Annotated in this window: 49 protein-coding genes and 3 pseudogenes; 12 read left to right on the top strand and 40 right to left on the bottom strand. The window is 40.9% G+C overall.

Annotation, left to right across the window (positions count from 1 at the left end; all coding sequences use genetic code 11):
- Nucleotides 1-417: 417 nt before the first annotated feature.
- Nucleotides 418-1,701, bottom strand: coding sequence for a sensor histidine kinase (locus UYI_RS0106745; protein WP_016865917.1), 1,284 nt, complete (start codon nt 1,699-1,701; stop codon nt 418-420).
- A 164-nt stretch (nt 1,702-1,865) separates the two neighbouring features.
- Nucleotides 1,866-2,720 carry a phosphate/phosphite/phosphonate ABC transporter substrate-binding protein gene (locus UYI_RS0106740; RefSeq protein ID WP_016865916.1) on the bottom strand — a complete coding sequence of 285 codons (855 nt, stop codon included), beginning with the start codon at nt 2,718-2,720 and terminating at the stop codon, nt 1,866-1,868.
- A 279-nt stretch (nt 2,721-2,999) separates the two neighbouring features.
- Between UYI_RS0106740 and UYI_RS0106735 the strand changes: the two genes are divergently transcribed.
- Entirely contained in the window at nt 3,000-3,902 is a 903-nt protein-coding gene (locus UYI_RS0106735) for a c-type heme family protein (RefSeq protein ID WP_016865915.1), read from the top strand.
- Between the two features lie 90 nt (nt 3,903-3,992).
- On the opposite strand, the gene UYI_RS0106730 is transcribed toward UYI_RS0106735, so the two are convergent.
- Nucleotides 3,993-4,967 carry a sensor histidine kinase gene (locus tag UYI_RS0106730; protein WP_026085787.1) on the bottom strand — a complete coding sequence of 325 codons (975 nt, stop codon included), beginning with the start codon at nt 4,965-4,967 and terminating at the stop codon, nt 3,993-3,995.
- A 616-nt stretch (nt 4,968-5,583) separates the two neighbouring features.
- On the opposite strand from UYI_RS0106730, the gene UYI_RS0106725 reads away from it, so the two are divergent.
- From UYI_RS0106725 to UYI_RS0106705, 4 genes are all read left to right on the top strand, one after another.
- Nucleotides 5,584-6,810: a PQQ-dependent sugar dehydrogenase gene (locus tag UYI_RS0106725; protein WP_016865913.1), complete on the top strand. Its 1,227-nt coding sequence runs from the start codon at nt 5,584-5,586 to the stop codon at nt 6,808-6,810.
- Nucleotides 6,811-7,580: 770 nt separating this feature from the next.
- Nucleotides 7,581-7,781 carry a hypothetical protein gene (locus UYI_RS37580; protein WP_016865911.1) on the top strand — a complete coding sequence of 67 codons (201 nt, stop codon included), beginning with the start codon at nt 7,581-7,583 and terminating at the stop codon, nt 7,779-7,781.
- A gap of 172 nt (nt 7,782-7,953) precedes the next feature.
- Nucleotides 7,954-8,484, top strand: coding sequence for a DUF2254 family protein (locus UYI_RS0106710; protein WP_016865910.1), 531 nt, complete (start codon nt 7,954-7,956; stop codon nt 8,482-8,484).
- Nucleotides 8,485-8,500: 16 nt separating this feature from the next.
- Nucleotides 8,501-9,310 (top strand): SDR family oxidoreductase, encoded by an 810-nt coding sequence (locus UYI_RS0106705; RefSeq protein ID WP_016865909.1) that lies wholly within the window; start codon nt 8,501-8,503, stop codon nt 9,308-9,310.
- An 80-nt stretch (nt 9,311-9,390) separates the two neighbouring features.
- Here UYI_RS0106705 and UYI_RS0106700 read toward each other — a convergent pair whose 3' ends face one another.
- Together UYI_RS0106700 and UYI_RS36545 are read right to left on the bottom strand one after the other, a co-directional pair.
- Nucleotides 9,391-10,596, bottom strand: coding sequence for a bifunctional cobalt-precorrin-7 (C(5))-methyltransferase/cobalt-precorrin-6B (C(15))-methyltransferase (locus UYI_RS0106700; protein WP_016865908.1), 1,206 nt, complete (start codon nt 10,594-10,596; stop codon nt 9,391-9,393).
- A gap of 299 nt (nt 10,597-10,895) precedes the next feature.
- Entirely contained in the window at nt 10,896-11,042 is a 147-nt protein-coding gene (locus UYI_RS36545) for a hypothetical protein (protein ID WP_157226302.1), read from the bottom strand.
- Between UYI_RS36545 and cobG the strand changes: the two genes are divergently transcribed.
- The 5 genes from cobG to UYI_RS0106675 all read left to right on the top strand — a co-directional run bounded on the left by cobG (nt 11,027) and on the right by UYI_RS0106675 (nt 16,008).
- A complete protein-coding gene (cobG, locus tag UYI_RS0106695; RefSeq protein WP_026085786.1) occupies nt 11,027-12,496 on the top strand; it encodes a precorrin-3B synthase in 1,470 nt (489 codons plus the stop codon). The two genes, UYI_RS36545 and cobG, sit on opposite strands and share 16 nt — an antisense overlap.
- 180 nt (nt 12,497-12,676) lie before the next feature.
- On the top strand, nt 12,677-13,306 hold the full coding sequence (locus UYI_RS0106690) for a precorrin-8X methylmutase (protein WP_016865906.1): 630 nt from the start codon (nt 12,677-12,679) through the stop codon (nt 13,304-13,306).
- Complete coding sequence (locus UYI_RS0106685; protein WP_016865905.1) at nt 13,306-14,004, top strand: precorrin-2 C(20)-methyltransferase; 699 nt, start codon at nt 13,306-13,308, stop codon at nt 14,002-14,004. The genes UYI_RS0106690 and UYI_RS0106685 overlap by 1 nt, the downstream gene beginning before the upstream one ends.
- Before the next feature lie 453 nt (nt 14,005-14,457).
- Nucleotides 14,458-15,174 (top strand): pirin family protein, encoded by a 717-nt coding sequence (locus tag UYI_RS0106680; RefSeq protein WP_016865904.1) that lies wholly within the window; start codon nt 14,458-14,460, stop codon nt 15,172-15,174.
- A 93-nt stretch (nt 15,175-15,267) separates the two neighbouring features.
- The gene (locus tag UYI_RS0106675; protein ID WP_016865903.1) at nt 15,268-16,008 is read left to right on the top strand and encodes an SDR family oxidoreductase; all 741 of its coding nucleotides are present in this window, start codon (nt 15,268-15,270) and stop codon (nt 16,006-16,008) included.
- A 52-nt stretch (nt 16,009-16,060) separates the two neighbouring features.
- Here the strand turns inward: UYI_RS0106675 and UYI_RS40140 are convergent.
- The 11 genes and pseudogenes from UYI_RS40140 to UYI_RS0106625 form a co-directional block, all read right to left on the bottom strand.
- Nucleotides 16,061-16,396, bottom strand: a pseudogene (locus tag UYI_RS40140) (C1 family peptidase); the annotation flags it as partial.
- An 18-nt stretch (nt 16,397-16,414) separates the two neighbouring features.
- Nucleotides 16,415-17,884, bottom strand: a complete 1,470-nt coding sequence (locus UYI_RS34085) for a C1 family peptidase (protein ID WP_016865901.1) — start codon at nt 17,882-17,884, stop codon at nt 16,415-16,417.
- Between the two features lie 11 nt (nt 17,885-17,895).
- Nucleotides 17,896-18,705, bottom strand: coding sequence for a hypothetical protein (locus UYI_RS0106665; protein WP_016865900.1), 810 nt, complete (start codon nt 18,703-18,705; stop codon nt 17,896-17,898).
- A 272-nt stretch (nt 18,706-18,977) separates the two neighbouring features.
- Nucleotides 18,978-21,192: pseudogene (locus tag UYI_RS40135) on the bottom strand (AAA-like domain-containing protein); the annotation flags it as partial.
- A 293-nt stretch (nt 21,193-21,485) separates the two neighbouring features.
- The gene (locus UYI_RS0106655) at nt 21,486-22,088 is read right to left on the bottom strand and encodes a cytochrome c oxidase subunit 3 (protein ID WP_016865897.1); all 603 of its coding nucleotides are present in this window, start codon (nt 22,086-22,088) and stop codon (nt 21,486-21,488) included.
- Nucleotides 22,089-22,211: 123 nt separating this feature from the next.
- Nucleotides 22,212-23,915 carry a cytochrome c oxidase subunit I gene (ctaD, locus tag UYI_RS0106650; RefSeq protein ID WP_016865896.1) on the bottom strand — a complete coding sequence of 568 codons (1,704 nt, stop codon included), beginning with the start codon at nt 23,913-23,915 and terminating at the stop codon, nt 22,212-22,214.
- 15 nt (nt 23,916-23,930) lie between these two features.
- The gene (locus UYI_RS0106645) at nt 23,931-24,839 is read right to left on the bottom strand and encodes a cytochrome c oxidase subunit II (RefSeq protein ID WP_026085785.1); all 909 of its coding nucleotides are present in this window, start codon (nt 24,837-24,839) and stop codon (nt 23,931-23,933) included.
- Nucleotides 24,840-24,982: 143 nt separating this feature from the next.
- Entirely contained in the window at nt 24,983-25,591 is a 609-nt protein-coding gene (locus tag UYI_RS0106640; RefSeq protein ID WP_016865894.1) for a DUF2231 domain-containing protein, read from the bottom strand.
- Nucleotides 25,588-26,088: a DUF2231 domain-containing protein gene (locus tag UYI_RS0106635; protein WP_016865893.1), complete on the bottom strand. Its 501-nt coding sequence runs from the start codon at nt 26,086-26,088 to the stop codon at nt 25,588-25,590. Before UYI_RS0106635 ends, UYI_RS0106640 begins: the two co-directional genes overlap by 4 nt.
- Nucleotides 26,089-26,545: 457 nt before the next feature.
- Complete coding sequence (locus UYI_RS0106630) at nt 26,546-26,782, bottom strand: BrnA antitoxin family protein (RefSeq protein ID WP_016865892.1); 237 nt, start codon at nt 26,780-26,782, stop codon at nt 26,546-26,548.
- Between the two features lie 10 nt (nt 26,783-26,792).
- Nucleotides 26,793-27,080, bottom strand: a complete 288-nt coding sequence (locus UYI_RS0106625) for a BrnT family toxin (RefSeq protein WP_016865891.1) — start codon at nt 27,078-27,080, stop codon at nt 26,793-26,795.
- Nucleotides 27,081-27,208: 128 nt separating this feature from the next.
- Here UYI_RS0106625 and UYI_RS0106620 point away from each other — a divergent pair, with 128 nt between their 5' ends.
- Entirely contained in the window at nt 27,209-27,685 is a 477-nt protein-coding gene (locus tag UYI_RS0106620; protein WP_016865890.1) for a hydrogenase maturation protease, read from the top strand.
- 67 nt (nt 27,686-27,752) lie between these two features.
- Here UYI_RS0106620 and UYI_RS0106615 read toward each other — a convergent pair whose 3' ends face one another.
- Together UYI_RS0106615 and UYI_RS32060 are read right to left on the bottom strand one after the other, a co-directional pair.
- On the bottom strand, nt 27,753-28,121 hold the full coding sequence (locus UYI_RS0106615) for a hypothetical protein (RefSeq protein WP_016865889.1): 369 nt from the start codon (nt 28,119-28,121) through the stop codon (nt 27,753-27,755).
- 743 nt (nt 28,122-28,864) lie between these two features.
- Nucleotides 28,865-29,164, bottom strand: a pseudogene (locus UYI_RS32060) (CP12 domain-containing protein); the annotation flags it as partial.
- A 672-nt stretch (nt 29,165-29,836) separates the two neighbouring features.
- Between UYI_RS32060 and UYI_RS0106605 the strand changes: the two are divergent.
- The gene (locus tag UYI_RS0106605) at nt 29,837-30,046 is read left to right on the top strand and encodes a TOBE domain-containing protein (RefSeq protein ID WP_016865887.1); all 210 of its coding nucleotides are present in this window, start codon (nt 29,837-29,839) and stop codon (nt 30,044-30,046) included.
- Between the two features lie 79 nt (nt 30,047-30,125).
- Here the strand turns inward: UYI_RS0106605 and UYI_RS0106600 are convergent, their stop codons facing one another.
- The 22 genes from UYI_RS0106600 to UYI_RS34070 form a co-directional block, all read right to left on the bottom strand.
- Nucleotides 30,126-31,070 carry a heme o synthase gene (locus UYI_RS0106600; RefSeq protein WP_016865886.1) on the bottom strand — a complete coding sequence of 315 codons (945 nt, stop codon included), beginning with the start codon at nt 31,068-31,070 and terminating at the stop codon, nt 30,126-30,128.
- A 268-nt stretch (nt 31,071-31,338) separates the two neighbouring features.
- Nucleotides 31,339-31,590 carry a FeoA family protein gene (locus UYI_RS0106595; RefSeq protein ID WP_016865885.1) on the bottom strand — a complete coding sequence of 84 codons (252 nt, stop codon included), beginning with the start codon at nt 31,588-31,590 and terminating at the stop codon, nt 31,339-31,341.
- A gap of 505 nt (nt 31,591-32,095) precedes the next feature.
- Nucleotides 32,096-32,395 (bottom strand): 2Fe-2S iron-sulfur cluster-binding protein, encoded by a 300-nt coding sequence (locus UYI_RS0106590; RefSeq protein WP_016865884.1) that lies wholly within the window; start codon nt 32,393-32,395, stop codon nt 32,096-32,098.
- Between the two features lie 96 nt (nt 32,396-32,491).
- Entirely contained in the window at nt 32,492-32,863 is a 372-nt protein-coding gene (locus UYI_RS0106585; protein ID WP_016865883.1) for a HesB/IscA family protein, read from the bottom strand.
- Nucleotides 32,864-32,962: 99 nt separating this feature from the next.
- Nucleotides 32,963-33,751, bottom strand: coding sequence for a HesA/MoeB/ThiF family protein (locus UYI_RS0106580; protein ID WP_016865882.1), 789 nt, complete (start codon nt 33,749-33,751; stop codon nt 32,963-32,965).
- Between the two features lie 10 nt (nt 33,752-33,761).
- Nucleotides 33,762-34,079, bottom strand: coding sequence for a nitrogenase-stabilizing/protective protein NifW (nifW, locus tag UYI_RS0106575; RefSeq protein WP_016865881.1), 318 nt, complete (start codon nt 34,077-34,079; stop codon nt 33,762-33,764).
- Nucleotides 34,076-34,276 carry a CCE_0567 family metalloprotein gene (locus UYI_RS0106570; RefSeq protein WP_026085783.1) on the bottom strand — a complete coding sequence of 67 codons (201 nt, stop codon included), beginning with the start codon at nt 34,274-34,276 and terminating at the stop codon, nt 34,076-34,078. The genes nifW and UYI_RS0106570 overlap by 4 nt, the downstream gene beginning before the upstream one ends.
- Nucleotides 34,277-34,350: 74 nt before the next feature.
- Nucleotides 34,351-34,827, bottom strand: a complete 477-nt coding sequence (locus UYI_RS0106565) for a NifX-associated nitrogen fixation protein (RefSeq protein WP_016865879.1) — start codon at nt 34,825-34,827, stop codon at nt 34,351-34,353.
- Nucleotides 34,824-35,240 (bottom strand): nitrogen fixation protein NifX, encoded by a 417-nt coding sequence (nifX, locus tag UYI_RS0106560; RefSeq protein ID WP_016865878.1) that lies wholly within the window; start codon nt 35,238-35,240, stop codon nt 34,824-34,826. Before nifX ends, UYI_RS0106565 begins: the two co-directional genes overlap by 4 nt.
- 57 nt (nt 35,241-35,297) lie before the next feature.
- Nucleotides 35,298-36,620: a nitrogenase iron-molybdenum cofactor biosynthesis protein NifN gene (gene nifN / locus UYI_RS0106555; RefSeq protein ID WP_016865877.1), complete on the bottom strand. Its 1,323-nt coding sequence runs from the start codon at nt 36,618-36,620 to the stop codon at nt 35,298-35,300.
- Entirely contained in the window at nt 36,620-38,080 is a 1,461-nt protein-coding gene (gene nifE, locus UYI_RS0106550) for a nitrogenase iron-molybdenum cofactor biosynthesis protein NifE (protein WP_016865876.1), read from the bottom strand. The genes nifN and nifE overlap by 1 nt, the downstream gene beginning before the upstream one ends.
- Nucleotides 38,081-38,313: 233 nt before the next feature.
- Entirely contained in the window at nt 38,314-38,640 is a 327-nt protein-coding gene (locus tag UYI_RS0106545; RefSeq protein WP_016865875.1) for a Mo-dependent nitrogenase C-terminal domain-containing protein, read from the bottom strand.
- Between the two features lie 115 nt (nt 38,641-38,755).
- Entirely contained in the window at nt 38,756-40,294 is a 1,539-nt protein-coding gene (gene nifK / locus UYI_RS0106540) for a nitrogenase molybdenum-iron protein subunit beta (RefSeq protein ID WP_016865874.1), read from the bottom strand.
- Nucleotides 40,295-40,447: 153 nt separating this feature from the next.
- Entirely contained in the window at nt 40,448-41,938 is a 1,491-nt protein-coding gene (gene nifD / locus UYI_RS0106535; protein WP_016865873.1) for a nitrogenase molybdenum-iron protein alpha chain, read from the bottom strand.
- A gap of 137 nt (nt 41,939-42,075) precedes the next feature.
- A complete protein-coding gene (nifH, locus tag UYI_RS0106530) occupies nt 42,076-42,966 on the bottom strand; it encodes a nitrogenase iron protein (protein WP_180976454.1) in 891 nt (296 codons plus the stop codon).
- 3 nt (nt 42,967-42,969) lie between these two features.
- Entirely contained in the window at nt 42,970-43,104 is a 135-nt protein-coding gene (locus UYI_RS39555; RefSeq protein ID WP_016865871.1) for a hypothetical protein, read from the bottom strand.
- A 70-nt stretch (nt 43,105-43,174) separates the two neighbouring features.
- Entirely contained in the window at nt 43,175-44,068 is an 894-nt protein-coding gene (gene nifU, locus UYI_RS0106520) for a Fe-S cluster assembly protein NifU (RefSeq protein ID WP_016865870.1), read from the bottom strand.
- Nucleotides 44,069-44,106: 38 nt separating this feature from the next.
- Complete coding sequence (gene nifS, locus UYI_RS0106515) at nt 44,107-45,351, bottom strand: cysteine desulfurase NifS (protein ID WP_016865869.1); 1,245 nt, start codon at nt 45,349-45,351, stop codon at nt 44,107-44,109.
- 87 nt (nt 45,352-45,438) lie between these two features.
- Nucleotides 45,439-45,780 (bottom strand): 4Fe-4S binding protein, encoded by a 342-nt coding sequence (locus tag UYI_RS0106510; RefSeq protein WP_016865868.1) that lies wholly within the window; start codon nt 45,778-45,780, stop codon nt 45,439-45,441.
- Nucleotides 45,781-46,064: 284 nt separating this feature from the next.
- A complete protein-coding gene (gene nifB / locus UYI_RS0106505; RefSeq protein ID WP_026085782.1) occupies nt 46,065-47,513 on the bottom strand; it encodes a nitrogenase cofactor biosynthesis protein NifB in 1,449 nt (482 codons plus the stop codon).
- A gap of 1,082 nt (nt 47,514-48,595) precedes the next feature.
- Complete coding sequence (locus UYI_RS39965; RefSeq protein ID WP_016865865.1) at nt 48,596-49,198, bottom strand: hypothetical protein; 603 nt, start codon at nt 49,196-49,198, stop codon at nt 48,596-48,598.
- 140 nt (nt 49,199-49,338) lie between these two features.
- The coding region (locus tag UYI_RS34070; RefSeq protein ID WP_051035549.1) for a hypothetical protein at nt 49,339-50,389 on the bottom strand (1,051 nt) is incomplete at its 5' end.

Here is a 50,389-nt window from a genome sequence, read left to right as displayed (position 1 = left end):
TACATAAAGATGCGTGAGACAAAAAGCCTCACGTACCGTACACTTTAGCACCTTATTCTAGCAATCTCATTTGATATATGAAAAATCAAAGATACAGAGCCCTAACTTCTTGAAAAGTCAGGAAGCTCTGTCTCTCACGAATTATTTAGGACTGCGATAGCACTCTTCGATCAGTCTTGAAAAAAAGAACGAATTTTCTTCATTTAAGCCAACGAAAAATTAAGGTTTCACCCCAAAGTGATGAAATAACGATAGATAAATTTCTCTAAAAATGGCTAAAACCCTTGGTTGTCATGCATTGTAGTCCACTTAAGTGGAGTTGAGCTATCAGCCAATAAATTTATTTATTGGCGGAAGATTGGGCTAGTGCAAAATATTTAACAATGCTTGTCGCCCTTGCTCCCCAATCCCTAATCCCTATTGCACAAAGCTCTTCTGGAGAGTGAGATATTTCCTATTTGAAACTGAAGCTGATCCCAGAGGTTGTGGTGTATTGCTAGGGAATTCTGATAAAGGTAGTCTCACAGTAATACAGCAGCCAGTCTCTAGCTCACTTTCTATTTGGAATTGACCCTTTAAGAGGGTAACTCTTTGTTGCATTTCTTGGAGTCCAAACCTCATTGACTCCTGGTCTAATTGAAAACCTTTGCCATTGTCTTCTATAGTCAGATACACTTGCTCTGGAATTGCACTTAAATGAATATGAACTGCTGTTGCTTCTGCATGTTTGTAGATATTTGTTAGTGCTTCTTGGACGATACGGTAAATTGTTTTGCTCACCTCTGGAGGTAAGGCAGAAGTTAAATTCAATTGAGTGGTAGGCAAAATGCCTGTAGTATGATGAAATTCTCGCACGAGGAAGGCGATCGCCATCTGGAGCGATCGCTCTTTTGGTACATCTACACGCAAGGTATTGACTGAACGACGAACCTCTTGCATGGCAAAAGAGCCGAGTTGTTTGGACTGTAAAACATAGCGATGAGCTTGCTCGAGATCAACTTGCCAAAATTTCAGAGCGCTTTGGAGTTGAATATTCAGAACAGCTAGAGCGTGTCCAAGAGAATCATGAATATTATGGGCAATATGATTGCGTTCCCGCACAACAGCTAAGTCTTCAACTTGCACAACGTATTGCTGTAGTTGCTTGTGAGCAATAGTCAGCTGTTCGTGAACCTGGCGCTCGGTAAATACTGTATTCACTAGTAGCAGCAAAAACAATAATCCCACACCAAACAGCAATGTGTGGGTCAATTGATTCAACCAAAATATTCCTTGTTCTGAGAATGATAAAGAAAAAGCAATACTGCTAACAGATTGAGCTTTTAAAACCAAAAATAGGCAAAAAACCAAAGTAGCTAACAAGTAGCGTCCCGACTCCTCAAACAAGAAGCAACTACGAATTAGCACTACAATCAACAGCAAGGGCCAAAATTGTAGATATCCAAACGTTGCCCCAAACAAAATTAACCCAATTTCAATACCTGTATAGACGACTTTGGAAAGTGTGTTGCCGCCAGGTAATATCAATCCCATGAGACTGAAGACAAGTAAAATTACAAGGAATGGAATTGATAAATGAGGTGTTTGAGAGAAAACGATTGACAGTAAGGAGTCAGCTACAGCGCAGGTTGCCACTAACCCCCATTCAATATAAAGCAGAAAGCGAAATGGATTTGAGCGGATAGGAAATGAAAGACTCATAAGAAATGGCAACTGCTGCCAACAACTGACCTCGTTACCTACCTATTTTGAATCTTTTTTATCTAATTGCAGCAGTAAAGAACAACTTCAAGACTTTTGTTAGAGTATGGGGTTTCTACTCAACGAAAGTAGTAGAGACAATTCAACGAAAGTTGCAAATAGGCTCAAAACAAACGAACAGGTTTGTTTTGTAATTGAGAAGCGATCGCCTTGACCCGTTCTACCACCTCAATCATATATTCGTAATCTGGCACTGTTCCATTAGGTACATACCCTACATCTTGAGCCAAACTTGAAGGAAATTCATTTAAGACCCGACGAATATATTCTTGATTTTTGCGTTCTACACTCGGTCCCACCAAAACTACACCAGGTGGGATTGAATGAGGATCTTTGAAGAGGATGCGAAACTGGCTGGGATTAAACTGGGAGGCGTAGAGATTCAACTCTGCAACTGAAACCGCACCAGCATCAGCTTTTCCTTGGGCTACCCATTCTAAAACTGTTTTGGGTGTAGGTGCAAATAATATCTCAGCTAATGTCAGACCATAAAGGTTGTAAAGGGGTAAATAATATCCTGTAGCTGAACCTGGTTGACCTAATACAAGAGTTTGACCCTCTAGCATTTTTAAATCCTTGAGTGGACTGTCTTTGCCTACAACAATAATTGAGCGCAAATTCGTTTCACCAACTAAGGGAAAAAGTGGGGTGTATTGATAGCGAGAGATTGCAAGAGCAGTCAAACCTGGTGGGGTAAATGCTACTGACCAAGCACGATCTTTTAAGCGTTCGATCCCTTGATTTTCATTGAAAACAGGTTCTAGTTGAATGTATGCTTTCATTTTTTCACCCAAGTAGCTATTAAAATTAGCGTATTGGTTAATAATCTCTTCTCCACCGCTATAGTTGATGACACCAACAGTTAATTCACCACCATAAGCCGATTTTGTTTTACAAGCACTCACTATTAAAGATAATAGAAATAAAAGAAAATCCCGACGAGAAAATTGCTTAAACATTATTAAATTTGGCTAAGTGAATAATATTACTTACTTCAGTAAACATTAAAGGCATTATTTCTCAGAAAAAGGCGAATACTTATTAATATATAATATAAAATATTTTTAAATGAAAAAAATAACTCAGTTAAAATATAATTTCTATTTATTTGATGTTGAAAAAACTCACTCCACTCAAAGAGCTTTCTTACCAATTACCCATTACCTATTGCATATTGCCTATGAATCAAATCGTTCATTGTATATTAAAATGGTGTGTCAAATTAACAAGAAAAAAGTATGTTAGATAACTTAAAAATTGGCGCTAAAGTCAACTTACTTTTGATACTAGTTTTTCTAATTAGTATCTTTATGACTAGTACTGCACTGTCGCATTTACTACAATACAGAGCGCAAAATGAAGTAACTTCTAAAGCACTAATTCTCATGCGTACAATGAATTCAGTGAGACAATATACACAAGACCGCATAAATCCTCTACTTGAATCTAGATTGGAAACCGAAGCACAATTCATTCCAGAAATAGTCCCTACTTTCTCTGCCATAAAAATCTTTGAGAAGTTTCGCAATGACGAAGAATATAAAAATTTTATATATAGAGAAGCAACACTGAATCCTATGAATTTGCGAGATAAAGCTGATCCTTTTGAAATTCAAATTGTAGAACGCTTTCGTAACAATCAAAAGCTTAAAGAAATTACTGGTTTTCGCACCCTTCCTCAAGGAGAAGTATTTTACATCGCACGACCATTAGCTATTACACAACAGAGGTGTCTTAAATGCCATTCAACAGTAGAAAATGCTCCTAAAAGTTTGTTAGTCAGTTATGGTACAGAACATGGTTTTGGTTGGCGACTCAATGAGATTGTTGCTGCTCAAATCATTTCTGTTCCCTCCCAAGATGTATTTGAAGATGCTGCTCATAGTTGGTCTTTAATAATGGGACTTTTGATTATCATCTTTGCCACTGTCATCTTCTTGCTGAATTTTTTAATCAAAAAAACTATTATTCAGCGAATTAGAAAAATGGAGAAAATAGCTCAACAAGTCAGCATCGGTGATATGAGTGTTGATTTTGAAGAAAAATCTAATGATGAAATTGGTGGATTGGCAGTAGCATTTAACCGGATGAAATCTAGTTTAGAAATAGCTCTCAATTTACTTCAAAAAGATGACAATTAAGTACAAGGCAGGAGGCCGGGGACAGAAGGGAAATCTATAAATTATTATTCTAACTACCTATTACCCATTACCAAGTTCAGCAAAGACTACTTAATTTAAATCAGAAAATAAATGCTGCTGAAACTTCTGAGCTTTTTGTGAATTAGGAATTTCCGCTGCCAATATTTGCACGAGTTCTGTACAAGACATATGAGGGTTATTTTTTATAGCTTTTTGGACGAGAAAAGATGCGATTGGGCCGATAAATTCAGCTAATTTTCGTTCACATTGACGTATAAAGCTCTCCTTGTAAGGTGAATTATCTTGTTGATTATCTAGTTTTGTGGTGGATTCTGGAAAAATTTTTGGTGTTTTTGTCTCCAAAATGGGAATTTCTACTAAGGGGATTTCAACAGTTATTTTGCAACCAATTCCTGGTTCAGTTTCAATATTGAACTTACCTTGTAAAGCTGTCACCCTTTCTTTCATGCCTTGGATACCAAAGCCTGTTTTACTTTGCGATCGGCTAAAACCTTTGCCATTATCTCCAATAACAAGGAGTACATTGCTTGAATTGGCATCAACTATAATCTGTACCTTGGTTGCTTGTGCATATTTACAAATATTTGTTAAAGATTCTTGCACAATCCGATAGATAGTTGTGACTACCTTGGTAGGCAAAGGAGCAGATAGGCTGATACTAGTAGAAGGTAAAATGCCAGTGGTTTGATGAAAATTTTCAACAACACAAGTGATTAGTTCTTCTAGTGATTGCTGTTGACCTTCATTTGCACGTAAAGCATGGACAGATTCACGAACTTCACGAATCGCAACGGCTCCTAGTTTTTGAGCTTCTGTTAAAAACCGTTCTGCTTCAGAAGGATCGATACGCCAAAGCTTGAGAGCAGTTTGTAGCTGAATGTTAAGACTAGTGAGCGCGTTACCTAAAGAATCATGTATTTCACGAGCTATACGTCTGCGTTCTTGCACTGCGGCAAACTCTTCGATTTGCAGAAGATGCTGTCGTAATTCCTCATGGGTCGAGAATAACTCAGTGTAATGCCTAGATGCCACGATATTAACCATGTTCATGTAGTACTAACGGACTATTTCACACCACACAGCCTTGCTAACTTGCAATACTAAAATTTAATTGGATTTCTCCTTGAGATAAAAGTCCTATCCTTACCCCACAAGAGTAATTAGTTAATTTCCGGATACGCACCCCAGAATTCAGGTATGATCGCGGGACATTGATTGAACCTTTGTGTACTTATCGGAGGGAGATGAGGAATTTACGCAGCCATTCAATAAATTTTTGAGCGTTGCATAATTCTAGGGATTTCATATCTTGAAAATAGGTGTGGGGGTGTAAGGGTGTAGGAGAAGTCAAATTTTCATGCCCTCGTTGTGTGATATATCACATGAGTATCTAGCTTAAAAATAGTGATCGCAGATCATATTGGTCAAAAAGATAACGAGCCAGAAATAGGAATTTTTTCAAGTAGTTCTCTGGATAGAGGTTATGAAACTCAGCTACAGACAACATAATATATATGGAACTTATGGTCTTCATAACGATTAACAATTCAAGCCCCAACTGCATCCCTAGCCAATTCGCAACAAATCTTAGAACTAGGGATATGAATTATTTAGTCATTTCAAAAACCATGCAAGCAGCAATTTTTTGGAGAAAATTATCATGAACCTGACAAGAATTCTTACAGGAAATTTACTTGTTGGCATGGTATGCTTAGGAATCTCTTCTTGCACCTCACCAACATCTGAGTCCGCAAACGCCAACAATCAACAAACACAAACAACTGAACAAGTCAGTCAACAAACTTCTACCAACAATCAAGCGTGTACTCTAGTCAAAGATGGCTTCGGTTCGCAAGGACGGGTAAACGTGCGGGTTGAAGAAGTGGTAACAGGTCTTGAAGTTCCTTGGGGAATAGCTTTTCTGCCAAATCAGGACATATTAGTTACTGAACGACCCGGACGAATTCGACTCGTGCGGGGTGGTAAACTTGTGCAAAAGCCAGTAGCCACCATTGATGTTACAGATAGCGGTGAAGGTGGTTTGCTTGGCATTGCGACTCATCCTAACTTTGCCGAAAACCGATTTTTCTATGTGTACTATACCGCTGATAGAAATGGGTCGCAGGTTAATCGTGTCGAACGATGGCGACTATCTGAGAATGGACTGAGTGCCTCCTCAGACAGGATAATTCTCGACAATATTCCCGTAGCGCAATTTCATAACGGTGGCCGCATCCGCTTTGGCCCTGATGGAATGCTCTACATTGGTACTGGTGATGCCAGAGAACCGCAAAGTTCTCAAGATGTTAATAGCCTTGCTGGTAAAATTCTGCGCTTAACGCCTGACGGACAAGTGCCGCAAGATAATCCATTTGAGAAAAATCCCGTGTATATTACTGGTATTCGCAACACTCAGGGGTTTGATTGGCGCGATGAATCAACGCTATGGGTGACAGACCACGGCCCGAGTGGCGAGTTGGGCAGAAGCGGTCATGATAAACTGAGTTTAGCAAGAGCAGGCGACAATCTGGGTTGGCCTACCATCTACCGTTGTGAATCAGGGGAAGGACTTGTGACTCCGTCTATTGTTTGGCGTCAAGCTCTACCTCCAGGGGGAGCAACTATTTATACTGGAAATTCGATCCCTGAGTGGAAAGGCAGCTTGATAATTGCCACCCTCCGCTCCGAACACTTGCAGCGTGTCGCTTTCAACCCCCAGTCTCCCCAACAAGTCGAGCGTCATGAAGTGTACTTACAGGGTAAATACGGACGACTTCGAGAAGCAATTATGGGGCCAGATGGGGAATTGTACGTAACAACCAGTAACTGCGATGGACGAGGGGATTGTCCGTCACAACAGGACAAAATTCTCCGCATTACTCGATAAAAGAGCAGAAATATGACTCGTTCAGCTTGTTTGCTCTTTAATCCTTAATTATGAGAGATTTGTAGTGAGCTATTTATCGCTCATTTTTAAGGGCTAGAGCCGCTGGCTACGAACTTTCACAACTCATCAAAACAAATGACAAATTAACAATTCCATAATTACAGATATAGCAAAATATAAAATACTATCTTGATATCAACATTTTTGCTTGTCGTTGATATATAGCAATCCTAAATCATTTGTAAACAACAATATCCCCGACTTCTGAAAGAAGTCGGGGATCTGATGCTCTTGATTTTCGCAAATTAAATATGATTGCTATATGTACTAGAAAATGCTGAGCTACTTTTATGGAATTATAGTATAGCCACTTACTCTAGCCTCTTCAGATAACTTGATAGAAATCAAGAAAATATTTCATACCTTACTCCAGATTAATCTAACTTTTAGCATAGTACTTAAGTCACATTTTTAGCTAGCTAATATATTCTATTGATAAAAAGCTTTTCCTCGTGTATTCAAGGTAAACAGCACGTAAAAGCTCATGCTTTGCTTGGGGATTGTTGCAAAATATTGCCACTATTTTCTGTCACTTTTTGTTCACATTTGTTCTTAAAAATAAAAACAAAGCAGTTAATCAGCACTTCTTCCAAATTTTTTCCTCGCTGGTCTATTAAACCAAAAGGTACAGCAATCATTACTTCCGAATATCTTCAAGACAATTTTTGCTGATTCTCTGTTTTTAACCCACCATTCACAATTATTTAGTCATGAATACTTCTCACCTCAAATACATTATTTCTGTGCTAGGCATCACAACTGGTATTTTTGCTTTTGGCAACCTCAAAGTAAATGCCTCTGAGGGACAAGACGTCCACAAGAGTATCTCGGTTGTGAATAGAGTTACAACTCAACAGCAAGCTCAAACTACGACACCAGTTGTTATTTCAGGTACTAAGACTTGTAGATGAGTAAGAACAATTTGATGGTGTAATTCAATCTCACTGAATAAAATAAGGCGATCGCTCACAGAAATATATTGTGAAAGCGATCGCTTTCTAACCAAAGAAATATTTTCTAACCCATTGCCCACACATAAAAATAAGCAGTAAGACAAATGGAAGCAGCAGTAACCAACAATAAATGAAAAATATCAATGTTGCTACGTTCATCTATTCTTTGCTTGTATTGCGGACTATCGGTCGGCAACGTACTGAAATGCAGGATGTAGAATTTTGTATCAATCAATTAGTCGAAGTTGCTGTACGTGCAATCTCTCCTGGCGTTAATAATCCGTTTACTGCAATTAGATGTATTGACCAACTCACCACTGGACTTTGCTGTTTAGCTGAAAGAGAATTTCCTTCCCCCTACCGCTACGACAAACAAAATCAACTGCGGGTGATTGCCAATCCTGTTGAGTTTGCGGGGATACTTGACGATGCCTTTAACCAGATTCGTCAGTATAGTAAGCCTGATGTGGCGGTACAAATTCGGATGCTGGAAGCGATCGCCCGCATTGCTAAGCATACTTATAACAAAAATAACCGCACTGCACTTCGGCATCATGCGGACATGATTTGGCGTAACTGCCAAGAGCAAGTATCCGAACAGAGCGATCGCAATCAGATCGAGCAGCGGTATAGTGTGGCAATTAAAGTACTAAAAAGTTAGTAAGGAGTCAAGTCAAATGAAAGGATTAAAAGGTAAAAATGCTTTAATTACAGGCGCAAGTTCGGGTATTGGACAAGCGATCGCCATTCGCCTCGCCCAAGAAGGCTGCAATATTGCCATTAATTACCGCAAAAGTCCTGAAGGTGCGGAAGATACCGAAGAAATGGCAATGCAAAAAGCCTGTGGGGGTATTGAAAATTGCGGTGTTAAGTCACTGTTAGTACAAGGCGATGTCTCTAAGGAAGAAGACATTGTGGAAATGGTCAACACCGTAGTTGACAAGTTTGGTAGTCTTGATATTCTGGTCAACAATGCCGGAATTCAAACCGAATGCCCATCTCACGAAGTGAAGACTGAAGACTTTGACCAGGTGATTGGGGTAAATCTGCGGGGTGCTTATCTGTGTGCGCGTGAAAGTATCAAATACTTCCTCTCGCAAAAGCGTCCCGGAATCATCATAAATGTTTCTAGCGTTCACGAAATTATTCCCCGACCGATGTATGTCAGCTACTCGATTAGCAAAGGCGGGATGGAAAATATGACCAAAACTCTGGCACTGGAGTATGCAAACCGAGGTATTCGTGTGAACGCGATCGCACCGGGAGCAACCATTACCCCCATCAATGAAGCTTGGACTGATGATCCCGAGAAGAAAGCAGTTGTAGAAAGTCACATACCTATGGGTCGTGCGGGAACTTCGGAAGAAATGGCAGCAGCAGTAGCTTTTTTAGCATCTGATGAAGCCGCATACATCACAGGGCAAACCCTGTTTATTGACGGTGGACTAACACTATACGCTGACTTCCGGGAAGCTTGGTCTGCATGAGACGTAAGTAAAAAATTAGGCTTTACTGAATAATGGGATGCTTGAGGCTGACGCACCACAGATGCCCAAACACGGTGATTTTACTTCACCACTACCCACTGCGTCACAGGCGCCATCGGCTTCCATCCCCAAAAAGCACCAATGGGAGCAACCCTCTGCACAGCAACACGAATCAATTCTCCACCCACTTGATTGTGCCATTGCAGTAATTTTTGTTCACTTTCAATCGTCACAGCATTAACAACCAAACGCCCACCTGGACGCAAAGCTTGCCAACATGCTGCAAACAAGCCTGCTGTTGTCGCACCACCACCGATAAAAACAGCATCGGGTTGGGGTAAATCTTTTAGTGCAGTCGGCGCTTTACCGTGAATTATTTGTAAATGGGGTGTACCAAGGGTATGAGCATTGTCAGCGATGTATTGTAGTCGAGTGGGGTTTTGTTCGATCGCGATCGCTCGACACCGCGAATGACTCCGCATCCATTCAATACCAATCGAACCACAGCCTGCACCGACATCCCATAATAATTGTCCCGGGATAGGAGCCAAAGCAGCAAGGGTAATTGCCCGTACTTCTCGCTTAGTGAGTTGTCCGTCATGGTGGTAGGCGTCATCTGGTAATCCTGCTAAACGAGATAACCCCACAACTCCAGGATCAGCAATACATTCTACAGCCACAGTGTTTAAATCAGCTACTTCTGTAGTTGTCCAGGAGGCGGCTATTCCATCAATCATGCGTTCTTGAGAACCACCCATACGTTCTAGGACAGTAACTTTGCTACCACCAAATCCCCGTTTTGTCAAGATATCCGCTACAATCGCTGGGGTTTCCTTCCCTTCACTCAAAATCAACAATCGCGCCCCAGAATAAATAAGAGTATGAAGCAAAGCCGGGGGACGAGCATTGAGGCTTAACGTCTCCACTTCCGTCAGCGACCATCCCAGTCTGGCACAGGCGAGACTAAAAGACGAAGGCGCAGGAATAATGGTCATCTCAGCAATAGGTATGCTGCGTCTGAGAGTAACACCAATACCAAAGCACATGGGATCACCACTTGCCAAAACACACACAGCCTGACCCCGACGGCGCAGAATTTCCTCTACAGATGCGTTGATCGGTGAAGACCAAATGATCTTTTCGCGCTGATCATCAGATGGTAACATGGCGAGGTGGCGGCTTCCCCCAACAATCACCTGTGCATGTTGCAGTATAGAACGAGCGATCGCACTCAATCCTGATAGCCCATCCTCACCAATACCTATCACAGATAGCCATTTTTGCATGATAGTCAAGATTTAGCAGGAGCCAGCTTACGATTTTAACTGAAATTTCATAAATCCTAACAAAACACTCTGCGAACCTCCGCGCCTTCCTCAGCTACCTGGTGCGTTTCAAAAATTAGATTACTTCATGTGACAAAGCAATTAGTTTTTTAGACAAACATTAATCCAAGCTTTGATTTTATCTTTCGAGACACAAACTCATGCTAAACTACTCAAACTTAGAGTTGGGAAAGTCCGGTGAGATCCCGGTACTGTGCCGCAGCTGTAATCCAATTTGGTTAGTAGTTAGTGGTTAGTGGTTAGTAGTTGGTGGAAAAACCAACAACCAACAACCAACCAATTCGGTTAGTCAGAATGCCAACTTCTAGGGGTGTCACCAAGACAGATAGTTTCTCTGCTCCCTGCGCTGCACAGGGAAGGAGTCGAATAGGTGTATTTATCGTCAATTTCTCTCCCTTGTCCTGGTCTTTTTTACAGTACTTCCGCGCGAGACGGCACACTATTTCGTATCCGAATTCCCGGAGGAATAGTCACCACTGGGCAGTTTCGGATGGTAGCTGATTTAGCTGAGAAATTCGGTGCAGGCTACGTTAACATTACTAATCGTGCCAACTTACAAATTCGCGAAGTTCGTACACAAATAACTTCTGAAGTTCTGCACCTACTCCAAAACATTGGTTTAGCCTCACCCATCCCGGGTGTTGATCATCTACGTAACATCATGGGTAGCCCGACAGCAGGAATTGATTCAGAAGAATTGATTGATACGCGATCGCTCATTCGCAAATTGGATTATTATATCAGTAACCATACTGACCTTGCGCCCCTGTCACCCAAATTCAGCATTGCAGTTGATGGTGGAGGCGCACTAAAGGTGTGCGATCGCCCCAACGATATCATTTTGACTGCTGTGGAACTCGGTACACAGATATACTTTCACCTCAAGCTAAATTTAGGTGAATCATTTACAAACACAGGCATATTATTGCAAATTCAAGAATGTGTAGACGTAGTAGGTGCGATCGCCAAAGTCTATTTGCAGCATTCTACACTCGAGAAAGAGAACATTACACCCTACCGCAAATCGCGCAAAGTTCGTCTATTTGAGGTACTGCATTACTTGGGTATAGAAAGATTTCTCCAAGAAGTAGAAAGTCATTTTTCCTACCCTTTGCGACGACTTCCCCATCTCCCCACCATATCGCCTCCCCATCCCCACCTAACTCGCTATCTCCACCTTGGTGTCCACCCCCAAAGACAACAGGAACTTTCCTACATTGGTGTGGTGCTACCACTAGGTAAATTGGAAACATGGCAAATGCACGGTTTAGCGGATATTGCCCAGGGTTACGGTAGTGGTACACTCAGGCTCACACCCTGGCAAAATCTACTGTTAACAGATATCCCCAATCAGTATATCCACGAAGTTAAAAGCAAAATAGAAAACCTGAATTTGCATTGGTCTGCAACCAAAATATATAGCGCCCTGATTGCTTGTGCTGGTAGTACAGGATGTGTGTCCTCAGCTACGGATACTAAAAATCACGCCCTCAAGTTAGCTGAGTATCTGGATCAACGCGTTACTCTCAATCAACCTGTAAATATTCACTTTACAGGATGTCCAAAATCCTGCGCCCAACACAACAATAGCGATATCACTCTCTTGGGCGTCAGCGAGGACAAGTATCAGGTATACGTTGGAGATAGTGATCATGAAAGCAAATTCGGAAGATTACTTTACCAGGATGTGCCTTTTGCACAATTGCCTCCATTGATAGAAAAAATTCTCCAAGTTTATATTACAAAACGCCGAACTCGCCACGAATCACTGGGAGAATTCGCCAACCGACACAGCATTGCAGAATTGCAAAGGATGGTTGAGGGAGATGGGGAGGTGTGAGGGGTGTGTAGACGCGCTTTGCGCGGCTTAAGGTAAGGGTGGGGTGTGAGGAGTGTGAGGAGTGTGAGGGGTGTGTAGACGCGCTTTGCGCGGCTTAAGGTAAGGGTGGGGTGTGAGGAGTGTGGCAATAAACACTAACTACTAACCAACAACCAACAACCAACAACCAACTCTTAGATAATGACCATTGACTACATTCGAGATGGAAATGAAATATATCGCCAATCCTTTGCCATTATTCGGGCTGAGGCAAATTTATCTAGGCTTCCGCCGGATTTGGCGAAGGTGGCAGTGCGTTTGATTCATGCCTGTGGTATGACTGATATTGTTGATGATTTGGTCGCTTCACCTACTGCTGTTGTATCTGGACGTACAGCGATCGCAGCAGTAGCACCGATTTTATGTGATTGTCGCATGGTAGCAGAAGGAATTACCCGTAAGCGTTTACCAGCAGACAATGAGGTGATTTGTACTCTCAATCACCCACAAGTGCCGGAACTCGCCCAAAAACTGAAAAATACTCGTTCTGCTGCGGCTTTAGAATTATGGAGAACCCACCTAGAAGGATCTGTAGTAGCCATTGGTAACGCACCTACTGCCCTATTTCGACTCTTGGAAATGCTGGATGAAGGCGCACCCAAACCCGCATTGATTCTTGGTTTTCCGGTTGGGTTTGTGGGGGCCGCAGAGTCAAAAGCAGCACTAGCAGCAGATAGCCGTGGTGTGCCATTTATGACATTAAAGGGACGGCGAGGAGGAAGTGCGATCGCAGCTGCCGCAGTTAACGCCCTAGCAACGGAGAAGGAATAATGAAAGGTCGTCTTTATGGTGTTGGTGTTGGGCCTGGAGATCCAGAACTATTGACTCTCAAGGCATTACGCTTATTAAGGACTTGTCCAGTAGTTGCTTATCAATCAGCAGAAGATAAAGAAAGTGTCGCCAGAGGTATCGTAGCTGAATATCTTCCCGGCAACCAAATCGAAGTCAAGTATCATCTTCCCCGTGCCCTCGATCCTTACGAAGCACAACCAATTTACGACCAAGTTGTTACACCAATTGCTGAACATCTCGCAGCAGGACGGGACGTGGTGGTTTTGTGCGAAGGAGACCCGTTATTTTACGGTTCATTTATGTATGTATTTACACGACTTTCTGAGGAGTTTGAAACAGAAATTGTACCAGGAGTTTCCTCACCGATGGGGTGTGCTTCTGCATTGTCAGTACCCCTGAGTTATCGCAACGATGTTTTTAGTGTATTACCAGCCACCCTACCAGCCGAAACTCTGAAAGCACAATTATTAAACGCTGATGCAGCAGCAATTATTAAGCTGCGGCGACATTTTGCTAAAGTCCGGGATGTGTTGCATCACTTGGAGTTAGGATCACGGGCGCGTTACATTGAACGAGGAACGATGGTCAATCAAAAAATTATTTCTTTGGATGAAGTAGATCCTGATCAAGTGCCTTATTTCTCGATGATTTTGGTTCCCAGTCAAAGTCGATTATAAAGGGTGGGGTAAAAAATATTTGTGCAAAAAGTCTTTTGAAGAATTGCTAAAAATCAATAAACAACAAATTATTTAGGTACGTTATGCTAAATGTAACGTACCATTTTTTATACTTTATTTGTTGATTGTAATTTAATGTAATTAGGATAAAAACAATAGTTACTTTTTGGTAACTCACTTACTTTTAAGTATCTACTTTTCATTTTGAAGACATATACTCTAATATTGAAATAGGTAAAAACCAAGGGAACAATAAATCATTCAATCATGCTTACGTTATTGATATTTGATTAAGAGTAATTTAACCTTTGGTGAAATATATGTAAAAAAGTGAGTTTTGAGAAATCTAGCCGTCTACAAAGTGTCAATTATTCATATAAATCAGTGTAGAACGCTAATTATCAAACTCGATAAACAAATTCATACATATACATAAATTACAAGGAGGGAACTATGGTTTCTAATGCTAAAACCCATCTGATTCATGATAGAAATGCACGTGGTCGTACCCAAACAGGCTGGCTCGATAGTTACCATACATTTTCTTTTGGTAACTTTTATGATCCCAATCGTATGGGATTTCGTTCTTTGCGTGTAATTAATGATGATCGTGTTACGCCTGGTGCAGGTTTTCCTACTCACGGTCATAAAGACATGGAAATTCTCACCTATGTGCTAGAAGGAGCCATAGAACATAAAGATAGTTTAGGTAACGGTTCAGTCATTCGTCCAGGAGAAGCACAAATTATGAGTGCTGGAACTGGAATTTTACACAGTGAATTTAATCCTTCTGAAACTGAACCAGGCCACTTCTTACAAATTTGGATTCTTCCCAACCAAAAAGGACTGCAACCCAGATATGATCAAAAGGCTTTTCCTATTGAAGAAAGAAAGGGAAAATTACGCTTAATTGCTGCCAAAGATGGACGTGATGGTGCTGTGAAAATTTTCCAAGATGTTGATTTGTACACATCCGTTTTAGAAGCTGGTGATGTTGTGAATTACCATCTTTTGCCCAATCGTTATGGTTGGTTGCAAATTGCTAATGGAATCGCCAAATTAAATGGTGAAGAACTCCGTGCAGGTGATGGTGTGCAAATGAATGGCGAAGAACAACTAGAGATAAGCACTGATATCGGTGCAGAAATCTTGTTGTTTGATTTGGGTTAAAGTGTAACAGTTCGTAGTGAGTGCTGAAGCGCTCATTACGAAACTTTTTATGGTTAAACTAGTAGATTTGGAAAATTTGCACAGAGAATTCTAATGCCATCTTTAGCAGGAAAAATTGCAATTGTGACGGGTGCATCGCGGGGAATTGGACGTGCGATCGCTCTTAAATTAGCAGAACAAGGAGCGTCAGTTACTGTTAACTATGCAGGCAATGCCGAGAAGCCACAAGAAGTTGTCGCCGAAATTGAAAAATTAGGTAGCAAAGCGATCGCTGTACAAGCAGATATTAGCAAAGTGGCTGAAATTCAAAAACTATTTGACCAAACTATTGAAAAGTTTGGCAAAGTTGATATTTTGGTAAATAATGCCGGAGCGATAGTATATAAGCCAATTACAGAAGTTACAGAAGCAGAGTTTGATAAAATTTTTGCTGTTAACGTCAAAGGAACATATTTTGCTTGTCAACAAGCCGCACACCGCATGGCAGATGGTGGACGCATTATTAACTTTTCCTCAAGTACAACAGCAATGATGTTACCTACCTACAGCGCTTATGTAGGTACTAAAGGTGCTGTGGAACAAATCACGCGGATAGTAGCTAAAGAACTAGGCAGCAGGGGGATTACAGTTAATGCTATCTCACCCGGCCCCACAGACACAGAATTATTCCGCCAAGGTAAAACCGAAGAACAAATCAACCGTTTAGCGCAAGCATCTGCATTAGGAGGATTGGGAGAAGTCCAAGATATCGCCGATGTGGTAGCATTTCTGGCCAGCGACGAAGCAAGATGGATCACTGGACAAAATATCCGCGTTAATGGGGGAGTTGCTTGAGGGAAATATGAATAACTGGGGGAAGGCTAGGGTTTTGTTGTCCTAAGTTATCTCATCTTCCTGTCCCTGATTTTCCTCCTTGTCTTGTATCTGCGGGTCCTCCACCTGTTCCTGATCTCCCAAAATTACTTTCATCAAACCACTCAGCCTTCAGAAGTGACCACCAAGCAGCTGTCAGTCCAGCTAATACGTAGTCGTAGGGAAGCCACCCATAGCCGTCTACTCCCCATTCAGTCCCCCAAGAGTTTCTAATTAAGAATGCACCTTTTGAATAGTATCTGCGATCGCTACACTGAATACATTTGTAATCATCATAGCCAACCGCAACAACAGTGTGTCCACCAATAACTTTGTCTTTCTGAGGATTGGGATATGCAATCCAACCATTTTTGTAATTAGAATTATCTTAGGCAGAAGAATACATTGTAAATCCAAAAATGCAAGGAAAACCTGCTGCTAAAACTGATTTAATCTGAAACAAAAGACTTTCTGTGGTAATGCCAGCGTAATCTAAAAGAAAGTATTTAAGTGATTGGTTATTCTGAGCATAAGCATAGCAATAAGGAGGTGGTTCTTCGTTAACTTGATCTTCTTCATAAGGCCACGCTTCTTCTGGAGGAACACCAAATAGAGCTAGTACTTTCATTGTTTCTCGTATAGATGCTCCCACGTCTCCTTGAACATCCATTTTATTGCGTGCAGCTTTGTATAGAAACAGAGGAGAAGCATCTATAAACTTACCAAAATTTCTATTTTCCAAATATTCTAATAAAGCGATCGCCGCAAATGCTGTGCATGAATTAAGTGAACCTTGGTCTCTAATTGGAGAAAACCAATAGCTTAAATCTATAACACTTGGAATCAGAAAAAATGGTTTTTTATTATTTTTAATATTCTTTTGCTTGTATAAATTTAATTCTTTAATAAAACTGTTATTTACTATAGGAATTTGTAAATCTAAAGTCGGAAACAGTTTTAATTTTTCTTCTCTGCTTACGTCTTTAGGTAATAAGGAGAAATTATCATAATTAACTAGCTGCTCTATTTCAAATACTTCGTGTTTATCAAAAATATTAGCCTCACCTTCTTCATATTTAGCGGTCATCGTTCTATTTCTGTCAACAGAATTGAGATATTTTTTTAACAGAAAATAAAAAACTATACTACTAATATGTTTTTTAAGAAGAGTGTGAATATCTATTTCTATAAATTCTTGTTCTACAAATGCATTAATTTGTTGTTGAACTATGTATAAAATTTTATTGATTTTATTTTTTTCTGCAAATGTGTATTTTGTGATTGTGAGAATATATGAAGTTAATACAAGTATAATATTTCTCCGCTGTTCCGCAAGAGAGTATATTTCCAATCGTAATAAAGAAATTGTTTTAGTAACTGCATTTGTAGCTAATTCTTTTTTACTACATCCCAATTCAAAGTTATAAGTATTGGATTGTTCTTTTTGAATCAAGACATTTTCAAATATACTAAAACCTTGTTCTATCAATTCTTCAAAAGTTAAGTTTCTCCATTTAGCTAATGGTGAAATATTTTGCATAATGAATGAAATTACTGGCTCAATTACATAAGAATTTTGTACTACTTCAACAAGATCACTAAATTGAGGCCAATATGAATTGTAATTCTGATTATTTAAATTTATAATTGTACTTATATTCTCTATGAGTCTCTGCTCTGAATCAATATAATTATTTTGAAAATATTGTTTTCTAATATCTTTAATTGGTTGAAAAACTTTTTCTTCAACTTCAATGTTTTGTAAAAAATCATCTTCAAAAATACTTTCATAAATCTGCCGAATACTCCTCTGATTGCCAGCGGAGTATTCTTTACATATCTGGTTAGCAGATTTCAATATTAAAGTTTCTATAATCTTATTAATTGCTTGACTTGGGATGAGTGAGGTAACAGAAAAAATCTAATCTTAGATAGGGTTTTTTGTTGATTTTGATTTTGTCCTTGCTGATCTTTGTAATTTCTATAGGATTTTTGAAGTTCTGATAACTTATTATAATCAGAAAAATACTCATTTAAGGTAGTGTAAGTTTCAAGTCCGACTATGCCATCTTCCTTAATTCTGGTAAGCAATTGAAACTGCTTCACAAGGTCTTTAGCAGTTGGATCATAAGTTTCCTCTCTCATCCAACCTGCTATCCAATTTACAACTTGTGCTGGCTGAGTGAAATCCACTGGATTATTTTGTCTATCTTTGACTTCTTTAGAAGGTGATAAATATTCTCCTATTAATAAAACGCCAAGATACTTCTTCAATTCAACTACCTGCTTCAAGAGTATACTTTCATAGGGGATTTTATTTAGAGTATATTTAGCATGGTTTCGCTCCTGTTTCCACTCATCTCTTAAAAGCCTATGAACTCTAACTTTAGCAAATAAAATCCCACCAAATATTTGGTTTGTGATTGCGTCGATTTTGAGTTTTATATTATTTGTATCTTCTTTCTCATTTGTCTGAATTTCAACCAATAAATTTAGTAAACCTTTGATAATATTTTCAAAATTACCTGTTCTTTCTTCTATTTTGAGTCTTAATTCATCTTTGAGAGGATTTTCCTGATTTGAATTATAGTCACGCAGATCAGGGTAGTCTGGAACCCAACCCAGTCCTTTCTTTGTTATATCAGTGTTTGATTTTTGTTTTTTTGCTTTATCTGCCATGATTATCTTCCTTTATTAAAGGGTGTTTGAAAAAGTGGTAGTACGAATCAACGATTGGATACTTCGCTAACTCTTCAAATCTTTTTCTATATCTGAATGGGTGCAAGTAATATAATTTATGCACTTGTGGAATATAAGCGGAAAAAATGCTTACAAATTGCTTATCCCAGGTAGGGCTAATCACCGAGCATGAAATTTTATCCGTGTGATCACGTCAATATTTATTTTTGGCGACCGCACTTCTTATCAGTAATAAATTTAACAAATAATTCACCTTTGAATTTCATGACAAAAAAATTACCTTGAAGGTTCCAGAGTTTCACACTCTTGTCGTCACTAGCTGTCGCAATCCTCTGACCATCAGGACTAAAACTGATACCATAAATTTCCCCATCATGGGCTTTCCATGTTTTTAAAAAATTACCATTCCATCTCCAAAGTTTCACTGTTTTATCTTCGCCAGCTGTGGCAATAGTCTGGCCATCAGGGCTAAAACTTATACTCCAGACAACTCCTTTATGTCCTTTGAAAGTTTTTATGGGCTTACCATCCAAATTCCAAAGTTTTGCTGTTCCATCGCGGCTAGCAGTAGCAATGGTTTGACCATCAGGGCTAAAACTTACATCCACAACAGGCTCAGTATGTCCTTGTAGGGTGACGAGTTCCTTGCCATCCGAACTCCAGAGTTTGGCAGTATTATCAAAACTGGCAGTAGCAATAATTTTGCCATCAGGACTGAACCTAACTTTTTGAACATAACCTTGATGTTTTTCTAGGCGGTTGCTTTCTCGAACCCAGTAAACTGCACTGAAGGCTTCCATGACTTGAGGTTGCAGCTTAGGGTCATTTTTCAACCAAACAGAGTCTTGTAAAAGTTGTGCCGCTCTGATCGCATCCACTAGCGGCTCAAATGAACTGCGATTGAGATTAAAGTTTGCTTTTGAAGATGATAATAATGCTTGAATTTGACCTTTATCTGCTGCTTTCCACTTCTGGACAGCGATGACAGCCATAGTCGTAATTGTAATTAAAGATGCGATCGCCACTAAAGTAATTTGCTTTTGAAATTGAGCTTGTTGTTTAGCCTGTGTGGCTGCGGCTTCTGCGCGTGTGGCTGCGGCTTCTGCGCGTGATGCTGCTGCTTGTGCTGCCAAAAGTTTCTCAACTTCGCGCTTTTCTACTTCCTGGCTAGCAGCTAAAAACTGATAATCTATATCACTTAAACTTTTACCTGTTGCCCATTTGCGAGCATTTTGCAAGTTTTGTCCTCGTAGCAAGCATGATTCATCTTGACGTGCAGAAGCTACCCAGCCATTGAGTAAGTCTGCGTAAGGACGTAATTTGGCTAATTCCTTTTCACACCATTGCTGGTTAAAAACTTGTTGATAGATATGATTATAAATTTGTAGTTTGCGATCGCGTTCCACTACCAACCCCGTCAGCCGTAGTTCGGTATGCTCCGGACTGTCATCAACTACAATCTCTCCCTGCTGTAAAATTTGCTGACATAAACCCAACAATCTACCAGTACGCTTTTCCCCACTTCGTAGAATTCTGTCTCTAATAGTCTTCAAATGCTCCGGTTCATCTTGCGCTTCCCAATTTTCAATGATGCGCTTTCTTACCAAATGCTCAATCCACCCTCCTATTTGGGATTCTTCCTCTGTGTGTTCCCGTGTCTTTGCGTCCCCCTGTCTTTATGATCTCATCTAGCAATAATTTACAAACCTTCTGAGTAAGAAACGGCTGTCCTCCTGTCCAGTACAACACAGATGACATCACCATTTGCGGTTCGCCTAACTTTGTTAGTCCCGTTGCCAGTGGTTCAGTTTCTGCAAGTTGGAAACCCGTTAAAGTAATTGCTCGACCAATATTAAAGGGTGTTCGTCGCCGATCTTGGATCAAGTCTGAAGGTGTAGACACTCCTATAATCGCAAACGTCAAACGCTGATAAACTTCTTGATCGGCTCGACGGTTGTAACAATCTCTGATGACTGCAAAAAAATCATCAACATTAAATGCCAGACTCAAAACACTGTCAATTTCATCAATAAAAATAACTATATTTGTAGTAATTATTTTCAGTAATATAGTGTCAATAAACTTGCTTAACTTCTGTACTGGTGAAATTAAATGGTTTTCTGTCCACCAGGTTTCTAAATCAAAAGTGGTGTAAAGATTGAAACTACCAATTAAAGTATCAATTACTCCTGCATACCACTGTTCTGGAGTAATATCTGCGGTTCCGATCGCAGTAATATCAATTACAGCACAAGCAAATCCTTCTTGTTGCAGACGCTGCATCACCTGTACCCGCAAGCTAGATTTGCCCATTTGGCGAGAATTGAGGACGTAACAGAATTCTCCAGCCTGCAAACCCTCATACAAGTCGTCATCTGCTTGACGTTTGACGTAGGTAGGAGCATTTTGGGGAAGACTACCCCCGACTTGGTAATTATAATAACTAGGTGGGAAGCTCTTGTCCATCAGCCACCTATCAAGAATAGGTTGAATTAGCCAATTATACCTCAATAAGGCTTTTCAACCAATTCTCTGACAAGCTTAACCTTATTATTTACTAAAAAATACCTCTGAGTTAACCTAAGCTTTATTGCTTACTAAGTAAGAATCTGATATCTGTGTGATACCAATTTCCTTTAAACATGAAACCGCTTGAGAACAAAAGTAACCCAAGACGGTTTATAGTTGATTTTGGTTTTTGATTTTGAGGCGATCGCATCATCAGGTATAGAATATTAACAATACCTGATAATCAACATCTACTGCCAAATGTAGAGAAGCACAAACAACACAATCCAAATCACATCAACAAAGTGCCAGAAAAGTGAAGTCGCATTCACACCAAAATGACCAGACTCAAAATTACCTGGAATAAAAGAACGCACCAAAATAATCAACTGTAATAGAATACCTGTGAGAACATGCAAACCGTGGAAACCAGTTAGTAGATAAAACATTCCACCAAATGCACCAGAAGTAAAACCAAATTCCAAGCCTTTCCACTCAATCGCCTGTCCAACCAAAAAGTAAGTTCCCATCGCCATAGTTGCCAACAAAAACAGGCGATATCTCCACAAATTGTGATTTTGTAAAGCACGTTCTGCCAAATAAATCACAAAACTACTAGCAACCAAAACCACCGTATTAACAGCAGGGGCTACCACTTCCAACCCATCAACTCCAGGCGGCAACCAATTAGGAGTTGTGAGTTTATAAATAATATACCCTGCAAAAAAACTGAGAAAAATAACACTTTCAGATAGCAAAAATACGACGAAGCCAAACATCTTATTGCCTTCTTCATCGTGAGAATGCTCCGCTTGATGCAGATGCAACTCCTCAGAAATCATATAACCGTCCATTCCTGAAATTCTCCTTACTCTCTTTCTCTGTGTACTCTGCGTCCTCTGCGGTTTTTAATCAATATTCTTTCAATGAAGATGCGGAGAATCTTCTTACAGAACTCTCCGCATTATCTAGCCGCATCAATCTACACTCGTCAAAGTAGGGTTAGTAGACAAATAGTTATGCCTATGAGTTTGAGCTACTAAAGGTTCCGATTTCCCATATCCATAAGGCTCACTAATCACAACAGGAATCTCTTCAAAATTTTCTACAGGTGGTGGTGAAGAGACTTCCCATTCCAATCCAATAGCTTGCCAAGGATTAGCAGATGCTGGTTCGCCACCTACCCAAGCACTAATCATATTCAGAATAAAAGGTAGAGTAGACATACCTAACATAAACGCACCAACACTAGCAACAATATTCCATAACTCATACTCTGGAGCGTAGGAAGCAACTCTACGCAACATCCCTTGTAATCCTAAGGGATGCATGGGGAAGAAGTTGAGGTTAGTACCAATGAAAGCTAACCAAAAATGCAACTTACCCAAACCTTCGTAGTACATTTTGCCTGTCATCTTGGGGAACCAATGGTAGATGGCTGCATACATCCCCATAGTTACTGTTCCGTAAAGAACGTAGTGAAAGTGACCAACAACAAAGTAAGTATTGTTGACATGAACATCCACAGGCACGGAAGAAAGCATGATGCCTGTAATTCCGGCGAAGACAAACAACACTAATCCACCCAAGGCAAACAACATGGGTGTAGTGAGGCGCAATTTTCCGCCCCAAATTGTTGCTACCCAAGCAAATACTTTAATACCAGTAGGTACAGAAACAAACATGGTTGTCAGCATGAAAATCATCCGCATCCAACCAGGAGTACCACTGACATACATGTGGTGTACCCAGACGATCGCACTCACGACAGCAATTAAGATTGAGGAAACGGCGACTACTTTATAACCAAATAAAGGCTTACGAGCATAAACCGGGAATATCTCTGAGAAAATCCCAAAGATGGGCAGAATAATCACATAAACAGCAGGGTGGGAGTAGAACCAGAAGTAGTGCTGGAACATGACTGGATTTCCGCCATTGGCTGGGTTAAAAAAGCCAGTACCAACGGTGAGGTCAAGTAACAGCATGACTGCCCCTGCTGTCAGGGCTGGGAGTCCGAAAAGTTGGATAATTTGAGCGCTGAATACTGCCCAAACGAATAGGGGCATTCTAAAGAAGGTCATGCCTGGGGCGCGCATCTTCACAATCGTAGTAACAAAGTTGACTGCCCCCATAATCGAAGACACACCAGAGATGGCTACTGCCAACAACCAGATGACTTGTCCGTTAATTAAGTTTCCTGTGGGATTCTGGAGACTGACGGGTGGGTAAGACCACCAGCCAGCTTGGGCTGGCCCACCAGGGACAAAAAAGCTAGCCATCAACAGAATTCCCACGACTGGAACCATCCAAAAAGCGGCGGCGTTGAGGCGAGGAAATGCCATATCCCGCGCCCCAATCATTAGGGGTACAAGGTAGTTAGCTATACCAACTAAGGATGGAAATGTCCACAGGAACAGCATGACTGTACCATGCATGGTAAACATACCGTTGTACATGGTGCGGTCAATTAAATCTGATTCTGGGGTGATGAGTTCTCCCCGCAGTATCATTGCAAAGATACCGCCAACTAGGAAAAAGATAAATGAGGTAACAAGGTACTGAATACCAATGACCTTGTGGTCGGTGCTAAAGCTGAAGTATCGTTTCCAGTTATCGGGACTGGGATGATGGGTTTGTTCACCTGCGATACCGATACTTTCGATGGTAATGTTGGTCATCGCTTTGTTTTCCTTTTAGCCAGGATAATTAACCAGAGGAGGTGCAGCAGGGGCGACGGTTGTCCAGCCATCTGCTTGAGCGTATTCAGAAACTGCCTGATTTTTGGCTGGAGAAGGTTTGCGGGTTGCAGCTTTGGTCAGCCACTGCTGGTAATCTTCTGGTGATTCAACTACAACATCGGCTTGCATGGTTGCAAAATATGTACCACTGTATTGAGAATCAGTGAGTTGATATTTACCAAGCCGGATGGGGGTGAATTCAAAGTCTATAGTTTGGTTGGGAACTATGTCTTGTTTGAGGCGAAAGGCTGGTACGTATAAGCCATGCAGAACGTCTTCAGATTGTAATGCTAAACGCACTCTTTTGTTAGCAGGTAGGTGCAGTTCGCTACTGGTGACATTCTTTTCTGGATAGTGGAAGACCCAAGCCCATTGTTTGGCAAGAACGTCGATTTTTTCTACAGGTTCAGTGGTGGTGTCAACAGGTGCGTCTTTTGGTGCTGCATAAGCTGATTCCATCCCCATCGGCATATGGAAGTGGACGTGTTCATTTGGGCCTTGAATTCCCATTTGCTCGTAGATTTGGTAGCTATAACCAGCAATCCACAGCACCAGCATAATCGGGATGGCTGTCCAGACGACTTCGAGGGTGATATTTCCTTCGATTGGTGGGCCATCAGCGATTTCACCTTTCTTCGCCCGATGGAAAATTACGGAATACATCAGAGTTCCGGTGACACCCAGGAAGATAAATGCTCCGAGTGTTACCAAGAAGCTAATCAAATCATCAACAAGTCGCGATTCCGCAGCCGCTTGGGGAGGAAGCCAGGAGTAAGCCTGTTTCCCAATCCAGAGACTGGTAGTAGTGAGTGCGATCGCACTCGTTGCAAAGGTGAGAATTTTGAGTAATTTCTGGATTTTCATGGCAATAGAAGAGTTGGTTGTTAGTTGTTGATGGTTGGTTGGTGGTTGTTGCTTGACTACTAACCACTGTACGGGCGAAGCATTTGTACGAAGATCTATAGTTTTTAACAAAGATACTCATACAAATGCTTCGCCCCTAACCACTAACCTTTTATAATTGCGTTGAGGTCTTGACCGATTCTGAGCAATTGATCTGCGGTGTTATGTATGCCGAATTCCGCAGCCATTTGCGCTCCCAATGTGCCGTGAATATACATCACAAACATGATTGCCATTCCGACAGCGAGATAACTCAGCTGCACTTGTCTATCTTCGTCTTTGCGCCAAATAAAGCGCTGGAATCCGCGCCAAACAGTCATACCAACGATTAGCGCTAAGAGTAAAACACCACCCACACCATGCCACAGCATTGTTTCCATTGCTTGCATACCCCAGGCACTTTTAACATCTACTGGTGCTTCTGCAAGCATGATTTCGTAAAAGCCTGCCGCTACTGTAAAAAAGGTGATAATGGCTGAAGCCAGCATGTTATACCAGCCAACATCAAAGAAGTTTGCGCGTTCAACTGGTAATGCTAAATATTTGTAGACAAATTTATGTAGGGGGAAAAATACACCGACAATATCAAAGAGAATCCCAATGATGAACAGACCCAATGTCAGATGAACTAAGTTGGGATGAATAGGAATGGTGTAGGGTAGTCCGTTTGCGCCTAGTTTAGCTCCCAATTGATCAATTAGTTCTGGGTTCATCGCAAAATACCATCCTTTACTGCTTCAACTACTGGTACTGTGTGCAGTCCATACACCCAAACAAGTTGATCTCCCAGATATACTTGCATACCAACGATGGTGACTAGTAGTAGTCCTACTCCCAAATATCCAATGGGTAATTTCTGGGGGTTGCGCGTACGAATTACATAACGCCAAGCTGTGATTGCAGCAATAATTCCTGAAAGTGACCAGCCAATCAGGGTATGCATATTCAGTACTGACTTGGCTAGATGATAAGGTCTTGCCAAACCTGCTTCAAACTGACCAAAAATGATCGCCACAAAGATGGCGACGGTAGCAAGACACATATTCCACCAGCTGACCTCGAACAGACGGGAATTGCGGGTAAAATAACCTATCACATCACAGCAGAAGGCAAACAACACCATTGCTATGACAAAGTGAACAACAATAGGATGAATCGTATCTGGATAGGGTAAATTGTGGTCGTTCAAACGCGTTAGATACTCAAGCATAAAATTCTCCTGGGTATATCTGCTGCATATAAGCTCAATTTTCAAGATTGGCGTCCATAAATGTCACTACCAGCATTCATACTTAACCAATTTGGTTATGATCTTTGCGTGGCGAAATCCGGTTAGTTAAGAATTAGCTTGGTTGTAGGATAGGATGAATTTAGTTTAACTTTTAGACTCAAAACTTAATAATTAGCATACAACGATAATATTCTTAAACAAAGCTAAAAAATGTATTTTTTAATCAGAATTACAATTGCTAAATGTCAATAGTGAACTATTATTAATAACGTATTGATGTAAAATTTTCGTTGATCAATAAAAGTATTTTGCAGTAATTTTTTATTAAAAAAATGGTATAATACTGACTATATTTTGTTTGTAAATAAAAAACCATCAGGTAAAGTTTCTATTTTCTTAATTTCCACCTGATGTGAATTAAAACAATATAGGTTTGTTATGTTGATTGACGCATGGTAGCAGCCTTCTTTTGTGCTTCTGCATAGATTCGTAGTGCAGCAGCCATATGCTGTTCAGCTTCTTCACCCTTTGATTCGAACCATGCCAATGTCTCAGAATCAACACGAATAGTAACTGTAGCCAATGGCGATACAGGCATTCGTAACTTTGCCTTGGAGAAGAATTCGTCTGTAAGAGGGGGAATATCTGATGTGTCAATTTCATCGTCAGTCATCGCGTCAATTCTAGACCAGTCGGTTTTTGAGGTATTGCTCATAACGCCTCCTTTCATGTGAGAGTGCTTTTCTTAAGGAAATTATACGAATTGTTGCTTCATTAGGCTCAGTGTACACAACTACCACCACACGTCCATCCAGTAGTCCAATTCCGATCCATCGATCTTCACCATAATCGTTGCGCTCATCAAGGTCAACCGCCATCGGCAAGTCAAAGACTCGATAAGCATCAGCAAAATCGAAACCGTGCTTGTCAATATTAAGTTCGTTTTTTCGTTTATCCCACTCAAAATTCATGGGTTAAAACCTTAGATTAAATGTTATAGAGAAGCTTTCCTTCAAGCTGCACAGCCTCAACTTGAAATATAATGTGATATTTAAAACCTTCATTTTTCAATCAGTCACTACAAATTTTAGGAATACAAATGACAAATGACCAAGGACAAATAACTATTATTGGTTGTGGTAATCTCAACCGCAATGATGATGCTGTGGGTGTGATAGTCGCTCAACGCCTACAGCAATATCTTGCTGAACATCCCCATCCTCATGTGCAAGTTTATGATTGTGGTACTGCTGGGATGGAAGTGATGTTTCAAGCAAGAGGTTGTAAACAGTTAATTATTATTGATGCAAGTGCAACAGGTTCCGAACCAGGCGCTGTATTTAAAGTTCCAGGAAAAGAACTAGAGACCCTGCCAGAAGCAAGTTATAATTTGCATGATTTTCGTTGGGATAATGCTTTAGCCGCAGGCAGAAAAATCTTTCAGAATGATTTTCCTCAAGAGGTGATAGTTTATTTAATTGAAGCGGCAAATCTTGATTTTGGTTGGGAGTTGAGTCCTGCTGTTAAAGATTCTGCTGACCTGGTTTTTGCAGAAATTAAAGCGATAATTCAGTAGAGAGTTAGTGGTTAGTAGTTAGTGTCTATCGATCAACAAACAACAACCAACAAACAACTAAGAACCACTACGCCATATCCCGATAAACTGATAACTCATCTACTCTCATCTCAAAAGGCATTCCCTCTTTTTTGGGCGGACAAATGCGAATTTTGGCGCTACTAATAATGTCGCCTAAAATTGCCGCCATTGGCACAATTTTTTGCAGAACACGCCAGTTAGTAATTTGGTCGGGACATTCGACTACTAAAGTCAAAGCATTCGCATGACTAAGAATGTACCAACGACAACTAGATAATAAATTTTGAATAGTGCGATCGCAAGCATTAAAAAAATAACTACTAATAGAATTTTCTAGTTGTTGGCGCAATATAATGTCTGCTGAAGTTAGCTGAAGAGGGTGGGAATCATCCTTTGGTAAAAATTCCTTATTCATCTCTTTCTCCCTTAATGACTATATATAATTTACACTTACAATGCTTGAAAGTACAGTTTTTATTAGTCTAGCTGGTTACATTAAAACCTCCAGTAATTCCTAGATTAATAAGAGTAAATGTATTAATATTAACGTGAGTTTTAAGGATATAGCTTACCTCTTGTTAAATCTTTTTCATATGCTGAAAGAGGCTAACAAATCCAATTTTTACATTACCCCTTTCCTATGTTGTAGGAGAAGGAGATCGAAGGATTAGGTTCGTTGTAATGACGTGAAAATTAAAAATTATTTTAGGTTTTTGTCTGGATTAAAGCTGAAGCAGTAACTTTACTTAGATGATTGATATTTTCTATCTACAAAGCAATACTTCAACCTTTTATAGTTCCAGCTAGATTTATAATAAACATAAATAATTAAAAAAAAGAATCCATTGATACTATTGCTGGGTAAAATATTAATCTCTAACTTAATATCAATGATTTTTTATATACGTGTTAGAAAATAATTCTCAAGTTCTAAATCATAGAAGCAAAATGCTACACTGTCTATTTTGAAAACTACACCTTAGTAAGCTCAGTAAAAAGCCTTTTGCTTATAAAAACTGACTATTAATTTATAAAAATAGTTTTGAGAAAAGTTTTCAAAGATAATTACACTAAAAGATAATTAATAAAGTAAATATTAAATTTGTAGGGTGCGTTACACCGCGTTAACGCACCTCATAATAGCTACATAGTTTATACTTAGTGAACTACGCTCACGGGATGACGTCCATTAGAGAATAGTTGTCTCGTTGATTTTTCTAACTTGGGTGCGCCATAAAAACATGCTTCTGCTTCGAGTTCGTCTACAAAATCCCAAGCTTCTACAACTTTTTTGGAATCCGCGCCGTAGTTACTGGAAATTGAGCGAGCATTCGATATGGCTTTTTGAAGTTCTTTTTGCAAGAAAGCTAATTTGGGTTTTTCCAGGAAGTCACCTTTGGTAATAATGTCGGTGACAGAAATAATGCCAAGTAATTCACCTTGAATGACAGGTTCCCTTTCTGTAGAAATCTTGCAATATTGACTTAAGATTTTGGTAAAAGCTTAAAGAGCCAAGGCGAGGGTTTTAAAATTCCTTTGACCCTTCCCCTTGTAACTTGTGTTGTCTTTTGCAATAAATCTAACATTGTCATATTTTTAATAAGAGACAATAATTTTAGACAATCTCTAATTTATTTAGGTATGATTTCAGTATCTACTAATTTTTTGTCTAATAAATTAACATAATTTATTTGTCTGTATATTATTTAAATAAAGCGTGAAAATTTAATTGTATCGGCAGTTAATTGTTAACTCACATTTTGCACCAAGAAAAATTGATGTAACTTTATTACTCAGTAAAAAAGCGAAAGCCTTGATTTAACGACAAAAACCTATAAAAGTGAAGTATCTTTATCGCGCATCTTTTTACTTAACCTGGGGTTGTACGGTGAGGTGCAAGATATGAGTTAATAGAATTTTTATAAAATGTAAATACACAGAGTGAAAAATTGTAGTTAAATTAATCTACGAAATACCCTTTCTGTAGGTATATAGTTGGGTACAAGCAACAATATATTTAGAAATTAAATTAAGTATAAAAAATACTTTATAAAAAAAATCTAAAGAAATACATACAAGTTCTCTTAAATAGATAACATAAATGAGTCAAATAACCAAAGATACAAAAAGATGAAAATCAGCGCTCGTAATACTCTAAAAGCTACTGTGAAAAAAGTCGTACCAGGGTCTGTAAATACTGAAGTGACATTAGAATTAGCACCTGGAGTAGAAGTAACTGCTATTATTACAAAAGCTTCAGCAGATAGTTTGCAGCTAGCTGAAGGTAAAGAAGCTTATGCTGTGGTGAAAGCAACAGATGTGATAGTTGCTGTTGATTAAAAAATACTTAGTTGTTTGTTGGTGGTTAGTGGTTGATTGTCAAAACAAACAACTAATAACAACCAACAAAAAACACAATTCAATTAACTAATTGTATCATTACTTGAGTGAAATTGTGGGTAATCGGTAAACTATCAACTACCATAGCAGCACACAACAACATCATGTAAAGAATAGAGTAAAGAAAAAGCGATCGCGCTGATTGTTTATTCTCTGAATCTTGCAAAAGTGCCCAGGCTTTTTTAATAAAGATAGCTCCCATAATAAAGGCTATACAGCCATAGACAGTACCTACTGCTTGTAGAGGGTCGATCAACAAAAACGTAGCAGGGACAAGCATTAAAGTATATACCCAAATTTGCCGGGCGGCGGTGATATTATCAGTAACCACAGGCAGCATGGGTACACCTACCTTGGCATAATCTTCGCTAATCATCAAGGCTAACGCCCAAAAATGGGGAGGTGTCCACAAAAAAACGATCGCAAATAATAACCACGCTGTCCAACTCAGTGTACCAGTGACTGCTGCCCAACCCACCAACATGGGAACAGCCCCAGCTGCACCACCAATAACAATGTTCAGCCGTGTGTGACGTTTGAGTAAATGAGTGTAGACGCCTACATAAAATAAAATCCCCGACATTGCTAGTAAAGCACTGAGCAAATTTACAAAGACTGTCAGCAATGTAAAAGAAATACAAGCTAAAGTGATCGCAAATATTAAAGCATGAGTAGGTTGGACACGACCAGAAGGTAAAGGACGATGGCGCGTGCGTTCCATTTCATAATCAATATCGCGATCATAGACGCAATTAAAAGTTTGAGCGCTAGCAGCAGCAAAACTACCACCAGCCAAAGTTACTAGTAGCAATATTGGATCTAATTTTCCCTCAGATGCGATCGACATACTAGCAGCTGTCGTAATCAATAGCAGAGGAATAATTCGGGGTTTTGTGAGTTGATAGTAACTCTGAACGACTTGTAAAAAGTTGTGATAGTAGCGCGTGACGGTGTTCCCAGTCATATTTTTATTAAATAGGTGTGGGGGTGTAAGGGTGTTGGGGTGTAGGAAAAGTCATATTTCCATATTTGCTTGTGGAGATTTTCCCGTGAATGACTGTCTTGAAAATATAGTAGAAGGCGTATCTACGTATTATTTAGTCCGTTAAAATGGACTTTTGCTATAAGCTTGGAACTAAAGTTCCAAGCGTACTCAAGTTGAAGTGCAATATCTAAATATTCTAAAAATAATTAAAAATCAACCAATAACCTAATTAATAACAAACATATAATTACCTATTCACAATTCGGACATAAATTTTACGAGCAATTTCCTTACTAATCGCTAATCTTCGTTGTCTAACGTTGATAACAAAGTTAGGAAATTGCTTTTCTACAGTCAAGTATGTTCCTGGAGTTAGACCCAAAGATATCACTTGATTGAGAAGGTTTACGTCCTGAGTGTTACAGAACTGAATAATTCCTTTTTCTCCTATTTTCAGTAATTCTAATGAAGAACCAGTAACGCTAAAACCGTTAAACATTTACTAGTTAGTGGTTAGTTGTTGGTTGTTGATTGTTGGTTGTTGGTTGTTGATTGTTGGTTGTTGGTGAGACCAGCCCCCCAAAAAGGCGGTCTCCGTCACGTAGACACGTAGACGCGAAGCGGCTTCCGCAGGTAGTGGCTTAAGGTAAGGGTAGGGGGACTGGCGAACCCGTAGACACGAAGTGGCTTAAGGTAAGGGTAGGGTTGTTGGTTGTTGTACCAGACGTGCCATGGCACGTCTCTACATTAGTTAGTAGTTAGTAGTGTTTAAATACTAGATATTTAAGTTATTTGTAAAATAAAACTAAAGAATCAACCAAAACATATAAAATCACGTTATCTTATAATTAACAATAGTATTTGAAAAATAATTGTTATGAACAGATCACTTAAGTAAGTATAAAAAATTTATTTTTCTGAATAAAGAAGTCATAACTATGTAATAGCTATGACCTCAAAATAGCTAAGGAAAGAAAAATAAAGGAAATAAAAAAATGAGAGGTTTAGACAAGATAGGGTTCTTGATGAGTTTTAATAGTGCAATTAGAACGAGGATAGGTAACACAAAGTAATGCGAATCCTTTGGACACCTGCTCATCATCTAAGAAAATTTGCTCAGACTGATCTACTTCACCTTCAACTATCTTACCAACGCAGCTAGAGCAAGAGCCAGAGTGACAAGAGAAGGGTAAGTCAATGCCGTTTTCTTCTGCTGCTTCTAGGATAGTAGTATCTTCATCAACTTCAATTGTGGCGTCGAGGTCTTCTTTTTTGTTGATTAATCTTACTTGGTAGGTAGCCATTTTTGTGTTCTCCTCAAAAAAATTTAGTTGTTAGTTGTTAGTTATTAGTTGTTCGTTCCAAACAACAAACAACAAAGAACAAACAACATTCATTAATTAGCTGCAAGGTACACCTGCTGATGAGCAATCACCCGTTTTAAATGATTTGCCACAACCGCAAGTTTCTGTTGCATTAGGGTTGATAAACTTAAAGCCGCCTTCCATTACACCATCAATAAAATCGATGACAATTCCTTCAAGTAATGGCGCGCTTTTCGCATCAACGTAAAGAATAACTTTACCTTGCTGAATGACTAGATCGTCTGGTTTTGGTTGACTAGTGACATCCATCGCATATTCATACCCACTGCAACCACCATCTTTAACAGATATGCGGATGCCTTTTGTGGCGCCATTGGTATCGGGAGCAGAACCCGCCAAAAATGCCCGTAGACGAAATTCTGCTTTTTCTGTCAAAGTAACAGTCATTAGACCTCCTGACTTTTCAAAATTTGTTGTTTGTTGCTAGTTGGTAGTTGATTGTTAGTTGTTCCAAATAACAAAGAACAAACAACAAACAACAATTTATTAATGACTAATGACTGTGGATTTTGATTGCAAGTATCTCCAAGGTGCATTGTTACCGCATACTGGACAGCAGCGATCGCGATAAGAACGGCGCTTAGCAAATTCCATGCGGGTCAAATCCATTGTCAGTAGTTGCGATAACAAAGGTTGACTATAACCAGTTATCAGCTTGATTGCTTCCAAAGCCGTCAAACAAGCAAGAGTACCCGATACAGCACCTAAAACTGCAAACCCGCGTCTATCCCAGTCTGGTTTCTCTGGAAATAGGCAAGATAAACAAGGCGTTACACCAGGAATAATCGTAGTCAGGTAAGCCTCCATCCCGTCCATTGCTGCTTCTACCATTGGCTTACGCCAACGTACACAAGCTGCATTTAGCAAATCGCGTTCCGTAAAATTATGGGCGCAGTCTAGTGCCATATCAGCAGATTGCACCAAGGAGTCAACATTCCCTTGATTAATATACTCATGAACCGCTTCCACTTTGACATCAGGATTGATGGCTTCGAGAGTTTCCTTTGCCTTGAAAACTCTTGGCTGACCAACCCAATCGTGCGTCATCAAAATTTGACGATTCATATCATCTAGTCGCAAGTCACCACCCCGGACTAGGATCAACCGACCAACGCCTGCTACTGCAAGGTAAAGCGCTGCCGTACCACCTAATCCTCCCACACCTGTCACCAGAACAGTTGCTGACTTGAGACGCTTCTGCGCTACTTCGCCAAAATTTGGGAGCATCATTTGGCGACGGTAACGTTCTAACTCGGTAGGCGTTAGGTCTATCACTTTTTACCTCCTAATCAGAAGTGATTTCTGTCAGCGTGACTACATTTTTAGGCTTCTGTTTAAATACTTTGAACAGCTTTTGTTCTTGAGGTGTGGATTCCAGAAAAACCTGATAAGCTTTTTGCAAAGCCTCACAATATTTATTTAATCTATCTTCTGAACTAAGGTCAGTATAATTCTCATCAATTTCTTGAATAGATTGGGAGAATTTTTTCAAAATATGTAGACGATTTACACTTACAACTTTTTGGTCATAAGGTAATCCAAAAAAATCAAAATATTCTTCTGCTTGTGTAAGCTTTTGGAATTTATGCCAATCTTCACTCATTGCCCTTGCTCCATAATTTTGAGTTGTTGCTTTAGTTCATCCAACTGACGATAAATTTCATAAGTGGCAGCGGCAACATCCATGATTTTTTGATAATCTGTTGGCAGTCCCTCTGCCAAATCATGCAGATCCATTTTCATTTGGCCTGCTTTACTATTGAGGCGTTTGATTTGAGTTCTTAGTTCTTCAACCTTCATTTGTTGGTTGTTGTTTGTTGGTTGTTGTTGGTTAGTGGTTATTCTTGAAAATTGACCATTGACTATTGACAAAATTACAATCTTCCCACTTCAGGGAATTTTTGAGCTAGTTCCACACCTTTTTGAACTAGCTTTTCTCCCTCTTCTGCTACTTTTTCTAGTGATTCAAAACCAAAACGATGAGCATCTCGTAATGTTTTTACTGCCAATAAAAGGCGACCAGAAAAAACCAATGCCCAACCAAATCCTTCGTGACTCAAATCAACTACAACCTGAGACAACAAACCAGTCTCTTGTTCAATTCGAGCAGCGACAGCACGATAAAATGCCATTATTCGCCCAATTGTTACTGGGTCAACCTCACCCTCTACAGAAATTTCGCGTTTCTTTTGTTTGCTAACTATAAAGGGTTTAAGGATTAATTCATCTGACCAATTGCGGTACACACCGTAACTATCTTGACCACGAATTTGTTGGACGATCGCTTTCAAAAAAGGCGAATTTACAACTTGATTCGGGGCGGTTCCGTTGACACTATTAGTTGTACTCATACAGTTGTTTCTTCTTCCAGTTCTAATTCATCAAAATTCAGATTTTTTTGCTGCAATGCTTTTCGTAACCAAGGTGGTGGACTACCTTTGAGAGTTTCGACTAATTTATTTAACACATCAGCAATTTCATCTTGCTCTGAACGCGCTTTAATTGGAGTGACACCTGTTTTAAGTAATTTGGCAGCAGCACTGCTACCAATTGCCGCAACATACACAATTGTGCATTCTTTTAATGCATTGAGTTTGGGGACGAGTTTATCCTCGTTACCATCTTCTTTGAGGTTTCCATTAAATTTGATAGTTTCTACAAATTGATAACCATCTTGGGAAACTTCATAAACATCAATCATCTTTGCCCAACCAAAATGAGCATTAACATGAACTTGATCACTAGTTGTGAAGGCTATTTTCATTTTTATTTGTTAGTGGTTAGTAGTTAGTGGTTGACTCCCCACACTCCCCCTATTTCCCTAATCCCCCTGCACATCTCTATCTCTGACTTTCGTTTCCTCTGCATGTAAAAAGAGGTTCCCGATATCAAATAAGAGTTCCATAGTGCCGCGGTAGCCTACTTTGGTAAATTGACCGTTACCTAAACGATCAAAAATGGGGATACCTTGGCGATACAGGGGAATTCCTAAACGTTTAGCGATCGCATTCGTATGGGAATTACCAATCAGCAAGTCCGAAGCAACAGCTAAGTTTTCAAAGTCTTCAAAATCACCGATGGTGACGCTATCGATGGGCAGTTTTTCCAATAGTGGCGATCGCGTTGTGGTGACAGCAGCTTGAATTTCCGCACCCATTGATTGCAGAAAATATACTGTTGACCAAAGTAAATCCGGTTCCAGCGCCAAGGACACCCTTTTCCTACCAAAGTAAAAATGAGTATCCAACATCGCATCTTGCAGTTGGCGACGTTGACGGCGATATTTCTCTGGAACTGCTGTTCCACTCAAATTTGCCAAAAACTGCATAAATCTGTCTACCGCTTCTAATCCAGTCAGTTCGGTAAACACTTCGTAAGGTGTGCCAAACTTTTGTTCTAAAATTTTGGCTGCACCCCGCATACTTTCACCCAGCGCTAGGGTATAAACAGAACTACCAACTTTATGTAGTTGTACTAAAGTTGTCCCACCCCCGGTAATCGGACTGTAGGAGTCATCCAAGTGACCATCTAAAGAAGCCGAAAGGTCAGGGACTACAATTGGTATCAATCCAAAAGTGCTGACAATTTCCTTGATTTGTTGCACATCCCCTGGTGTGAAGGCGGAACTCATCAAAATTGTCACCTGTTGTGCCTTTGGTTCCCCTGCTTGGGGAACCTCTTTGACAATACTTTCTACCGCCGCCGCAAACCCATCTTGCAGTGCGCCTTTAAAATCTGGTGAGGAGACAAGTACAATTGGTAATTCATCCAATTCCGGATGACGTTTACGGAAATCCTTGAGAATGCCGTCCATATCATCCCCTCTGGTTTCCGTTAGTCCAGTTGTACACAAACCAATAATTTCCGGCTGAGACTTCTGCACCAAAGTCAGAATTGCTTGTTCCACATTTTCCTCACCACCCAAGATAGTGCTGACTTCCGTCATCGCTGTCGTGGAAAGGGGTATCGCTTCCCGGAAATGCCGCACCAATATCACTTTCGCAAAAGCTGTACAACCCTGGGAACCGTGGAGTAAAGGCATCATCCCTTTCAAACCCAAAAAGGCTAGGGCTGCACCTAAAGTCTGACTTTGCTTGAGAGGATTAACTATAACTGGCTTGTTAGGAGTGACAACTTTCGCCATTAGTAGTCTTCCTCCTCAAAAGATACAGAGATGGGCAAGTGGGTTGAGGAGGAGAACTTTCCTGTATCTCCTTGTCCCCGTGTCTCTGAGTCATCTTCCCAAGGTGCTGGTTTGCGGACTTGTTTCCACACAGGGCTGTAGAGGGCTTCATCTAATTCCCTTGCCATTTCTACCATCCCGCTATAACCTGCGTAGGCGTGGTGGCGTTCTTGATTGATGTCGAGAAAAGGAATCCGGGCTTTCAGGGCGGTGTATTGGTTACGACCGCCAGCAATGAGCATCTCTGCGTTAGTTTCATTAATCACCCGTAGAATTTCCTGGGGATTACCTTTTTCTAGAGTAATGCCGTCTTTGCCGAGTAACTGCTTGATCCGGGCTTTATCTTCCTCAGTACTTTTCTTGGTACTGGTAGCAACAACTTCCATACCCAAGTCTTTCGCTGCGGAGATAATTGACCAGCTTTTTACGCCTCCGGTATAAAGGACAACACGTTTCCCCTTGAGGCGATCGCGATAGGGAGCAAGTTTAGCATCCAGGGTGGCTGTTTCTTCGGCAATCAGCTTTTCTGTCCGTGCTTGCAAATCCGGGTCGCCCAATTTTGCCGCAATATTCCGCAGACAGCGACTCATGTCTTCTACGCCGTAGAAAGACTCTTCGATGTAGGGGATGCCGTAACGTTCCTCCATTTTCCGCGCCATGTTGATTAAAGCTTTAGAGCAAATCATCACGTTAAGCTTGGCACGATGGGCGCTGCAAACTTCTTTGTAACGAGCATCACCTGTAATTTTAGCTAAAACACGAATGCCTAATTTCTTGAATAACGGTAATACATTCCACATTTCACCAGCGATGTTATATTCACCGATGAGGTTAATGTCGTAGGGTGTGGTGTATTCTGGTTCTTCAGTGCCAACGACATATTCTAGTAAAGCTTCTCCACCGATGCGATTGCCAAGATTTTTACTACCAACAAATCCTGGTGAATTAACGGGAATAACAGGAATACCGATTTTCTTTGTAGCGGCTTTGCAGACTGCATCCATATCCTCGCCTATGAGGGCGGTAACACAGGTGGAGTAAACAAAAACTGCCTGGGGATTGTAGCGTTTATGAATGTCGAGGATGGCTTTATAAAGCTTTTTTTCACCACCGAAGATGACATCATTCTCACTCAAATCGGTGGTGAAGCCAAATTTGTAAAGTTGAGGGCCAGAAGATAGGCTACCACGACTACCCCAGGAATTACCAGCGCAGGCGATCGGCCCGTGAACTAAATGAGCAGCATCAGTAATAGGTACAAGGGCAATCATTGCACCATCAAAGGCACAACCCCCTTGAGCAGCTCCAGGTTGAGCTTGTTGCGTGCAAGACTTATTTTTCTTTTCACCGTTTTTGTGATGATTATGTTCGCATCCTGGCTCAGAGAGCAGCTCGTTGATTTTGCCTTGGGTGATTATCATCTCTTTCCTCGCGCTGGATGAATTTTTAGTAGTAGGGGCGAAGCATTTGTACGAAAATATTTCGTTTTGAATTCAAGATACCCATACAAATGCTTCGCCCGTACATTAGTTAGTAGACAGTAGTTAGTAGTTCATCGTTGTTTTGTTGATTGTTTCCCCACTAACTACTAACCAATAACCACTAACTAATTAGTAATGGATAATGAGTATTAATAATGAGTAATTTGTAACGACTAGCAAATATATTTCGAGACATCTTCTCCACATTCATCGCTGAGGTAAGATAATGCTCGAAAACGCAATCCTACAAAATTATCATATAAAGGATTGAGTTTACAGAGCGCAGGAACGTGGAAAATACGCCCAAACAAGTGAATATCTCGCTGAAAAGGACAACAGCAAGGAATAATTTGGCAAATTAAATGAGCCAGACGATAATTTTTGATTTGGATGCTATCTACTAATCGACGTAATGGACGTAGAAGATCAAAACCGCCAGATTTTTGATCATTAGGCGGGTGATAATTAGGGTGAGCATGAGTGTGATTGATCGATTCCATAATTCTATTTTGAGGAAAAAGTAAAAAGGAAAAAGTAAAAAGTTAAAAGAATAATCTTTAGAGTTTTCACTTTTAACTTTTTACTTCATTGGCACACCGCGAGTTGATGAGATTCTTAACGAATCAAGTCAAAGGAAATATCGGTTACACCAGTAATGTTGGTGTTACGATCCATTTCATCAAGAATGGTGTTGACAACCCAGTTGAGGAGGTTAATACCACCTTGATAACCGATAGTTGAATAGCGGTGTAAGTGGTGGCGATCGAAGATTGGATAACCAATCCGTACCATTGGGATCTTGGTATCACGCCACAGGTACTTACCGTAGGAATTACCAACAAAGAAGTCTACAGGTTCGGTGAACAACAAGCTACGGAAATGCCACAGGTCTTTACCAAGCCAGATAGTCGCTTGCTTACCGAAGGGACTATCATCAAGAATAGCTTGCAATTCTTTCTTGAATACTTCGTCACCGTTGTGGCAAAGAATATGTACTGGTTCAGCACCCAATTCCAACAAGAAACTAACAACACTGATAATTAGGTCTGGTTCGCCATAGATTGCAAACTTCTTGCCATGAATCCAAGCGTAGGAATCGGTCATGGCGTCAACTAAGCGACCGCGTTCGATTTCTAATTCTTGGGGGATGGGTTTACCAGTCATTTCTGACAGTGTCATCAAAAATTCATCAGTACCCTTGACACCGAAGGGACGTAAGACCTTAGTTTTTTGATTCCACTTGGTTTCAATGTATTCACGAGTCTTGGGAGTGGTGTAAGCTTGCAGAGCAACAGTAGCTTCGGCGTTGCAAGCTTCAGCAGCATCTTCTAACTTAGTACCACCTGGGTACATTTCGTATTCACCATTATTAGGTGAATCAAAGTAATCACTGCTATCAGAAAGAATTGTGTAGTCTATGTCCATCAAACCCAGCATCCGCTTGAGTTCGCGGTTGTTACCTACGTAGGTGTCGAAGCCAGGGATGAAGTTGATTTTGCCGTTAGTTTGGTCTTTCTTCTTACCTTCACTTAGGTAAGATAGAATTCCCTTCATCATGTTGTCGTAACCAGTGATGTGGGAACCAACAAAGCTGGGGGTGTGAGCAAAGGGTACGGGAAAATCTTTGGGAATAGAACCAGCATTCTTAGCGTTGGTGATAAATGCACCCAAGTCATCACCGATAACCTCAGCCATACAAGTGGTGCAAACAGCAATCATTTTTGGTTTGTAAAGTTGGTAAGAAACTTGCAAACCTTCAATCATGTTATTCAAGCCACCAAACACGGCTGCGTCTTCTGTCATAGAAGAAGAAACAGCAGAGCAGGGTTCTTTGTAGTGACGGCTGAGGTGAGTACGGAAGTATGCAACGCAACCTTGAGAACCTTGGACAAAGGGAAGAGTTCCTTCAAAGCCGAGGGCTGCAAACATTGCACCTACGGGTTGACAACCTTTGGCTGGGTTAACTGTTAGTGCTTCGCGAGCAAAGTTCTTTTCACGGTAGTCCCAGCTTTTTGTCCATTCGGAAACGCGTTCTACTTCTGCGTCAGAGTGTGCGCCTTCAAATTGTTCGTGCTTCTTCTTGAAGAGTTCAGTGTACTCTGATTGTTTAAATAGGTCTACGTGGTCTACAATTTTGTCAGGATTCTGTGGCATTTTTGTATCTCTTTTGCTTGCTGGGTGGGTAATGGAATGGTGTTTACACGCAGACCAGGGATTGGTGATCGGGAATCGGGGAATGGGAATTGGGGAAGAATTCTAACCTAATTCCTAATCCCCACTCCCTAATCCCTAGTCCTCAGACTTTTTTTAGGCAACTTTGGCCTTAGCTTCTTTCTTGTTCCAAGGAGCATCAATTAATCCCCAAGTTGGGCTATTGAGTGCTATATCCATGTCGCGGGCGAAGACAGCGAAACCGTCGTAACCGTGATAAGGTCCGGAGTAATCCCAAGAGTGCATTTGGCGGAAAGGTAAGCCCATCTTCTGGAATACATACTTCTCTTTAATACCAGAGGCAACTAGGCTTGGTTTCTTAGCTTTAACGAATTCCTCGAATTCGTAGGCGGTAACGTCGTCGTAAATAATGGTGGCGTTGTCGATGTAGTGGGTAGTGCGCTTGTAGTCATCGTTGTGAGCAAATTCGTAGCCAGTACCGATAACTTTGATACCCAGGTCTTCAAAAGCAGGCACAACGTGACGAGGACGCAGACCGCCAACGTATAACATCACGGTGTTACCTTCGAGGCGGGGGCGGTACTTCTCGACTACCGCATTCATGATTGGGGTATACTTAGCGATAACCTTCTCTGCGTTTTCTTGGATTTTAGAGTCAAATTTAGCAGCAATCTCACGCAGAGATGCGGCAATCTTGGTAGGACCGAAGAAGTTAAACTCCATCCAAGGCATACCGTAAGCTTCTTCCAAAGCCCGGCAGATGTAGTTCATGGAACGGTAGCAGTGAATCAGAACTAATTTAGCTGCCAGACCGTTGACTAATTCGTTAACAGTACCATCACCAGACCACTGAGCCACAACACGTAAGCCCATTTCTTCTAGTAACATGCGGCTTGCCCAAGCATCACCACCGATGTTGTAGTCACCAATCAGGGCGACATCGTAGGGGCCAGGTTCAATGGTGAGTGTGTTTTCCTTCTTCGCTTTGTCAAAGCGAGGGAACATGTGGTCACGGATCGCATCGTTAGCGATGTGGTGTCCTAAAGACTGAGATACACCCCGGAAACCTTCACAACGTACAGGTACAACAGGCTTATTAATTTCTTTGGCAGCTTTCTTAGCTACAGCTTCGATGTCATCTCCAATCAAACCAATAGGACATTCAGACTGAACACTGATACCACGGTTGAGAGGGAAGAGTTCTTCAATTTCTTGAATAATTTTGGCCAGTTTCTTGTCACCACCGAAGACGATATCACGTTCTTGGAAGTCGGAGGTGAAGTGCATGGTGCCGAAGGAGTCAACACCTGTTTTACCAACATAGTAGTTACGACGACCAGACCAAGACCAGTAACCGCAACCAACAGGACCGTGGCTGATGTGAACCATGTCCTTAATTGGGCCCCAAACCACACCTTTGGAACCTGCATAGGCACAACCACGAGCGGTCATCACACCAGGAACGGATTTGATGTTAGACTTAACGCCGCAGTCGGATTTGCCTTCTTCGTGAACGTTGAGGTGTTTTTCGCGCTTTTTGCGAGATTTTTCTGGGTATGCTTGGAGAACTTCTTTAATTAGTTCTTTATGTTCTTCTATGAGGTTCTTGTTTTCTGGAGGTGTCATAGTCTGCCTCGGTTAGACTTATGGGTACGGGTAATTGCAGGTATAGAAGGGAGGAATGGGAGAAAGGGGAGATGGGGAGATGGGGAGAAATACTCCATGTCTCTGCATCTCCGTGTCTCCTTTGACTACGGCATTACTTATTTAGCAGAAGCTTCAGCTGGTTTGCCGATGATATCTGCGTGCTTGGTATCGTCGTCAAGGATACCGTATTCAATTAATAGAGCTTCCAATTCATCCATTTCCATAGGAGTTGGAATGGTGAGTTTGGTGTTGTTGATGATTTTCTTAGCTAATGCACGGTATTCCTGAGATTGGTTGCTGTCGGGTGCGTACTCGTTAACGGTCATACGACGCAACTCAGCGTGTTGAACGATGTTGTCACGAGGTACGAAGTGGATCATCTGGGTGTTGAGTCTTTCAGCCAAGTTTTCGATCAGTTCAGCTTCCCGGTCAACTTTACGGCTGTTACAAATCAAACCACCTAAGCGTACACCACCAGAGTGAGCATACTTCAGAATACCGCGAGCGATGTTGTTTGCAGCGTACATCGCCATCATTTCACCGGAGGTAACGATGTAGATTTCTTGAGCCTTACCTTCACGGATAGGCATAGCGAAACCACCACATACAACGTCACCCAATACGTCGTAGGATACGAAGTCTAAGTCTTGGTAAGCACCGTTTTCTTCCAAGAAGTTGATGGCGGTGATGATACCACGACCAGCGCAACCTACACCAGGCTCGGGACCACCAGATTCCACGCACTTCACACCACGGAAACCGGTTAACATTACTTCTTCGAGTTCTAAGTCTTCTACTGCACCTCTTTCTGCTGCTAAGTGCAGCACAGTGGTTTGAGCTTTACTGTGGAGCATCAAACGTGTAGAGTCAGCCTTGGGGTCGCATCCCACAATCATAATCCGCTGACCCATTTCTGCCATAGCGGCAAGGGTATTTTGAGAAGTTGTAGACTTACCGATACCGCCTTTACCGTAGAAAGCGATCTGTCTGATATTCTCAGTCATGATTAATTATTCTCCTGCTATTGGTTGGTTTGGTGGGTCTAGAGGATTTGTGTTTAGGTTCACTTTAGTTGGGTCAGCAGTGACCGCTTCATAGAACGTCACCAACGGTGGTGCTCGCTCTATGGCAAAAATGGTTGTCATAATTTTGGTGTTTGTTGTTTGTTGGTTGTTGTTTACTACTAACCAGTAACTACTAACTAGGAACTAATTACTAAACTGCTTCAACTACAAGATATTTGCTCACGCGATCGCGTAGTCTAGATTCAATTGCTATTTTTAATGTGGCTGTGCTGCTTGAACAGGAACCACAAGCACCTTGCAGGATCACTTTCACGCGATCGCCTTCGACGTCGAACAGTTCTACATCTCCCCCGTCGGCGATCAAAACGGGTCTGACTTCTTCATCTAATACTTTTTGAATGAGTGCAATTTTTTGCACTGGTGTCAGTGGTTTTACGGCTGACTTACCATTGGTCTGATTGAGGGAATTACTTACAGGAGTGGCAGATGCTTTTTCTTTTTGCACAGATGCAATGATGTCATCAATACTTGCTAGACATGATCCACATCCGCCGCCAGCTTTGACGTAATTTGTCACTTCTTCGGCGGTGGTGAGGTTATTTTCAATAATCACCCGTTTGATTTTGGCATCACTAATGCCAAAGCAAGTACAAACTAAAACTCCTTCGTCATCATCTTCATGAGTGTCTAGGGGTATGCCACGGTAATTATAAATAGCTGCTTCTAGCGCTTCTTGTCCCATTACCGAGCAATGCATTTTTGCTTCCGGTAAACCACCCAAGTAATTAGCAATTTCTTTATTAGTAACCTTAAGGGCTTCATCTAAAGTTTTACCCTTGATTAGTTCTACCAGAGCTTCAGATGAAGCGATCGCACTGGTACAACCAAAAGTTTGAAAACGAGCATCAATGATTTTCTCTGTATTTTCCTCAACTTTCAGGTGCAGTCTCAGGGCGTCTCCGCAAGCAATGCTACCCACATCACCAACAGCAACTTTAATTCCTGGTTCACCCTTGTCTTCTATTACTCCCTGATGTTGGGGATTGTAGAACAGTTCCAATACTTTATCTGTATAGTCCCACATAGCCGATTTTGGATTTTAGATTTTGGATTAGAGATGTTTTAATTAGCAACGAGGGATTTGTTTTTCTCCCCATCTCCCCATCTCCCCATCTCCCCATCTCTTTGTTGCAGCCAACTTGCTTCGTCATTCTTGAAGGGTGAGAGGGCGCGTAGGTGTTCAATAATACCAGGCATTACTGCTAGCACAGCATTAATTTCGGCGTCTGTGGTATAACGACAAAGGCTGAAGCGAATGGAACCGTGCAAAATTGTGTAGGGTAAACCCATTGCTCTTAAAACGTGGGAAGGTTCCAAAGAGCCAGAACTGCAAGCAGAACCGGATGAGGCACAGATGCCGTATTTATTCAGGTGCAGGAGAATTGCTTCACCTTCAATGTACTTAAAGCCAATGTTGGTGGTGTTGGGCAATCTCTGCGTAGGATGACCGTTGACTTGGCAGTCGGGAATAGTTGCAATAATAGTTTGTTCTAAGCGATCGCGCAGTTTTCTTTCTCTAGTTGTCGCTTCTTCTAAATGTAATAATTCTAATTCGGCAGCTTTACCAAGGGCTACAACTCCTGGAACGTTTTCTGTTCCCGCCCTTCTACCACGTTGCTGTCCACCGCCGATGAGCATAGGACGAAATCTCACACCACGTCGCACATATAAAGCACCAATTCCTTTGGGTGCATGAATTTTGTGACCAGACATGGTTAACATATCAATGGTGCTAGTCTTCATGTTCATCGGAATTTTACCGACTGCTTGCACCGCGTCCACATGGAAGAGAGCGCCGCTTTCTTTAACTCTAAGACCTATCTGCTCAATCGGGAAAACTACCCCAGTTTCGTTGTTAGCATACATAATGCTGACTAAGGCGGTGTTACCAGTGAGCGCAGCTTCTAGTTCATTTAGGTCTAACTGCCCTTCGTGATTTACTGATAGATAGGTAACACTGTAACCTTGATTTTCTAGCTGTTTGCACAGACTTAGTACTGCTGGGTGTTCTACCTGGGTTGTGATAATGTGTCGCTTGTCTGGTTGTGCCAACAGTGCAGCGCGAATAGCGGCGTTATCTCCCTCTGTACCACCACTCGTGAAGATAATTTCTGATGCATCAGCGCCAAGGAGAGCAGCAACTTGTTCATGTGCTTTGTTAACTGCTTTTTTTACTTGCCCGCCAAAGCTGTGCATACTAGAGGGATTACCATAATAATCCGTCAAGTAAGGTAGCATCGCCTCTACAACTTCAGGATCGACTTTGGTAGTAGCATTATTATCTAAATAAATACAATTTTTCTGCATTGCTTCCAATTTTGTTTAAAATTTGTTCTTGGTTGTTTGTGGGTCGTTGTTTGTTACAAACAACAAACAACAACCAACCATCAACGATTAAGCGACTTGGTGTTGACGTTTCTGTAACTGATCGGAAAATCTTTGAGAATAGAAGTTAAACCAAGTCTCCCAATAATCTTGTTTTTTAGTTAATTTTGCTACCAAGGGGTAATAAGTGTTAAACCATTTTTCCCAGTAATCGCTAGGGACTTTTACGCAACCGTTGCTTGTCGGACAACCAGCTTTACACTGAGGTACGGTGTGAATACTGCCAACGCAGTTTGTGCAAAGTTCAGGATCAATCCAGGGGCGATCGCCATCCATTTTGATTGCACCAGTCGGACATACAGATTGACAAAGATTGCAGGAAATGCACTCGCTGGTAATTTGGTAAGCCATGACTATCCTCCATTGAAGGGAGTAGATTGAGGATTTGGTTCTGGGTAATGAGTGCTGGGTAATGAATTTGTTGGTTGTTGGTTGTTCGTTGTTGGTTGGAACAATTACCAAACAACTAACAACGGATTTGTTCTGTGTTGATGGTTGGTGGTTGGTTGGAACAATTACCAAACAACTAACAACGGATTTGTTCTGTGTTGATGGTTGGTGGTTGGTTGGAACAATTACCAAACAACTAACAACAATCAACGATCAACCAATACCAAACACCAAACAACTAACAACTAAACTGTTTCCTGGACGTATTGCTGGTAATATTCCAAAGCAGCCTTGTCAATCATGTCGTAGGTTTCAACGGTTTGGATGCCGGCGGCGTGTAATTTTTCTTTGGGACAATCACCGATTTTGGCAACAAATACCGCTTTGCAATCTGCGATCGCTTCGATGATATTTTCCAGAGTGGCTGTTTCGCCATAACCACCTTGGCAATAGTGGTCTATTTTACGATGACCGATAAAGCGTACTTCGCTACCATCGACTTCATACACCTGGAATTCCTTGGCATGACCGAAGTGTTGGTTAACTAAGCCACCACCTTTGGTTGCAACTGCAACTAAGATTTTCGGCGCGTTTTGTAGAGATGCGCCATGGCGCGTCTCTACAACCTGTTGTTTGGCAGCTTTGAGTTCTTCTCTAAATTTCTCAATCCCTGCGTGAACTTCTTGGCGTTGAGCAAGGTCATATTCTGGAGCCATGTCCATGAATTTATCTTTGGTAAATTCTTGGCTGCGGTCTTCTCCCAATAATCCTACTGCATCGGCACGGCACTGGCGACAGTGGCGCATCATCTTCATGTTACCAGCACAGCTGTCTTGCACTGTCTTCAATTCTTTGGGAGTGGGGCCACGCTGTCCGGTTAAGCCAAAATGAGTGCCGTGTTCTGGTGCAGAAATCAACGGCATAATGTTGTGCAGGAATGCACCGTGAGAACGAATGACTTTATTGACTTCTACCAAGTGTTCGTCATTAATCCCCGGAATCATTACCGAGTTGACTTTGCAGAGAATATTGGCTTCTTTGAGCGCTTGCAATCCTTCCATTTGTTTTTCGTGGAGGATTCTTACGCCTTCAATACCTCTGTAACGCTTGCGTTTGTAGTGAACCCAAGGATAAATCTTAGCACCGATTTCTGGATCCACCATATTAATGGTGATAGTAACGTGATCTATGTTTAATTGTTTAATGCGATCGATATATTCGGGAAGCATTAAACCGTTAGTTGATAAACAAAGTTTAATATCGGGTGCTTTGTCTGCTACCAACTCAAAGGTGCGAAAAGTCCTTTCTGGATTTGCCAGGGGATCGCCAGGACCTGCAATTCCTAAAACAGTCAGTTGGGGAATTTTGCCAGCAATCACTAAAACTTTGTGTGCTGCTTCTTCTGGCGTTAACAATTCGCTCACTACGCCGGGACGACTTTCGTTAGCGCAGTCGTATTTGCGATTGCAGTAGTTGCATTGAATATTACAAGCAGGAGCAACTGCAACGTGCAATCTAGCATAGTGATGGTGAGCTTCTTCGCTATAACAGGGATGCTTGGCAATGCGCTGTTGAAGTTTTTCATCCATGTCCCCGGTGGCGCTGCTGCTGCATCCGCCGCAACCACTGGATTTTGCTTCGATTGTAGTTTCCGTAATTGGGGAGGTGACGAGTCCTGTAGACAGTGGAGTCATTGAATTTCGCAAGATGTCGATGGACTTGGCAGCCACTGTGGGAGATGGAACACTAGCCAGTTATCAGTTATCAGTTACCAGTTATCACAAAACTGATAACTGTTTACTGTTTACTGTTCACTGATTTGTAAGGAATGGAAGTCGCGTCTGTTTATAGCGCTGCCCACCGGGGTTCGGGGTAGGCTATTAACCCTTGTTTTCTCGGCTGGTGTGTCATGCACAAGATGCGGGTGGAATTTGCGCTGACAGCCGCGACTTCTGTTCACAGGGGCATGGTGCTATCTCATCCCTCCACTCACTCATCGCTCCTTGATTGGTGCGTCAAGTGATTGGCGATATATGTTTTATATCAGCCGTGAGATCGGGAGGCTGGTTATGCAACTTGGATAAGATTTATTAGATTTATTAAGTTTGTACTCAAATTTTTCAACCCTGATTATGAGGGCATTGTGAAGAATTAAAAAATTTTTTGGGTAGGGGTACTAGTATTTTGAGGTGGAAGTACAAGTATTTATGGAGAAGGGGACAAGTGTTTTTGTACTCACCTCAAACCCTGGTATGGTAAGGCTTTACAGACAAATTAAGTTTTTTTGAGCTTATTTTTAAGTTGTACTCATAGGCTATTTATAATCAGCCCAAAGTACTAATATTGATGCGGTTTGGGGTTTAGAAATCTGGAGTAGATTACGGACAACTACTCCAGAAAGATGCGAAATTCAATTCTGTATCCAACATATCACTTTTTTTTTGATAATAAATGCGATTTAAATTTTTTTAATTATTGGGAGGAAATCAAGGCTTGAGTATTGCAAAAGCCTGACTGTGAGAGACTTAGAGAAAATCTCAAGACTGAAAAATGAGAATAAATCGCAAAAACTCGTAACTAAAGTTACTGCTGAACTTTAATCGTCACTAAATGTTGCTTTCTCAGTTGCTCAAAATTGCTATTTGGTTTGATGGTTAGTTGTTGCTGGTTGGTAGCTAATACCAACTTAATACCAACTTATTCTACATTACTTTAAAAGCGATCGCATGACATTTATCTTAAAAATGGGTGTAAGGGTGTAGGAAGATTGAGGCAATTACCAATCTTTCGCTTGACGGTTGTAAGGACGTTCAAGGCGGGTTCTGACTTTTTGGGCGATAATTGCCAAAACTACAGCGATAACAGAAGTAGATACAGCCGCTAGTTGTATGGAAGAACCGTCTGTAATGATCGCGAAAGCTGTGAGTGCGATCACTATTCCCACAAAAATTTGTTTGAGGCGATCGCTAAGGCGATAGGCTTGATTACAAGAACTACAGATATGTATGTGTTGCGACAATCGGTCTAATGTTGGCAGTTGTTGATGGCGATCGCTATTATTCCCATGAATATTTTTCGATGTAGAATAGCCCTGATAATACGGCAAAGATAAACCAAAATTTATCCAGCCACTTGCGATATCTTGCGCTGCGCCGATAGTTTGAATTAAACGCAAACGTTTTTCTAAATGTTGTAAACGTTCTGGGGCTGTATCGCTGTCATCAAGGGCAGCTAAGATATCTTCTAGTTTGGCAGATGTGGAACGAAAAGTTGTTTTTAAACATTGCCAAGCAATAACTTTAGCATCTCTTTGGACTGTGCGATTATTTGGTTCAGTTTCTGAGCGATCGCGGTTAAGTTCGTTAAGGTATGCCAGCATTAAATCAGGATATTTTCTGGTAAATCAATTGCTGTTCCTTCTTTTGTGGCTATTATTTGCACCATCCGCTAGTTTTCGGTGCGTTAGGACGTTCTGTCCATAACGCACCCTACTGGACTTATCGATAATGGTGCAAGATTTTATTGAAACCAACTGCCGATAGTACTCGCGACACTGTTAACGGCATTACCTGCTGCTTCCGCTGCGCTATTGACGGCATTACCTGCTGCTTCTGTAAAGCTAGGTTTTTTGTTCACAGTAAAAACAATATCTTGATTATTTTGCTTGTAGCCTATATTTCCATACGGATCTAAGACTAAAGTGCTATTTTCATGCCCGGATGGCATTTCTGGAAACAGTGCCCAAGCAACTTCTCTTGACTGAGTATAGACAACGAAATTACCATCAGCTTGCATCCGTGCTTCCCCAGCAGATTTACCACTGGTGTTCGTAGACCAGAGAGTTTCTGGAGAGTCACCTGTGTTTTTATACAATACCAAATTGCCATCTGTTTGATAGATGAGAGCGTATTTCCCATCTGGTCCATCAATCTCCAAATAATCATTAGGCTTTAAGTGTTCCTCTGAACCTAAACCAATACCACACGGGTGTCCAAAAAGGTGCCAACCTGCGTAACGATCCTCCTGCCAGAGTTTGCCATATTTGCTACGGACTACCCCATCGTTGTTAACAATCCAAGAATGATCGCTATTAGTGTTGAAGATTGTGAGCTTTTGAAAGTCAGCATCAACAATAATTAATGATATTTCGCAAACCGAACTAATTACAGAAGAAAATGTACTGGGATCTAAGATTTTCAAAGTATTACCTGCATGTTTGGTAAAATCATCCCAACTCATATTTTCCAAATCTTTTTTCAATTCTTCTGGTTCCAGTAATCCTCTTTGTATCATTCCAAAACCTGAAAGAAATTGAGAATATTTTCCTATTCCTTTAATCGCAGTACCAAGAGATTTCTCATTAACTTGTTGACAATCGTTTGGAGAAATTTTCATACCGTTTTCAGTAAAAAGCTTTTTCACTGCCTCGATATTTTGAGCGATATTTTCTTGAATCGCAGCATCAACGACTTCTTTGAGCTTACTGGTAATACTATAGATTGAGATTAAAATACTAACGACTTTGTATACATCGTAGGCAGTCTTAAGTGTAGCTGGTAATGCTGGGGGG

The organism is Fischerella muscicola PCC 7414 (assembly GCF_000317205.1).
GTDB lineage: Bacteria > Cyanobacteriota > Cyanobacteriia > Cyanobacteriales > Nostocaceae > Fischerella > Fischerella muscicola.
This window is presented reverse-complemented; position numbering and strand designations above follow the sequence as displayed.

Bases quoted from the DNA above. Each gene is read 5' to 3' on its own strand.
- UYI_RS0106745 (WP_016865917.1), bottom strand. From the start codon at position 1,701: ATGAGTCTTTCATTTCCTATCCGCTCAAATCCATTTCGCTTTCTGCTT.
- UYI_RS0106740 (WP_016865916.1), bottom strand. From the start codon at position 2,720: ATGTTTAAGCAATTTTCTCGTCGGGATTTTCTTTTATTTCTATTATCT.
- UYI_RS0106735 (WP_016865915.1), top strand. From the start codon at position 3,000: ATGTTAGATAACTTAAAAATTGGCGCTAAAGTCAACTTACTTTTGATA.
- UYI_RS0106730 (WP_026085787.1), bottom strand. From the start codon at position 4,967: ATGGTTAATATCGTGGCATCTAGGCATTACACTGAGTTATTCTCGACC.
- UYI_RS0106725 (WP_016865913.1), top strand. From the start codon at position 5,584: ATGAACCTGACAAGAATTCTTACAGGAAATTTACTTGTTGGCATGGTA.
- UYI_RS37580 (WP_016865911.1), top strand. From the start codon at position 7,581: ATGAATACTTCTCACCTCAAATACATTATTTCTGTGCTAGGCATCACA.
- UYI_RS0106710 (WP_016865910.1), top strand. From the start codon at position 7,954: ATGAAAAATATCAATGTTGCTACGTTCATCTATTCTTTGCTTGTATTG.
- UYI_RS0106705 (WP_016865909.1), top strand. From the start codon at position 8,501: ATGAAAGGATTAAAAGGTAAAAATGCTTTAATTACAGGCGCAAGTTCG.
- UYI_RS0106700 (WP_016865908.1), bottom strand. From the start codon at position 10,596: ATGCAAAAATGGCTATCTGTGATAGGTATTGGTGAGGATGGGCTATCA.
- UYI_RS0106690 (WP_016865906.1), top strand. From the start codon at position 12,677: ATGACCATTGACTACATTCGAGATGGAAATGAAATATATCGCCAATCC.
- UYI_RS0106685 (WP_016865905.1), top strand. From the start codon at position 13,306: ATGAAAGGTCGTCTTTATGGTGTTGGTGTTGGGCCTGGAGATCCAGAA.
- UYI_RS0106680 (WP_016865904.1), top strand. From the start codon at position 14,458: ATGGTTTCTAATGCTAAAACCCATCTGATTCATGATAGAAATGCACGT.
- UYI_RS0106675 (WP_016865903.1), top strand. From the start codon at position 15,268: ATGCCATCTTTAGCAGGAAAAATTGCAATTGTGACGGGTGCATCGCGG.
- UYI_RS0106665 (WP_016865900.1), bottom strand. From the start codon at position 18,705: ATGGCAGATAAAGCAAAAAAACAAAAATCAAACACTGATATAACAAAG.
- UYI_RS0106655 (WP_016865897.1), bottom strand. From the start codon at position 22,088: ATGGACGGTTATATGATTTCTGAGGAGTTGCATCTGCATCAAGCGGAG.
- ctaD (WP_016865896.1), bottom strand. From the start codon at position 23,915: ATGACCAACATTACCATCGAAAGTATCGGTATCGCAGGTGAACAAACC.
- UYI_RS0106645 (WP_026085785.1), bottom strand. From the start codon at position 24,839: ATGAAAATCCAGAAATTACTCAAAATTCTCACCTTTGCAACGAGTGCG.
- UYI_RS0106640 (WP_016865894.1), bottom strand. From the start codon at position 25,591: ATGAACCCAGAACTAATTGATCAATTGGGAGCTAAACTAGGCGCAAAC.
- UYI_RS0106635 (WP_016865893.1), bottom strand. From the start codon at position 26,088: ATGCTTGAGTATCTAACGCGTTTGAACGACCACAATTTACCCTATCCA.
- UYI_RS0106630 (WP_016865892.1), bottom strand. From the start codon at position 26,782: ATGACTGACGATGAAATTGACACATCAGATATTCCCCCTCTTACAGAC.
- UYI_RS0106625 (WP_016865891.1), bottom strand. From the start codon at position 27,080: ATGAATTTTGAGTGGGATAAACGAAAAAACGAACTTAATATTGACAAG.
- UYI_RS0106620 (WP_016865890.1), top strand. From the start codon at position 27,209: ATGACAAATGACCAAGGACAAATAACTATTATTGGTTGTGGTAATCTC.
- UYI_RS0106615 (WP_016865889.1), bottom strand. From the start codon at position 28,121: ATGAATAAGGAATTTTTACCAAAGGATGATTCCCACCCTCTTCAGCTA.
- UYI_RS0106605 (WP_016865887.1), top strand. From the start codon at position 29,837: ATGAAAATCAGCGCTCGTAATACTCTAAAAGCTACTGTGAAAAAAGTC.
- UYI_RS0106600 (WP_016865886.1), bottom strand. From the start codon at position 31,070: ATGACTGGGAACACCGTCACGCGCTACTATCACAACTTTTTACAAGTC.
- UYI_RS0106595 (WP_016865885.1), bottom strand. From the start codon at position 31,590: ATGTTTAACGGTTTTAGCGTTACTGGTTCTTCATTAGAATTACTGAAA.
- UYI_RS0106590 (WP_016865884.1), bottom strand. From the start codon at position 32,395: ATGGCTACCTACCAAGTAAGATTAATCAACAAAAAAGAAGACCTCGAC.
- UYI_RS0106585 (WP_016865883.1), bottom strand. From the start codon at position 32,863: ATGACTGTTACTTTGACAGAAAAAGCAGAATTTCGTCTACGGGCATTT.
- nifW (WP_016865881.1), bottom strand. From the start codon at position 34,079: ATGAGTGAAGATTGGCATAAATTCCAAAAGCTTACACAAGCAGAAGAA.
- UYI_RS0106570 (WP_026085783.1), bottom strand. From the start codon at position 34,276: ATGAAGGTTGAAGAACTAAGAACTCAAATCAAACGCCTCAATAGTAAA.
- UYI_RS0106565 (WP_016865879.1), bottom strand. From the start codon at position 34,827: ATGAGTACAACTAATAGTGTCAACGGAACCGCCCCGAATCAAGTTGTA.
- nifX (WP_016865878.1), bottom strand. From the start codon at position 35,240: ATGAAAATAGCCTTCACAACTAGTGATCAAGTTCATGTTAATGCTCAT.
- nifN (WP_016865877.1), bottom strand. From the start codon at position 36,620: ATGGCGAAAGTTGTCACTCCTAACAAGCCAGTTATAGTTAATCCTCTC.
- nifE (WP_016865876.1), bottom strand. From the start codon at position 38,080: ATGATAATCACCCAAGGCAAAATCAACGAGCTGCTCTCTGAGCCAGGA.
- UYI_RS0106545 (WP_016865875.1), bottom strand. From the start codon at position 38,640: ATGGAATCGATCAATCACACTCATGCTCACCCTAATTATCACCCGCCT.
- nifK (WP_016865874.1), bottom strand. From the start codon at position 40,294: ATGCCACAGAATCCTGACAAAATTGTAGACCACGTAGACCTATTTAAA.
- nifD (WP_016865873.1), bottom strand. From the start codon at position 41,938: ATGACACCTCCAGAAAACAAGAACCTCATAGAAGAACATAAAGAACTA.
- UYI_RS39555 (WP_016865871.1), bottom strand. From the start codon at position 43,104: ATGACAACCATTTTTGCCATAGAGCGAGCACCACCGTTGGTGACGTTC.
- nifU (WP_016865870.1), bottom strand. From the start codon at position 44,068: ATGTGGGACTATACAGATAAAGTATTGGAACTGTTCTACAATCCCCAA.
- nifS (WP_016865869.1), bottom strand. From the start codon at position 45,351: ATGCAGAAAAATTGTATTTATTTAGATAATAATGCTACTACCAAAGTC.
- UYI_RS0106510 (WP_016865868.1), bottom strand. From the start codon at position 45,780: ATGGCTTACCAAATTACCAGCGAGTGCATTTCCTGCAATCTTTGTCAA.
- nifB (WP_026085782.1), bottom strand. From the start codon at position 47,513: ATGACTCCACTGTCTACAGGACTCGTCACCTCCCCAATTACGGAAACT.
- UYI_RS39965 (WP_016865865.1), bottom strand. From the start codon at position 49,198: ATGCTGGCATACCTTAACGAACTTAACCGCGATCGCTCAGAAACTGAA.